This is a genomic window from uncultured Marixanthomonas sp., assembly GCF_963974425.1.
Classification (GTDB): Bacteria; Bacteroidota; Bacteroidia; order Flavobacteriales; family Flavobacteriaceae; genus Marixanthomonas.
In genome coordinates this window covers 1-53,195 of record NZ_CAXBCK010000023.1, presented here as the reverse complement: position 1 = coordinate 53,195, position 53,195 = coordinate 1, and the positions used below count along the sequence as shown (strand labels likewise).

Annotated in this window: 44 protein-coding genes, 2 tRNA genes and 1 pseudogene; 28 read left to right on the top strand and 19 right to left on the bottom strand. The window is 35.9% G+C overall.

Annotated features, from left to right (window positions below; genetic code table 11):
* Together AACZ92_RS08500 and AACZ92_RS08495 are read right to left on the bottom strand one after the other, a co-directional pair.
* Positions 1–1,269 (bottom strand): peptide MFS transporter (locus AACZ92_RS08500; protein WP_339699729.1); only part of this gene is annotated, 1,269 nt, incomplete at its 3' end.
* 30 nt (positions 1,270–1,299) lie between these two features.
* Entirely contained in the window at positions 1,300–3,471 is a 2,172-nt protein-coding gene (locus tag AACZ92_RS08495; protein ID WP_339699726.1) for a S9 family peptidase, read from the bottom strand.
* Positions 3,472–3,614: 143 nt separating this feature from the next.
* Here AACZ92_RS08495 and AACZ92_RS08490 point away from each other — a divergent pair, with 143 nt between their 5' ends.
* On the top strand, positions 3,615–4,928 hold the full coding sequence (locus AACZ92_RS08490; protein ID WP_339699723.1) for a hydroxymethylglutaryl-CoA reductase, degradative: 1,314 nt from the start codon (positions 3,615–3,617) through the stop codon (positions 4,926–4,928).
* Positions 4,929–4,930: 2 nt separating this feature from the next.
* Positions 4,931–5,836, top strand: coding sequence for a GYDIA family GHMP kinase (locus tag AACZ92_RS08485; RefSeq protein ID WP_339699720.1), 906 nt, complete (start codon positions 4,931–4,933; stop codon positions 5,834–5,836).
* Between the two features lie 53 nt (positions 5,837–5,889).
* Here the strand turns inward: AACZ92_RS08485 and AACZ92_RS08480 are convergent, their stop codons facing one another.
* The 7 genes from AACZ92_RS08480 to AACZ92_RS08450 form a co-directional block, all read right to left on the bottom strand.
* Positions 5,890–7,986, bottom strand: coding sequence for a peptidylprolyl isomerase (locus tag AACZ92_RS08480; protein WP_339699717.1), 2,097 nt, complete (start codon positions 7,984–7,986; stop codon positions 5,890–5,892).
* A gap of 206 nt (positions 7,987–8,192) precedes the next feature.
* A complete protein-coding gene (locus tag AACZ92_RS08475; protein WP_339699714.1) occupies positions 8,193–9,446 on the bottom strand; it encodes a hemolysin family protein in 1,254 nt (417 codons plus the stop codon).
* A complete protein-coding gene (locus AACZ92_RS08470) occupies positions 9,446–9,646 on the bottom strand; it encodes a hypothetical protein (protein WP_339699711.1) in 201 nt (66 codons plus the stop codon). Before AACZ92_RS08470 ends, AACZ92_RS08475 begins: the two co-directional genes overlap by 1 nt.
* The gene (gene lptC / locus AACZ92_RS08465; protein ID WP_339699708.1) at positions 9,627–10,214 is read right to left on the bottom strand and encodes an LPS export ABC transporter periplasmic protein LptC; all 588 of its coding nucleotides are present in this window, start codon (positions 10,212–10,214) and stop codon (positions 9,627–9,629) included. The genes AACZ92_RS08470 and lptC overlap by 20 nt, the downstream gene beginning before the upstream one ends.
* A 2-nt stretch (positions 10,215–10,216) precedes the next feature.
* Positions 10,217–11,575, bottom strand: coding sequence for a hypothetical protein (locus AACZ92_RS08460; RefSeq protein ID WP_339699706.1), 1,359 nt, complete (start codon positions 11,573–11,575; stop codon positions 10,217–10,219).
* Between the two features lie 23 nt (positions 11,576–11,598).
* Positions 11,599–12,855, bottom strand: a complete 1,257-nt coding sequence (locus AACZ92_RS08455) for a hypothetical protein (protein WP_339699703.1) — start codon at positions 12,853–12,855, stop codon at positions 11,599–11,601.
* The gene (locus AACZ92_RS08450; protein WP_339699700.1) at positions 12,855–13,583 is read right to left on the bottom strand and encodes a type III pantothenate kinase; all 729 of its coding nucleotides are present in this window, start codon (positions 13,581–13,583) and stop codon (positions 12,855–12,857) included. Before AACZ92_RS08450 ends, AACZ92_RS08455 begins: the two co-directional genes overlap by 1 nt.
* 361 nt (positions 13,584–13,944) lie before the next feature.
* Between AACZ92_RS08450 and AACZ92_RS08445 the strand changes: the two genes are divergently transcribed.
* The 3 genes from AACZ92_RS08445 (at position 13,945) to AACZ92_RS08435 (ending at position 15,404) form a co-directional block, all read left to right on the top strand.
* Positions 13,945–14,017: transfer RNA gene (locus AACZ92_RS08445), tRNA-Phe, on the top strand.
* Positions 14,018–14,166: 149 nt separating this feature from the next.
* A complete protein-coding gene (locus AACZ92_RS08440; RefSeq protein ID WP_339699698.1) occupies positions 14,167–15,054 on the top strand; it encodes a tryptophan 2,3-dioxygenase family protein in 888 nt (295 codons plus the stop codon).
* The gene (locus AACZ92_RS08435) at positions 15,054–15,404 is read left to right on the top strand and encodes a DUF488 family protein (RefSeq protein ID WP_339699695.1); all 351 of its coding nucleotides are present in this window, start codon (positions 15,054–15,056) and stop codon (positions 15,402–15,404) included. The genes AACZ92_RS08440 and AACZ92_RS08435 overlap by 1 nt, the downstream gene beginning before the upstream one ends.
* Here the strand turns inward: AACZ92_RS08435 and AACZ92_RS08430 are convergent.
* A complete protein-coding gene (locus AACZ92_RS08430; RefSeq protein WP_117157849.1) occupies positions 15,401–15,622 on the bottom strand; it encodes a hypothetical protein in 222 nt (73 codons plus the stop codon). The genes AACZ92_RS08435 and AACZ92_RS08430 overlap by 4 nt on opposite strands.
* Before the next feature lie 460 nt (positions 15,623–16,082).
* Between AACZ92_RS08430 and AACZ92_RS08425 the strand changes: the two genes are divergently transcribed.
* The 10 genes from AACZ92_RS08425 to AACZ92_RS08380 all read left to right on the top strand — a co-directional run bounded on the left by AACZ92_RS08425 (position 16,083) and on the right by AACZ92_RS08380 (position 27,340).
* Complete coding sequence (locus AACZ92_RS08425; protein ID WP_339699738.1) at positions 16,083–16,418, top strand: arsenosugar biosynthesis-associated peroxidase-like protein; 336 nt, start codon at positions 16,083–16,085, stop codon at positions 16,416–16,418.
* 3 nt (positions 16,419–16,421) lie between these two features.
* Positions 16,422–17,489, top strand: coding sequence for an arsenosugar biosynthesis radical SAM (seleno)protein ArsS (gene arsS / locus AACZ92_RS08420; protein ID WP_339699690.1), 1,068 nt, complete (start codon positions 16,422–16,424; stop codon positions 17,487–17,489).
* Positions 17,490–17,492: 3 nt separating this feature from the next.
* The gene (locus AACZ92_RS08415; RefSeq protein ID WP_339699687.1) at positions 17,493–18,188 is read left to right on the top strand and encodes a DUF2064 domain-containing protein; all 696 of its coding nucleotides are present in this window, start codon (positions 17,493–17,495) and stop codon (positions 18,186–18,188) included.
* 201 nt (positions 18,189–18,389) lie between these two features.
* Positions 18,390–21,602: a SusC/RagA family TonB-linked outer membrane protein gene (locus tag AACZ92_RS08410; RefSeq protein ID WP_339699685.1), complete on the top strand. Its 3,213-nt coding sequence runs from the start codon at positions 18,390–18,392 to the stop codon at positions 21,600–21,602.
* A gap of 10 nt (positions 21,603–21,612) precedes the next feature.
* Entirely contained in the window at positions 21,613–23,055 is a 1,443-nt protein-coding gene (locus AACZ92_RS08405; RefSeq protein ID WP_339699683.1) for a SusD/RagB family nutrient-binding outer membrane lipoprotein, read from the top strand.
* 27 nt (positions 23,056–23,082) lie between these two features.
* Complete coding sequence (locus AACZ92_RS08400; protein ID WP_339699681.1) at positions 23,083–24,417, top strand: sodium:solute symporter; 1,335 nt, start codon at positions 23,083–23,085, stop codon at positions 24,415–24,417.
* Positions 24,402–25,226: a metallophosphoesterase family protein gene (locus AACZ92_RS08395; RefSeq protein ID WP_339699679.1), complete on the top strand. Its 825-nt coding sequence runs from the start codon at positions 24,402–24,404 to the stop codon at positions 25,224–25,226. The genes AACZ92_RS08400 and AACZ92_RS08395 overlap by 16 nt, the downstream gene beginning before the upstream one ends.
* 72 nt (positions 25,227–25,298) lie before the next feature.
* Entirely contained in the window at positions 25,299–25,799 is a 501-nt protein-coding gene (locus AACZ92_RS08390; RefSeq protein WP_339699677.1) for a rhodanese-like domain-containing protein, read from the top strand.
* Between the two features lie 25 nt (positions 25,800–25,824).
* On the top strand, positions 25,825–26,514 hold the full coding sequence (locus AACZ92_RS08385; RefSeq protein ID WP_339699675.1) for a TIGR04282 family arsenosugar biosynthesis glycosyltransferase: 690 nt from the start codon (positions 25,825–25,827) through the stop codon (positions 26,512–26,514).
* 13 nt (positions 26,515–26,527) lie between these two features.
* On the top strand, positions 26,528–27,340 hold the full coding sequence (locus tag AACZ92_RS08380; protein ID WP_339699673.1) for a purine-nucleoside phosphorylase: 813 nt from the start codon (positions 26,528–26,530) through the stop codon (positions 27,338–27,340).
* Between the two features lie 4 nt (positions 27,341–27,344).
* On the opposite strand, the gene AACZ92_RS08375 is transcribed toward AACZ92_RS08380, so the two are convergent.
* Positions 27,345–30,347 carry an aminotransferase class III-fold pyridoxal phosphate-dependent enzyme gene (locus AACZ92_RS08375; RefSeq protein ID WP_339699671.1) on the bottom strand — a complete coding sequence of 1,001 codons (3,003 nt, stop codon included), beginning with the start codon at positions 30,345–30,347 and terminating at the stop codon, positions 27,345–27,347.
* Positions 30,348–30,780: 433 nt separating this feature from the next.
* On the opposite strand from AACZ92_RS08375, the gene AACZ92_RS08370 reads away from it, so the two are divergent.
* From AACZ92_RS08370 to AACZ92_RS08355, 4 genes are all read left to right on the top strand, one after another.
* Positions 30,781–31,104: an Hpt domain-containing protein gene (locus AACZ92_RS08370; RefSeq protein ID WP_339699669.1), complete on the top strand. Its 324-nt coding sequence runs from the start codon at positions 30,781–30,783 to the stop codon at positions 31,102–31,104.
* Between the two features lie 9 nt (positions 31,105–31,113).
* A complete protein-coding gene (locus AACZ92_RS08365) occupies positions 31,114–31,812 on the top strand; it encodes a LytTR family DNA-binding domain-containing protein (RefSeq protein ID WP_339699666.1) in 699 nt (232 codons plus the stop codon).
* A gap of 146 nt (positions 31,813–31,958) precedes the next feature.
* Positions 31,959–32,654: a hypothetical protein gene (locus AACZ92_RS08360; protein ID WP_339699663.1), complete on the top strand. Its 696-nt coding sequence runs from the start codon at positions 31,959–31,961 to the stop codon at positions 32,652–32,654.
* Positions 32,655–32,864: 210 nt separating this feature from the next.
* Entirely contained in the window at positions 32,865–33,620 is a 756-nt protein-coding gene (locus tag AACZ92_RS08355; protein WP_339699660.1) for a glycosyltransferase, read from the top strand.
* A gap of 10 nt (positions 33,621–33,630) precedes the next feature.
* Here AACZ92_RS08355 and AACZ92_RS08350 read toward each other — a convergent pair whose 3' ends face one another.
* The 3 genes from AACZ92_RS08350 to AACZ92_RS08340 form a co-directional block, all read right to left on the bottom strand.
* The gene (locus AACZ92_RS08350; protein WP_339699657.1) at positions 33,631–34,731 is read right to left on the bottom strand and encodes a DUF4407 domain-containing protein; all 1,101 of its coding nucleotides are present in this window, start codon (positions 34,729–34,731) and stop codon (positions 33,631–33,633) included.
* Positions 34,732–34,840: 109 nt separating this feature from the next.
* Entirely contained in the window at positions 34,841–36,571 is a 1,731-nt protein-coding gene (locus tag AACZ92_RS08345; protein ID WP_339699654.1) for a M56 family metallopeptidase, read from the bottom strand.
* 1 nt (position 36,572) lies between these two features.
* Positions 36,573–36,938, bottom strand: a complete 366-nt coding sequence (locus AACZ92_RS08340; RefSeq protein WP_339699651.1) for a BlaI/MecI/CopY family transcriptional regulator — start codon at positions 36,936–36,938, stop codon at positions 36,573–36,575.
* Between the two features lie 187 nt (positions 36,939–37,125).
* Between AACZ92_RS08340 and AACZ92_RS08335 the strand changes: the two genes are divergently transcribed.
* On the top strand, positions 37,126–37,704 hold the full coding sequence (locus AACZ92_RS08335; RefSeq protein WP_339699735.1) for a PhnA domain-containing protein: 579 nt from the start codon (positions 37,126–37,128) through the stop codon (positions 37,702–37,704).
* 91 nt (positions 37,705–37,795) lie between these two features.
* Positions 37,796–38,872, top strand: coding sequence for a DNA topoisomerase IB (locus AACZ92_RS08330; protein ID WP_339699648.1), 1,077 nt, complete (start codon positions 37,796–37,798; stop codon positions 38,870–38,872).
* A gap of 57 nt (positions 38,873–38,929) precedes the next feature.
* Here the strand turns inward: AACZ92_RS08330 and AACZ92_RS08325 are convergent, their stop codons facing one another.
* On the bottom strand, positions 38,930–40,318 hold the full coding sequence (locus AACZ92_RS08325; RefSeq protein ID WP_339699645.1) for a dipeptidase: 1,389 nt from the start codon (positions 40,316–40,318) through the stop codon (positions 38,930–38,932).
* 127 nt (positions 40,319–40,445) lie between these two features.
* Here AACZ92_RS08325 and AACZ92_RS08320 point away from each other — a divergent pair.
* A tRNA-Leu gene (locus AACZ92_RS08320) sits at positions 40,446–40,527 on the top strand.
* Between the two features lie 588 nt (positions 40,528–41,115).
* On the opposite strand, the gene AACZ92_RS08315 is transcribed toward AACZ92_RS08320, so the two are convergent.
* The gene (locus tag AACZ92_RS08315; protein WP_339699642.1) at positions 41,116–42,147 is read right to left on the bottom strand and encodes an endonuclease/exonuclease/phosphatase family protein; all 1,032 of its coding nucleotides are present in this window, start codon (positions 42,145–42,147) and stop codon (positions 41,116–41,118) included.
* Positions 42,148–42,280: 133 nt separating this feature from the next.
* Between AACZ92_RS08315 and AACZ92_RS08310 the strand changes: the two genes are divergently transcribed.
* From AACZ92_RS08310 to AACZ92_RS08285, 6 genes are all read left to right on the top strand, one after another.
* Entirely contained in the window at positions 42,281–43,762 is a 1,482-nt protein-coding gene (locus AACZ92_RS08310) for a T9SS type A sorting domain-containing protein (protein WP_339699639.1), read from the top strand.
* 158 nt (positions 43,763–43,920) lie between these two features.
* Positions 43,921–45,354 carry an aminotransferase class V-fold PLP-dependent enzyme gene (locus AACZ92_RS08305; protein WP_339699732.1) on the top strand — a complete coding sequence of 478 codons (1,434 nt, stop codon included), beginning with the start codon at positions 43,921–43,923 and terminating at the stop codon, positions 45,352–45,354.
* 264 nt (positions 45,355–45,618) lie between these two features.
* A complete protein-coding gene (locus AACZ92_RS08300) occupies positions 45,619–48,528 on the top strand; it encodes a S8 family serine peptidase (protein ID WP_339699636.1) in 2,910 nt (969 codons plus the stop codon).
* 13 nt (positions 48,529–48,541) lie between these two features.
* Positions 48,542–49,318 carry a T9SS type A sorting domain-containing protein gene (locus AACZ92_RS08295; protein WP_339699633.1) on the top strand — a complete coding sequence of 259 codons (777 nt, stop codon included), beginning with the start codon at positions 48,542–48,544 and terminating at the stop codon, positions 49,316–49,318.
* Between the two features lie 65 nt (positions 49,319–49,383).
* On the top strand, positions 49,384–50,610 hold the full coding sequence (locus AACZ92_RS08290) for an NAD(P)/FAD-dependent oxidoreductase (RefSeq protein WP_339699630.1): 1,227 nt from the start codon (positions 49,384–49,386) through the stop codon (positions 50,608–50,610).
* Position 50,611: 1 nt separating this feature from the next.
* On the top strand, positions 50,612–51,142 hold the full coding sequence (locus tag AACZ92_RS08285) for a DUF1697 domain-containing protein (protein WP_339699627.1): 531 nt from the start codon (positions 50,612–50,614) through the stop codon (positions 51,140–51,142).
* 5 nt (positions 51,143–51,147) lie between these two features.
* Here AACZ92_RS08285 and AACZ92_RS08280 read toward each other — a convergent pair whose 3' ends face one another.
* From AACZ92_RS08280 to AACZ92_RS08270, 3 genes and pseudogenes are all read right to left on the bottom strand, one after another.
* On the bottom strand, positions 51,148–51,927 hold the full coding sequence (locus AACZ92_RS08280; protein ID WP_339699624.1) for a heme ABC transporter ATP-binding protein: 780 nt from the start codon (positions 51,925–51,927) through the stop codon (positions 51,148–51,150).
* A gap of 3 nt (positions 51,928–51,930) precedes the next feature.
* Positions 51,931–52,965: an iron ABC transporter permease gene (locus tag AACZ92_RS08275; RefSeq protein WP_339699621.1), complete on the bottom strand. Its 1,035-nt coding sequence runs from the start codon at positions 52,963–52,965 to the stop codon at positions 51,931–51,933.
* A pseudogene (locus AACZ92_RS08270) lies at positions 52,946–53,195 on the bottom strand (ABC transporter substrate-binding protein); the annotation flags it as partial. The gene AACZ92_RS08275 and the pseudogene AACZ92_RS08270, both read right to left, overlap by 20 nt.

Here is a 53,195-nt window from a genome sequence, read left to right as displayed (position 1 = left end):
AACAATCATTTTACCTTCATAAGGCTCCAATTGAGCTGACTCGCCTATATTACCAGCTAATTTATTACCAAAACCTGTAGCCGCAAAATAAACCCCCATCATTATGGAAGCGTATTTTAAAGGTGCTAATTTTGTAATAAAAGACAATGCTACTGGTGAAGTACAAAGTTCACCAATAGTATGAAACAAATAGGCCAAGAAAATCCAAACCATAGCTGCCTTACCAAATACTTCAGCACTTGCTTCTTTTGATGCAAACATCATAAAAACATAACCTAGACCCATTATCATAGTTCCTATAGCCATCTTAAAAAGTGAGGAAGACTCTCGTCCTTTCTTTTTCCACCATATCCAAAAACCTCCTACAATTGTACCGAAAATGATTATATAACCTGCATTTAAGGATTGAAAAACAGCCGCCGGGATTTCTTCTAACCAGCTCAGACCAATATATCGATCTACTTTTGCATCTGTATAAAGGTTCATTAACCCTCCAGCTTGCTCAAAAGCACCCCAGAATACAACCACTATTAAAAAGGAAATAAGCAATACGACTACTCGATCTTTTTCAACTTTATTTAACGGTCGTTTCGCTGCTTTCTTTTCTTCTTCAGAAACTTGGTCACCGCCAGTAAACTCGCCAACACCTTTCAAAAATTTTTGCCCCCAAATAAAAACTATCTGCCCTAAAAGCATACCAATTCCAGCTAAACCAAAACCATAGTGCCATCCGTAATAATAAGCAACTAAACCAACTGTAATACTTGCTAAAAAAGCACCAATATTAATACCAATATAAAATATAGTAAATCCACTGTCTCTTCTAATGTCTCCCTCTTTATAAAGGCCACCAACCATAGTTGATATATTAGGTTTTAAGCCTCCTACTCCCAAAATAATGAGAATAAGACCTAAATAAAATGCCCAGTCTTGGGGAATTGCTAAAACGCCATGTCCGCAACAGAGCAATATACCACCTAACATGACGGTCTTTTTTTGTCCTAAAAATTTATCTGCAATCCAACCGCCTGGTATAGATGCTACATATACCAACATGGTATACCAGCCGTACAACCAAATTGCATCTTTATTGCTCCATCCTAAACCTGGATCAATAGCAGTAGCTGATGCTGCCATATATAGTACGAGAATCCCTCGCATTCCATAATATGAAAAACGCTCCCACATTTCGGTAAAAAATAAGATAAATAGGCCTACTGGATGCCCAAATAATTCTTTGCGGTTACTATATTGCATTGTATCTGCCATAATCTTAAAGGATTAGTTTAGTTATTCTTTTTATAAATTTTCTTTAATGAAATTGGTCATTTTAGTATATAAGTGTAAGCGCGTATTCCCGCCATAAATACCGTGGTTTTTATCGGGATAAATAGCCCAGTCAAACTGTTTGTTTGCTTGCACTAAGGCTTCTACTAAACGCATTGTATTTTGAACGTTTACATTATCATCGGCACTTCCATGTACTAATAAATAATCACCTTCTAATTTGTCTACGTGTGAGATAGGTGAATTCTCGTCATATCCAGATGCATTTTCCTGTGGAGTTGTCATGTATCGTTCGGTATAAATGGTATCATAAAAGCGCCAGCTAGTAACAGGTGCTACAGCGATGGCCATCTCAAACGTGTCGGGTGCTTGAAACAAACAGTTTGAGCTCATAAAGCCACCATAACTCCAGCCCCAAATACCGGTTCGGGAAGCATCAATGTACGGTAACTCACTTAATTTTTGTGCTGCTGCAGTTTGGTCTTCCACTTCATATTTACCTAATTCTTTTTGGGTCACTTTTTTAAAATCACGCCCCTTAAGTCCTGTACCACGACCATCTATGCACACAACCACATAGCCTTCTTGCGCTAACATTTGGTGCCAATAATCGTTTGAGCCGTTCCAAGAATTTGAAACATTTTGAGATCCCGGACCAGAGTACTGGTACATAAACATTGGATATTGTTTGTTTGGGTCAAAATCTTTTGGTTTAATGGTATACATATTTAAGTCGTTCCCATTTATTGAAATAGTAGAGAATTCCTTTTCAGAAAGAACATAACCATCCACCTTGTTTTTAAGTGCTTTGTTATCTTCAATCACACGTATTAGCCTACCGTTTTTGGCTCTATTTAATGTAAACAAGTAAGGCGTTTCAGTATCGTGAAATGTATTAATAAAATACGTGTAATCTGCACTGAAAGCAGCACTATTGGTTCCAGTTTTATCACTTAAACGCACTTTGTTTTCTCCTGAACGCAATATAGAATACACATCGCGGTTTATGCTTCCATTTTCGGTGCTTTGGTAATAGATTCGACCTGTATTTTGATCAAAACCATAGTAATTTGTTACTTCCCAATCACCGTCTGTAATTTGGTTAATTAATTTTCCTGTTTTATCATACTGATAGATGTGGTTCCATCCACTTTTTTCACTGGTCCAGATAAAACTGTTATCGTTTAAAAAAGTAAGGTTATCGTCAATGTCAACATACGCATCGTCTTTTTCTTGATGTATCAGTTTCGTACTGTTATCCATTGCATTAACAAAAATTAAATCAACCGTATTTTGATGGCGATTGGCTAATTGGGCACTAAGCACATTTTCTTCTTCGGTCCATTTAATGCGTGGTATGTAATAGCTGTTGTAGTTTTCTAGGTCAATTGTTTCGGTTGCACCTGTATTTAGATTATAAATATGCAATGAAACTTTTGAATTTGGCTCTCCTGCTTTTGGATATTTAAACATATCTTGTGTAGGATATAATTCTTGCCCATATATATCCATAGAAAAAGTAGGAATCTCAGTTTCGTCAAACTTTATGTAAGCTAATTTATTTCCGGTTTTGTTCCAATCAAAGGCACGAACAAAAGCAAATTCTTCTTCATACACCCAATCAGTAATTCCATTTATAATACTGTTCTTTTTTCCATCGGAAGTAACTTGAAGCGTCTCGCCACTTTTCAAGTTTTTAATAAACAAGTTATTGTCTTTTCCGTAAGCAATTTTACTGCCGTCTTTTGTAAAGTATGGTTCTTGAATTTGATCTTCTGAAACTAAATCCAATTTTTTAGAATCTAAATCATACACATAATACGTTCCTAATGAAGAACGTCTATAGATTTGCTTCAATTTTGTAGCTAATAATACTTTACCTTCATCGTCACTAAACTCATATGAAATAATTTGTTCTACTTCTGGTAAATTGCTTGAATTTAGTAAAGTTCGGACCTTTTTTCCACTTTTATAATCGTATACATCGATGGTTGAACCATTTTTGCTTCTATTTAAAACAGAGTATTCTTTCCCGTTATCTAAAGAACGTAAAACATCAAGGCGTTCGGCTCTAAATTCGCCGCCCCAAATATCTTCTAAAGTTATGTTATTTTGTTGTGCTGTTATTGTTGAAACTGCCGTAAGGAAAAGCAGTAATAATGAGGTGTAAGCTGTTTTTTTCAAACTGTTAAAATTTTATTACGCCAATGTTACTAAATTTTCGTGAAATTTAGGTGCTTTTTTGTGTTAAATACGGTCTATTGTTGGCAACTTTGCTCTTTTCAACAATGCTATAAATAGTATATTTGTAGCTCAATTTTACAAATATGGCGAAGCCCGTTACTGGATTTTCAAAAAAGACGAAAGCAGAAAAAATAGATTGGTTAACAAAAACCTATCTAAACAACAATTCTGAAGCATTGCAAACGCTTCAACAATACTGGAACGAAGATCAAAAACTTCAAAAGCTACACGATGATTTTATTGAAAATACGGTAACCAATTACTATTTGCCTTTTGGAGTTGCCCCTAACTTTTTAATTAACGGAAAACTCTTCACACTACCCATGGTCATTGAAGAAAGCTCTGTAGTGGCGGCTGCTAGCAATGCTGCAAAATTTTGGCTAGATCGTGGCGGGTTTAAGGCCCAAGTACTTTCTACACAGAAAAACGGACAAGTGCATTTAGATTACTTCGGAAAAGAACAAGATATCATTTCGTTTTTTGCTGAAGTAAAGCCCAAACTGATTGAAAGTGTTTCCACCATTCAGAAAAATATGAAAAAGCGTGGCGGTGGCTTGTTAGATATTGAACTTATTTCGAAAAATGAAACATTAAACGGCTATTTTCAATTACACTGCACCTTCGAAACATTGGATGCCATGGGCGCCAATTTTATTAATAGCTGTTTAGAGCAAGTTGCAAAAACATTTGAAGCTGAAGCAGATTCGTATAAACCATTTATAACCACTAACACTTTTCCTGAAGTTGTGATGAGCATTCTTTCTAATTATGTGCCAGAATGCTTGGTTAAAGCCGAAGTGAGCTGTAATACAACAGAATTAGCACAAAATGATATTAGTGGCGAAGACTTTGCAAACAAGTTTGTTCGCGCCATACACATTGCTCAAGCCGAACCCCGACGCGCTGTTACACACAACAAAGGAATTATGAATGGGATTGACGCTTTAATTTTAGCGACTGGTAACGACTTTAGAGCAGTTGAAGCAGGTGTTCACGCCTACGCATCAAAAGACGGTAAATACACAAGCTTAACAGATGCTAAAATTGAGGACGACGTCTTTACTTTTTCTATAAAAATACCTTTAGCGTTAGGCACCGTTGGCGGACTTACATCGTTACACCCTCTTACAAAATTTGCATTTGATTTATTACAAAAACCGAATGCTAAAGAGCTAATGGAATTGGTAGCAGTAGCTGGTCTGGCACAAAATTTTGCGCTTATTCGTTCGTTGGTCACTACGGGTATTCAAAAAGGGCATATGAAAATGCACTTGATGAATATTTTAAATCAAGTAGATGCTTCAGAAACAGAAAAAAAAATTGCTGTTGCTCATTTTAATGACAATACAGTTTCTCACAGTGCAGTAATAGCGTATGTAAAACAATTACGATCTTAATTTTGAACAACACTTTTTACAGTAACGGAAAATTATTACTCACCGGAGAATATGTCGTGCTAGATGGAGCGACTGCCCTAGCCATCCCAACAAAATATGGACAGAGACTAACAATAGAACCTACCACAAAAGGCGAATTGCTCTGGAACAGTTTTGACTTTAAAAACCAGTGTTGGTTCAGTGCGGCTTTCACTGGCGATACTTTTGAAGTGGAAGGAACCGACAAACCGGCAATAGCAAATACCCTTCAAAATATTTTAAGAGAAGCAAAACGCTTAAACCCTAACTTTTTAAATAACACCGAAGGAATACATGTTACTACCGAACTGGATTTCCCTCAAAATTGGGGCTTAGGCTCCTCTTCCACCCTAATTAACAATATTGCCCAATGGGCGCAAATAGATGCCTTCACACTACTGAAAAATAGTTTTGGAGGCAGTGGGTACGATATTGCAGCTGCACAACAAAAAACACCCTTTTTCTATCAATTATACGAAGGACAGCCTTCTATTAAAAAGGCACATTTACTTTGGGATTTTAAAGATCATTTGTTTTTTGTGCATCTCAATAAAAAACAGGATAGCAAGGAAGGAATCGCACACTATAGAAATGCGAAAGTTTCTAAAAATGACATTGAAAAAATTTCAGATCTTGGAAAAAAACTTCTGCTCTGCTATACGCTTCAGGATTTTAAAAATCTGATGCAAAGCCATGAAAAAACAATTTCTGAAATTATAAAAATCAAACCCATTCAAGAAAGGTTATTCCCAGACTTTAAAGGAACTGTAAAAAGCCTCGGTGCTTGGGGTGGTGATTTCGTGCTGGCAACGGGCGATGAAACAAATCAGGAATATTTCCGAAAAAAAGGCTACACTACTATTATCCCTTTTACTGATATGCTATTATAAAAAAACCTCCCCAAAAATGGGAAGGTTTTACTATTTTGAAGAGCTACTTTCGATTAATAAAAGTTAGCTCTATTGTCTTCGATATCTGCTTTTTTCTTCAGTGCTTGGTAAACTTGATTGCTAACAGCATTGTTACCTGCATTAAGTTGATTTACATAACTTGCATAGTTATCAAGATCTGGCGCTTTGTTAACAGCTAAAACAAGTACCATAAATACGCCAGACTTACCATCAATTAACTCGGTAGTCTCTCCAGCTTTTTCACCAAATGCTGCACCAACTACTTTAGGTTCGCTTCCTGCACCCGGAATTGTTGGGTTTGCCATTGTTACAGCTGTTGCCGTTTGTACTTGCACGCTTTGACTATTAGCTACGTCTTGAACTGTTGAACCAGAAATAGAAGCTCTAATTTTTTCAGCTTTCTTTTTATTTCTAATTATAGGGGTAACTTTTGTTGAAGCTTCTGATACGCTCATCACGCCTTTCGGGCTTTTTCTAGTAACCTGGGCAATTACATAACCGCCTGGAATGTTAAAACGTTTTACATCGCCAACTTCAGTTTCTTCTTCAAATCCCCAAGTAATAATGGTACGGTTATTACCAACTCCTGGAATATTAGCATCTAATTCACCAATTTTATTTACTGGACGTACAGTTAAATCTTGTTCTTTTGCAACCTCAGAAAAATCACCATCTTTTGCCGCTACTTCAAAGTTAGTGGCTTTAGAGAACGTATTATTAATAGTAGATTCTGAAGGCTCTATACTTTTTATTACCGTAGCAATTTTAACTGCACGCTGTTTATTTTTTTGTTCTTCTACTTGTGCAACGTGAAAACCGAAGTTGGTTTCAACAACACCTACCGTACCTTCATTATTATCAAAAATGAAATCGTTAAACGCAGGCACCATTCTACCAGGCCCTACATAACCTAAATCACCACCTTTATCTTTATTTGAATTGTCTTCAGAAAACTCTGCTGCCAACGCTTCAAATTTACTTTTATCTTTATTGATTACCGTTGAAAGACTATCTGCTAATTTTTTAGCTGCTTCTTTGGTTCGAGTTACATCTTGTGGAGCAGTTTGTAAACCAGTAAAACGAACTAAAATATGTTTAGATTTTACAGAGTCAGGCAATTGCTCAACGGCTATTACCTTACTTAGGTTTAATGTATTGCCTACTTTATATGGTCCGTAAATATCACCTGTATTCATTGAAGGGATCGTATCTACCAATGGTTCAGGCAAATCCTTTTTGAAATACCAACGGTCTGCATATTCTTGATCTGAATATTCATTTACAAATGCTTCATTATCATCTGTGTTTCTGAAACCAACAACCGTGTTTTCATACTCCTCACGATCATCCAATAAAGCCGCTACACTTGCATTGGCTTCTTCTATATCTTTATCTGAAGCAACTTCAGAAATAGATACATATTGAATATCTATTTGCTTATCTACTTCGTATTCACTTTTATGCTCATTGATGTATTGTTTAATTTCTTCATCAGAAACAGAAACATCTTCATCGGCAATTTTGGTATATGGAACCTGAACATACTGAAGGTTTATCTTATCATTTTCAAAATGATATTGTTGTTTTCCTTCAGCCAATGTAGAAGTTAAACCTCCTTTTACAAGATTTACATACATATTTTGAAGCGTAGCCTCCTTAATGTTTTCAGTGTAATCTTGCCACTGGCCGTACAATTGTGGGTTACCCTTAATACTTGCAACGTATTGCTGTACTAGACCTTCATCGTATTCACCTAATTCATTCTGAAATGTAGGATTATTAGCCAAAGAAGCACGCATCGCATTATTCAATTGTTCTTTCTCTACAACAAGACCTAACTCTTCATATTGCTCGGTAAGCAAGGTGTTTCGCAATTCACGCTCCCAAACCATATTCATTGCTTGTGCCGAAGTTGCATTTGGGCCTAAGTTACGCTGGGCAGTCTCTACTTGTTGCATAAAGTCTTGGCGAGAAATTTCTTTGCCATTAACAATTGCCACGGTATCTTGGTCTTTACCAATACCCGATCCCTTTGCAAGAACGTCACTCAAAATAAAGGCGAAAAGTGCCAATGCGATAATTAAAATAAGGAAGATTCCTCTTTTTCTAATACTGTTTAATATTGCCATCTGTTAATCAAGTTTATCTAACTTCTCATTCGTTTTAGCAAACGAGAAGGTTTTGGTGGTACATCCCTTTCTACCTTTTACTACTAGTCAAGGCTTTAAAGAGCTTGTTTTTAGTTTTGTTCAGTGGGCGAAAATACCATTTTCAACGCATTAATAAAAAACTTTGTTAAAAAAAATTGAATATGGCGTGTTAATGTTTTAAAAGACTAGCCTTCTTCTCTAATAAATAGCTCTACCATTTCAATTTTTGTGTTTGAAACTTCAAGAATTTTAAAAAGGAAACCTTCAATCTCGACAATTTCACCTTGATTGGGAATACCTTCGGTAAAATATACGATAAGACCTCCTAATGTTTCATAGTTTTCGTTTTCAGGGAGGTTGAATTTGTAAGATTCATTTAGGTAATCTACTTCGTGACGGGCGGAAAACCTATAATGATCATCTGCTCGAACTTCTTCAGTTAGTTCGGTACTATCATGTTCATCTTCAATTTCACCAAAAAGTTCTTCAATAATATCCTCAACCGTCATAATACCAGATGTACCACCATATTCGTCAATTACCACCGCAATACTTTTGCGTTTTCGTGCTAAAATATTCAACACGTCTTTTGCCAGCATGGTTTCGGGTACAAATACAACTGGTATCAAAACTTTTTTGACTGTTGCTGGTTTTTTAAACAGCTCGAAAGAATGTACATACCCAACAATATCATCTATATTTTCTTTATAAATCAATATTTTGGAGAGTCCTGTTTCAGTAAAAAGCTTACTTAATTCCTTTGGCGTCGTTTTAATATCGACTGCTACCACTTCGGTTCTAGGAATCATAACTTCTCGCGATTTTACTTCGGAAAAATCCAGAGCGTTCTGAAATATTTGTATCTCGCTGTCCATCTCATCGTCCGTTTCAGCGGTTTCCATTTGTTCGCTTATGTAATTCCCTAGTTCCATTTTACTGAACGTAAGCTGGATTGTATCGCCTTTAGTCTTGAAAAAGACTTTTAAAACCAAGTCTGAAATCCAAATTACAAATTCGGAAATTACAGAAAACAACATATAAAAGAAGTACGCTGGGATTGCAAACACCTTGATGAGTTTGTTTGCATAAATTTGAAAGAATACTTTGGGCAAAAATTCCGCGGTAAGTAAAATCACCAATGTAGAGATAATTGTTTGCACCAATAGACCAGACATCCCTTTAAGCGGGATGAACTCCATCAACAAATCGCCCATAAACAGACCATAAATAACCAGCGCTATATTATTACCAACCAACATAGTGGTAATAAATTTTGAGGGACGGCGGGTTATTTTCTTAAGTACTTTTGCTAATAAATCATTTTGTTTCTTTTCAATTTCAATATGTACTTTATTTGAAGAAACATAAGCAATTTCCATCCCGGAAAAAAAAGCCGAAAGGATAAGCATACTGAGAATAACAAGAATACTTACTTCCATTATTGGTTTTTGTTGCGTTCTTCTATTTTTTTACGAAAATTACGCTTAAAGAAGAACATAAAGATAGCAACTACAGCAAAAAAAGCAAATAAATAAGCGCGGGTACGGTTATCTGCCCAATTTTCCCACACCAAATAGAGTGAGAATACTGCCATTACTAAATAAACGTATTCAAAGAGTTTAAATATTTTCTTGTGCATCTTTTTCTTCTTTTTTTGTGTCTATTAACTGTACTCCTTCATTTTTTCTAGACAGAAAGGTTGTGAAATCTTGACTAGAATCGAACCAAGCTCCATCGTTGTACGAGCCATCTTTAAATTCAATTTGATAGGGCTGATTCGTAAAAACCCATTGATTTTTTTGATCCCAATACAATTGGTCTGCCCGCAACACTAAACTATCGTGGGTAACCAAAACGACACTATCCCTTAAATCTATAATCCCTGTTTCTTCATATTGTATGGCATACTTTGAGGTAACGGTACTTTTTTGATCTTTTTCATTCCAGAACCGTACTTCTACTCCTTCTGGAAATTCTTTATAAGGAAACTTTAAACTTGAAAAATCTAAAAACAATGGTGTAATTACATTGGCAATAACTTTACCAGAATCGGTGTATTTAAAGTTAACATCTTTTCCTATACCTAATGGTTCATTGTCCTTTAATGACAATTTTTTTACGTTTTTATAATTTCCTTCACATGAAAAAAACGTGATGGCAAATAAAATTGCCACCACGCTTTTAATACTATGATTGAAAGTGATCATCCTTATAAATTAGGTACCCTTACGCTACCGCCAACCCAACAGCTAAATGTAACTGTTTTTCCGGCCATACCTTGACTAAAGATATCATTTTTACTAGGCGCACGTTGTCTGTAACTACTAGCTGCTGCTCTTGCTGAAGAGGCAACTGCTGCATCTACGCGGGCTGCTTTATCTGCCATCTCTGCAGCTTTCCAGTTAATGGCTCTTTTTTCAAAGGGAGTAGTACCGCAGTTGTTTGCACTTTTAGCGTACATTGTAGCAATACGTAGGTATGAAGTACCATCAGAAGGTTTTATCTCCAATAATTTTCTGTAATACGTTCTTGCCTGACCATAGCTTCCTTTATTACGGAAGTTATCTGCAATTCTTCTATAGATTTTCACTTTTGCAGCAGGTTCTGTTTCAAGATCGGCCGCTTCGTTATAGTACTCCATAGCTTTGCTTGTATTCCCTTCTTGATCAGCAAGCTGACCTAAATAATATGCAGACTTTGCTGAAGGCTCTAAGTTGTGTAATTGTTGTACTAATTTAAAGAAAAGTGGCGTATCACATTCTTTAGCACTTAAACGACCTGCAGCTCTTTTTAACCAGTTTACATCGTCTTTCTTGTTCTCGAAATCTTTTTCATATAACGGAATCAAGTTATCACAGTCTGCAAGAATACCCAACTTACCGTTAACACTTCCTTTAACTTGGCCATAAGCTTTCAAGTTATTTTCATAAGCGCTCATATACTTTTTCTCTTTAGAAGACAAATCTGTACCAGCATCTTGCTTGTCCATATACTTAGTAAGCTTTTCGGCCAACGCATTTTCTTCTTTCTCTATTTTAGCCGTTACAGCATCATAAAGATCAAAAACTTCTTGAATGTCTTTCTTACCTTCATCATATAAGTCTACTGCTAACGAAAAGTAAGCATATAAAGCTTTCGGGCTTGTAAAGTCTTCCTCATACTTGGTAAAAGCTTCATTAAAAGCATCAAACTGCTCTTGCTTCGTACCAATTTCATTTTCATACTTAAGCTTAGCTATATCTGATAATACTTCCCCTTGTTTTGTTTTCTTAGGAAAATTCTCTAATCTAAGGTTGTATGATTCAATTAAATCTTGAATTTTTTCTTTATCACCGTTATCTATAAAATGCTTAAACATTTTTTCGGCATATTGATACGTTGCCAAATTATAATTTGGACAATCTTTTATAAGTTTTTCGTAATAAGGCAATGCAGCCTCATAATTTTTAGCTTTGGCCGGCTCAACAAATAAGGACAAGTTAAGTTGACAATCGTCCATTTGAGCGAAACTCTTACCACCAACCAATAAGGTTAAGGCCGTTAAAATTAAAATCGCTTTCGTTTTCATAGGTATAGTTTAGTGTTTAATAATTAATCTATCAATCTTTTTTGAAACCACCTGTCATTTAATGACAAGCTTATAAATGCGTTAAAGAAATTTTCTTGAATTAGACCAGCGTCATTAGTTCCACGCCTTCCTACCTCAAAACCGAGGTTGATATTAGAAAATGACTTACTTACTGGTAATCCTACTCCAAAAGATATGCCAAACTCATTAATATCTTCTCCATTTACGTTAATTCCCGTTCCCTCAAAACGCATTCCCGCTCTGTAAACAACACGTTTCCAGTAGCTGCCAAATCCATTATAATTAGGTATATAAAAACCACCTACTCTGTATTTCGACGCATCTTTAAACTCAACATTATCAAGTGAGAACGTACGGTTGGTAAAATTACTCGTTTTTTGGTTGGTATACTCAGCCCCTACATACCAATTTTTAGGCTTTCCAATCCCTGCCCCGATGGTAATTTGTGAAGGAAAAGAAAAGTCAGTGTCTTCAACCTCTACATCCCTAGCATCAACAATTGCTTCGGCACCTTCAGAATTGATAATAACCGACGCTATTTCTCGTGAGTTTTCTGATGTAAAATCGGTTTCAGGAGTGTACGTTAATGAGGTGGATAGTTCCAACTTCTCCGTTATCATAGTTTTATACGCTGCTCCAAAATTGAAACTAAATCCTAATAAATCAGATGTATTTGTCTCTCGGGAAGCAAATTCGATCCCTTCTTGAGCATTTAGGGCTTTGTTTTCAATGTTTCCGAAGTTATAATTTGCATCTACCCCAAAACTAAGCTTTGGCGTAATTTGGTATGCCAACGTTAAAAACGCTTTATTTATACCACCTGATCCTGTATATCTAGTAATAGATGTTCCTGTTTCTGTCTCCCTTTCGTTTTGTAATTGATACCCTACCGAAGTGTAAGGTATTAAACCAAAACTGGCTCCAAACTTACCCATTGGAATTCCCACTGCTAAATAATCTAAAGAAGTGGTCGACGCATTTTGAGAGTCGCCGTCGGTTTTCAATGTACTTTGTTTATGACTAGCTCCAACAGTAAAATTTACCAATTCAAGTCCTGCTACACTAGCTGGGTTTTGAAGATTAAGGTGAATACTATCTGAAAGAACGCCTAACCCTCCCATCATTCTATTTTCGGCAGTACCTTTAAACTTTAAAGTACCAATTCCGTAAAATGAATACGGGGACGTGGTTCCTTCCTGTGCCATAGCAGCACTTGCTATAAATAGTACTAAAACCGTTACTATAATTCGTTTTAACATCAATGTTTATTATGTTCTAAAATGTGGTTTAATCCCTGCAATAAAAAATTTGAGGTGGCAAAGATGTCATTTTTTAGGCGATCTCGCAAAAAATGAGCGTCCCCTCCTGTTAAAATAACTGTTAAATTCTTGAAATCGGTTGCATATGCCGCAATAAAACCATCAATTTCATAACAAATTCCGTTAACGGTACCGCTGTGCATAGACCCAATCGTAGAACTCCCAATATACTTGCCTATTTGCTCTGCTTCCAATAACGGAAGTTTTTCAGTAAACGTATGCATTGCTTTGTAGCGCATTTGCAAACCCGGTGAAATAGCACCTCCTTTATAATTGTTATCCTCAGAAAGAAAATCGTACGTTATGCAAGTTCCCGCATCGATTACCAGAACATTTTTTTTAGGGTATTCCACCGCTGCAGCACTTATTAATGCAATACGATCAACCCCCAATGTGGTAGGTGTTGCATATTCATTTTTAAAAGGGATGGCCACTGTATGGTCTAAAACTAATACTGAATAGCTATTTTTCAGCTTTGTAAAATGCGTTTCACTTATTTTACCCACACTTGAAATGATACATTTTTCAATTTGCGGGTATTTATTCTTTATTTCTGATAGGGCTTCCAAAAAATCACCTTTAATTGTCGTTTTTTTAATCTGAAGCTCTCCATTTTTAAAAATAGCGAGCTTGATTAAGGTGTTTCCTACATCAATTATTAAGTTCATTTTTTTAAGTAAGTGCGTAAAAATAAACAATGAAGGGACATAAGATTGTTAAGAGGATATTAAAGTGAGAAAATATTATTCGTGTCCGACTAAGATGTTAGAACGCTTCGTTTTTAGAAACAAGAATTGATTCGTATAATCTACAAGTCAATTTATATTCGTTCTGTAAAACCAAAACAAAACATACAAGTGATTAAGCTTACCTAACATTGTGTTACAGAAGACTCCTCTTTAAATCCAACAGCAAAACAAGAACTCAATTTTAATTTAACTAGACACGAATGAAAAAAAATTAGAATATTTTTTACCTTTATGTTTTGCAAAATATAAATAACGTTTATATTTGCACCCGCTTTAAGCAGGTACCTTAGCTCAGTTGGTAGAGCAACGGACTGAAAATCCGTGTGTCCCTGGTTCGATTCCTGGAGGTACCACATAAACCCGAAACGTTTGTTTCGGGTTTTTTGTTTTTTAAAACCGCTCTATTTACCAAGTCTATCCTATTGAAATTCCAAAAATCTAAATATCTTTATAGCTTAAGATAAAATAACAAAAAAAGACACCCTTTTTCCTGGGCATTCGTATGAAACAAGAAGACATTATAAAAGCAATCAACGAAAAATACACCGCCCTAGGTGAAAATCCAGACACCTACCTTAAGGGACTTTTACAAGCTAAACCCATTAATTATTGGGATTACATTGAGGTTGAAACCTTGCTTTCTCTTCAAAAACCACGTACCGATTTTAAAGATGAAAAAATCTTTATTATGTACCATCAGGTAATTGAATTACTTTTGAAAATGGTTCGTCACGAAATTATTCAGCTTTTTGAAATGGATGGTGTGGACGAAGAAATCTGGCTCGATAAATTTTCTCGCTTAAACCGTTATGTGAACATGCTCATTACTTCTTTCGATATTATGAAAGACGGAATGAGCTATGAAGATTACAATATTTTCCGTTCTACGTTAACCCCAGCTAGTGGATTTCAAAGTGCGCAATTTAGATATATTGAGATTTACTGCACTAAATTAGAAAACTTAGTAAACGAAGAAGGCAAAAAACGACTTCCTGAAAATCCTTCAACCAAAGATTATTTTGAACATATTTATTGGCGGGACGCTGGATATAACCATAAAACAGGTTCAAAAACATTAACAATGCGTCAGTTTGAAGAAAAATATTTAGATTCTTTTATTGACCTCGCCAATAAAGTGAAAGGAAACTCTTTGGAAGAAAAATTCCTGCAACTTGAAAACCCTTCTTCAGCACTTCAAAAAGTAATTTTAGAATTCGACAAGCTATATAATGTAGAATGGCCTTTAGTGCATTTAAACACTGCCAGACATTATTTAGACAAAAAGGGAGAGAATAAAACCGCTACTGGCGGATCTGAATGGAAAAAATACCTACATCCCAAATTTCAGCAACGCAAGTTCTTCCCTACGCTTTGGAAACAAGAGGAATAATGAAACTACATACCAAACGCATATACGAAGACGCTGCAAACCGAGACGGACATCGAGTATTGGTAGACAGGGTTTGGCCAAGAGGTGTTAGCAAAGAAGATGCGCGTTTGGATGACTGGAATAAAGACATAGCTCCCTCCACCGATTTGCGAAAATGGTTTGATCACAAAGATGAACGCTTCGCAGAGTTCAAGAATAGATACAAAAAGGAACTTTCAAAACATACTAATGACTTAAAAGAAATTGCATCTATTGCTAAAGAAAAACAGGTGACCCTGTTATTCGGCGCAAAAGATGAAAAATACAATCAAGCCGTTATCTTAAAAGAATACCTTGAAAGCAACTTTTAAACTACAATTTTTGCTTTGATTCTTTTCTCAGCTTTCTTTTTAATGGCCGTTAGGCGTTTCATAATATCCATTAATTTAGCATCTTTCGTCTTTTTATAACGTTCGTTTAATGCCAATATTAATTTCTTAGCTTTCTTTGAAGCTACTATTCGCTCATTTGTAGACTTAAAGCTTGTAGTTTCTTCTTCAAATTGTAGTGCTTCATTAACAACATCCATAGTAAATTCTTTATTTATTTGTCAGTTTTACTTTAAACACAAAGGGTAAAAAAATTTCTCTGTTCTCACTTTATGTTTCGAGCGGTTAAATGTAATGGCTTCTATTATCTTTAAATAATTTTAAACAATACTTTAACACTGTGTCTCAAAACCCTAATTACTGAAAAGATAATTTAATACCTAAACTTTTGCATTGATTGTCTTTATTACTAAAAGATAAAACTTATGAGGTTTATTCTATTGTCAACTTGTTATACGCTGAAAGAAGTCCTTATTATTAGCTTCTCATAACTTTAAATTGATATGAAATAACAAACATTTTACAAATGCAGTTGCATACACTTTTGACTGCAAATCTAAATCTTCCGTAAGCTTTTTGTATTTCAAAAGACTACTTTGTTATATTTACCGAAGTAAAACCAAAGAGGTTTAACTTTCGTAACTATAATAAATACTAGCAATCATGGCAGATTATTATGATCCAAAAGACCTTCGGAAATTTGGAAAAATCACTGAATGGAGTGAAGAATTAGGAGAAAAATTTTTTGATTACTACGGAAAAGTATTCGAAGAAGGCAAACTAACAGCCCGTGAAAAATCACTTATCGCATTAGCTGTTGCACACACCGAGCAATGCCCATATTGCATTGATGCCTACACAAAAGACGCGCTACAACGTGGTGTTACTAAAGAAGAAATGATGGAATCTATTCACGTTGGTGCTGCTATTAAAAGTGGCGCTACCTTAGTGCATGGCGTAATGATGATGAATAAAGTAAATAAACTTGATGGATAATTTATGACGAAGCTCAAAACACAATCCCTACATAAACGAAATAGCGAACTCGCACAATCTAATAAACAGCTTGAAATTCTTTCAAATGGAATTTTTGCTTCTGGTGAGTTACCCACCTTTGCAGAAAAAATTGAAGAAACTGGTCAATTTCCAATGAAACCAAAAAAGCTGGAAATTCTTCAGATAAATTTAGGCTATATGTGTAACCAAACCTGCGATCACTGTCACGTAGATGCTGGGCCAGATAGAAAGGAAATTATGACCGTCGAGACAATGAAACAGTGTTTAGAGGTTATAAAAAATACTGGAGCTCACACAGTAGATCTTACTGGCGGAGCCCCAGAGATGAATCCAAATTTTAGATGGTTTGTTGAAGAAGCTAGCAAAGCAGGGATTAAAGATTTTATTGTCCGTAGCAACTTGACGATTATTCGGGCCAATAAAAAGTATTACGATCTGCCGCAGTTTTTTAAAGAACACAACGTGCATGTGATAAGTTCAATGCCGCACTGGACGCGTGGAAAAACGGATAAACAACGTGGTGAAGGGGTTTTCGATATGTCTATAAAAGCATTACAGGAACTAAACGCAATCGGTTATGGAATGCCAGATAGCGACCTTCGATTAGATTTGGTGTACAACCCGAGTGGTGCTTTTTTACCTACCGATCAAGAGAATATGAAAAAAGACTTTAAAAAGGCATTATTAGAAGATTTCGGAATTCATTTCCACGACTTATTTGCCATTACCAATCTGCCAATTGCTCGTTTTCTAGACTTTTTAATCGCTTCGGAAAATTATGAGGAGTATATGTATCAATTAGTTGATGCCTATAATCCCGCTGCAGTAAAAAGCGTGATGTGCACCAACACTATTTCCATAAGTTGGGATGGTTGGTTGTACGATTGTGATTTTAACCAGATGCTCGAGTTAAAAGTTGATAGTAAAGTACAACACATTTCAGAATACAATGAAGATGTATTAAACGACCGAAATATTATCATATCACAACATTGCTACGGTTGTACCGCTGGTGCTGGAAGTAGCTGCCAAGGTTCTGTTGCCGAATAAAAAATGACTAACCAAAAGACCGCCATATTAATTTTTGCCAATTCGGCCCAACAAGAAAGGATTGTAAAACCCTTTCGGAAATCGGCGGATTTATTTGGCACTCTTAATAAACAGACTCTTACAAAGGTTAAAAAAACTGGTCTCCCTTATTTTCATTTTTCTGAAAAAGAACAAGTAGGAAATACCTTTGGCGAACGATACGTTCATGCCATTCAATCGGTTTACAACAAAGGTTTTGATACTATCATTACCCTCGGAAATGACACGCCGCATTTACAATCTCGGCATATTTTAGAAACCGCTAGAAAACTACAAAATAACCCTGTTGTTTTAGGACCCTCTAAAGATGGTGGTTATTACATGATGGGCTTGCGCAAATCACATTTTGACGCATCGCTATTTCTAAAACTTCCGTGGCAAACTTCTAATTTGAACAGAAGAATTTCACTGCTGTTTCGTTCTAAAAATATTCAAATAGAATGGTTGGAAATCCTCACGGATATTGATTCAATTTCTGACGTCAAAGTTCTTTTAAATAGCTTCAGAAAACTTTCCTGTCGATTAAAAAAAATACTTTGCAGCCTTCTTATTTCTGAAAAGATTTTATTCGAATTAGCACCTATTCATTTTCAGAAAACACTTCAAAAAACACCTTTTAATAAAGGTTCGCCCAGTATTGCTTCATATCAGAATATCTGAAAAGTAAAATTGTTTAACGTGTCTGGTTGAGCCCTCCGGTTTCACTCAGGATAAACTATAGTCGAAACCTCCAAGTTTATAAAAAATTTGTAGTTCTCAACTGGGTTTGAACAGACAGCAAACTACTTTTTTGACATTCTACTCTCGATTGCTGAAATTTCTCAGCAAAGCACGTTTTTACTTACCAATCAACACATTTTTATGAAGCAATTATACATGGGCTTATTGTTTATGATTACCGCAATAGGCTATTCTCAAAATACTGTTACCGGCACCGTAACAGATGCTGCAAATGGAATGACCATTCCGTTTGTAAATGTGCTTTCCAGTAATGGAGAAGCCACAACAACCGATAAAGATGGAAGTTTTACCATTGAAGTCTCTTCCACTAAAAATATCCTGACATTTTCTTCAATTGGATATATTACTCAAACGATTCCCGTTAGCAATAACACCGAGTTTTCAATTCAATTAGAAGAGTCTACCACTAGTTTAGACGAAGTAGTCGTCACCGCATTGGGGCTAAAACGGGAAACCAAAGAACTAGGCTATACCGTACAGACATTAGAATCTAAAGGTATAAACGATGTAAAAGCTGTCAACTTTCTAGACAATCTTTCCGGTAAACTAGCCGGAGTTACCGTTTCGCAAGGAGTAACCGGCGTGGGTTCATCTTCAAAAATCACTATTCGCGGGGAATCTTCTTTTTCAAATAACAACCCTTTATTTGTGGTTGATGGAACACCGATTAACAACGAAACGGTCTTTAATTTCACCAACGAAGCTGCGGCAGGATTTCAAGAAATTGATTTTGGTAACGGCGCTATGGAAGTAAATCCAGACGATATTGAATCGGTCACGGTATTAAAAGGACCTAGTGCAGCCGCTTTATACGGGACACGCGCCTCAAACGGAGTGATAGTTATTGAAACCAAGGACGGTAGCAAAGCAAAAGGATTAGGCATTAGTATTAACACCTCGCTTTTTGTTGAAACACCTTTTAAACTTCCTGAATTTCAAAATGAATATGGCCAAGGTAACGGTGGCGAGTTTGCCTACGTCGATGGACTAGGTGGTGGAACAAACGACCTTATTAGTTATTCTTGGGGTCCCCGATTGGATGCGGGTAATTTAATTCCGCAATACGATAGTCCAGTTACATTGCCAGACGGAACAGTAGTTCGCGGTGGAGACACCTCTCTTTACAATGGTTTACCCATAACGCCAACGGCTTTCGATTCGCACCCCGATAATTTGAAGAACTTTTACCGAACAGGTGTTACCACCATCAATAATGTTTCGGTTTCCAATAGTTTTTCAACAGGGAATTACCGTTTGTCCTTTACCGATCTTCGTAGCGATGGTATTATTCCCGGAGTAAATTTGGAACGCCAAACAGTGGCTACCAAACTTGCTTTCAAGCCTACCGATAAAACGAAATTTAATGCTTCTGTAAGTTATGTGAATTCTGGAAGTGATAACCGCCCTTCAAATGGCTACGGAAGTGAAAATGTAAACTACGCTTTGGTAGCTTGGGGACCACGCTCATTGAACATTCAAAATATGCGCGATTATTGGCAACCAGGTCTTGAAAACGTACAGCAATACTCCTTTAATTACACTTATTTTGATAATCCTTATTTCACGTTATTGGAAAACAGAAACTCGTTTGAACGAGATCGTGTCTTCGGAAATATTTCAGTAACACAAGATTTTACGGAGCATTTCAGTATTTCGCTTCGTTCAGGATTGGATTATTCTTCTGAAACGCGACAGTTTAGAAGAGCTTTCAGTAGCAACCGATTTCAAAATGGAGGCTATGCAGAGCACGACGTATTATTCAGGGAAGTAAACACAGACTTTTTGATTAACTATGATAATATATTCGGTAATATTTCAGTAGAGATTTCCGCAGGAGGAAATCGGTTGGATCAAACGGCTTCTACCAAACAATCACAAACGGTAAACTTGGCACAACCAGGTATTTTTAACCTGAACAATGCCGCCTCACCTATTGAAGTCTTTCAGTTTGAAAGTGAAAAACGTATTAATTCGTTCTACGGAATTGCAAAATTAGGTTATAAAAACTTTCTGTATTTAGATTTAACGGCTCGAAACGATTGGTCTAGCGCCTTGGCTACGCCTTTTTCTGTAGATGGAACTTCGTTCTTTTACCCATCAGCTTCAGCAAGTTTTATCCTTTCCAATGTGACTGATCTGCCTGATATATTTTCATTTGCAAAGCTGCGAGCCAGTGTTGCCCAAGTTGGTAACGATACGGCACCGTACCAAACTTCAGGAGCTTTTGTTTCGCAAACACCCTATTTAGGACAGCCAACCTTTAGCGATCAAGATTTTATTCCGAATTCAAATTTAAAACCCGAACAAACCACCTCATATGAATTTGGTGCTGACCTTCGGTTTTTCAAAGATCGTTTGAATTTTGATATCACCTATTATAACGCACTAACCGAAGACCAAATAATTTCGTTGCCCATTGGTATCTCTTCAGGGTATAACCAACAAGTTATAAATGGTGGAAAAGTACGAAACCAAGGACTCGAAATTATAACGGGAATAACGCCCATTAAAACTGCAGATTTTCGTTGGAACACCACCTTTAATTTTAGCACGAGCAAAGCAGTGGTAGAAGACCTACCGCAAAATGATGGTCGTTTAACTTTGGCTTACAACCGAATTTACGACAGTGCCAACCAAACGGTTTGGTTTCAAGTAGAAGAAGGTGGCGAAGTAGGTGACATCTACGGAACAGGCTACACAAAAAATGAAAACGGCGATTTTATTATCGATGAAAATGGAAACTATATTGCCGATAACAATCTTAAAAAAATAGGAAACTATACACCAGACTTCATGCTTGGCTGGAGCAATGATTTTCAGTACAAAAATTGGAACCTCAGTTTTTTGTTTGATTGGCGACAAGGTGGCGAATTGGTTTCTAGAACACGAGCCTTGGCAACCGTTGGCGGTCAATTAGCAGAAACAACCCCACGCCCAGAAGAAGGTGTTATAGCCGACGGTGTTGTAAATGTTGGGACCGAAGCTAGTCCTGAATACGTACCCAACACTACAGCTATTTCAGCAGAAAGTTATTACCGTCAATTTTACGACCGTAACCATGAAGAAAACAATGTGTATGATGCTTCCTATTTAAAACTTCGCCAGTTTTCGATTGGTTATAGTTTTGAACTGAGAAATGGATTTTTAGGTCTAGCTGAAGGAGGAAAAGTGAGTTTCAACATTATTGGAAGAAACATTTTTGCGGTTTCAGAAATTCCACATTTTGATCCCGAGCAACTTGCCGTTCAAGGAAACGGTTTTGTAAGCGGTGTTGAAGATATGAGCTACGCCACCACACGAAGTATCGGTTTTAAAGCCGGAATTAATTTTTAAGATGAAAACCATGAAAAACACATTCTACATATTCAGTTGCATCATCCTACTTGTTGCAAGTGGCTGCACCAAAGATTTTGAAGAAATCAATACCAACCCAAATGCGCCTAATTCAATACAACCTTCTTTATTACTTAGGCAGGTAATCTATGATTATGGTGAGCAAATGAGTTACGAAGGCTTTGTTGCTGGCGACTTGTTATCACAGCATCGCACAGCCTTAGATTTTAATTTATTTGATCGTCACGCACTAAAATCGCCGCAGTTAGGTGGAAATCCTTGGCCTATTTTTTACACCAACCTTCGGAATAATCAGATAATAATTCAACAATCTCAAACCACAGAAACCTTCGCTGTTTATGAAGGACCAGCTTTGATTTTAAAAGCGTATATGGCAGCAGGTCTGACCGATTTGTTTGGCGACGTTCCCTATTCTGAAGCTTTTAATGGCGCGGACGGCACGGTAACACCAAAATACGACAAACAAGAAGCTATTTATTTAGCTGAAGGTGGAATTATCGATAACATCGACAAAGGAATTGCAGCGATTGAAGCTTATGACGATGTCATTCCGTTGGAAGGTGATATTCTTTTTGATGGAAATTTAGACAGCTGGATTACGTTTGCCAATTCATTAAAAATAAAACAACTGCTACGTATTTCGGGAAAAGTGGATGTTTCTTCAGAATTACAAGCGATTTATAATGAAGGAAATTATTTAAAAACGAATGACCAAAACGCTATTTTCAACTATACGAATACCGATCCTAATAGTTTCCGCTTGGCGCAACTTCGGGTAGGCGATTTTAACAACTTTGTCCTTTCTGAAACGATGGAAGACATTTTAACCGAGTTAAACGATAATCGAATTGGCGAGTTTTTTCGTCCGTTTGAAAATTCAGAATCTGATGAATTTAATGGACTAATTAATGGAATCGATGCGTCAAGCACTTCTATCGAATTGGCTAATTTTTCCTTGGCTGGTAGAGCTTTCAGGGAAGATACCTCAACCTTAGATGCTAATTTTCTAACGGCTTGGGAAACCTATTTCAATTTAGCCGAAGCAGCAGAGCGCGGATTGATTTCCGCAGATGCACAACCATTATACGAAACAGGTGTTGCTCTAGCTTTTGAATATTGGCAAACCGACATGCCAACAGATTATTTAACAGGTTCGGCAGCATATAATGCCGCTGGGACCACGCCAATGCAACAAATTATCACCCAAAAATGGGTAGCAAATATCATTAACGGCTATGAAGGTTGGGTGGAATGGCGACGCACTGGTTTTCCAGAATTTAAACCAGTTGCCGCCAGTTTAAACAACGGGATTATCCCTATACGAATGCCCTATCCAGCCGAAGAAGAAGCTTTAAATGCCGAAAATTACCAAGAAGCAGCCAATGCAACCGATGGCAATAGTATTAATGCGCCGGTTTGGTGGGATGAATAAAAACCTTGAAGGTATAAAGGAACGAATATGGATGTAACAATCTGGCAATGGGGACTTATACTAGTATCAAGTTTGATACTATTTTTCCTATCCCCATTGGCAAAATCTACCGATCAGTTTTTTAAAGCGACCCATCGAAAAAAGGCGCCTTCTGCTTTATGGTTGACGGGAAGTTTGATTATCTCGTGGATTTTTGCCAAAAGCATCACCAATGCAGCAAATTTAGGATTAGACTTTGGTATTGTGGGTGGTGTAGCCTATGCAGGATATTATCTGTCCTTTGCAGTTGCTGGTATTATAATTTATCAATTACGGGTTAAAGGAGGCTTTAAAAGTATTCATGATTTTTTAACGAATCGTTTCGGAAAAGGAGCGATGGCACTCTTTTCCATTTTAATAGCGATACGCCTTTTTAATGAAGTGTGGAGTAATACCATTGTAATTGGAACCTATTTTGGCGACCAAGGAAGCACACCTTACTATTGGGCGATTTTAATTTTCACAGCCTTAACATTGGCCTATGCTATAAAAGGCGGATTGAGTAGTTCTATTTTTACCGATGTAATTCAAATGGGGCTTTTTGCCATTTTACTCGTTGTTATTTTAGGAGCGATTTTTTCTACCGAAGATTTTACAGTGAGTGAAGTGGCAACATCCGGCTCTTGGACGTTTGAATTAGGCTTGAATTTATTCTTTGCAGCCATTATACAATCGTTTAGTTATCCATTTCACGATCCAGTATTGACCGATCGGGCTTTTTTAAGTTCGCCAAAAGTGACCCGAAGAAGTTTCCTCTGGGCAAGTTTATTAGGAGCGATTTGTATTGTGCTATTCAGTATTATTGGGGTGTATGCACAATCGCAAGGAATGAAAGGACAAGCCGCCGTAGAGGTTGGAAAAGCCTTTGGCGTAGTCATTTTATTGGTCATTAATTTTATTATGATCACTTCTGCAGCATCCACATTGGATTCGACCTTTTCATCTTTTTCAAAATTATTGGCGGTCGATTTAAAAATGGGTGTAAATCTCAGCTTTGGAAGAGCTTCTATGGCGGCAATAGCCATTTTAGGAACTATCCCTGTTTTTTTAAATGCTGAAATATTATCGGCCACGACCATTTCAGGAACTATGGTCATTGGGCTTACACCCGTATTTTTATTTTGGAAACTTCCAGCACCTAAAATCAGTTTTTACCTTAGTGTAATTTGCGGCTTGGTTTTTGGTTTTTTATTGGTTTTCGGACTATTTCCGCGACAACTCATTTTTACCGAAGGAAAATATGCCGACTTACTTTGGGTGAATGTTTGGGGAATTTTAAGTTGTATAACTTTATATTTAACACCTACATGGATAAAAAAATAGAACATATAAATATACAAGGCAAAGTACTTCTGTTTGGCGGCGTGTATAGCAATTTGCAAGCACTCGAAAAACTAAAAAGCATTGCCGAAAAAAATAATATCCCGCCAGAAAACTGTATCTGCACCGGTGATATTGTGGGCTATTGCGCACAACCAGAAGAAACCGTTCAACTTTTTAAGTTATGGGGCGCCAAAAGTATTGCTGGGAATGTAGAGATACAATTGCGAGAAGGTGCTGAAGACTGCGGTTGTGATTTTAGAAAAGGGTCTCGTTGCGATGGGTTTTCACAGTTATGGTATCCCTATGCGCAAAGTAAACTTTCAAAAAGTTCTCTAGATTTCATTAAAGAAATACCCGATCATATTCAGTTTACGTATGCGGGAAAAAAAACAATTGTTGTTCATGGTTCGTGGACTAACGTTTCAGAATTTATATTTAAATCAACTCCTTGGGAAGTAAAGCAATCAACTTTTGAGGCTACAAAGAGTGATTTAATTATCGCAGGACATTGTGGATTGCCTTTTAAGCAAATAGAAAATGAAAAACTTTGGATAAATCCTGGGGTTATCGGCATGCCAGCCAATGATGGCAACCCAACAGTTTGGTATGCAGTTTTAAATGATGCTGAAAAAGAAGTTTCAATTACACATCACGCTATGAATTACAACCATAAATTAACCAGTAAATTAATGTACAATGGTCTATTGCCTGAAGCGTATGCCCGAACGATTATTACGGGAATTTGGGATAATACGGAAATTCTTCCGCCTGTAGAAAGTGGGTTGCAAGGATTTGGGATTCAGCCATAATTCACAGCAATTTAACACCTGATGGTATGTAAGTAAATTGATAATATGTAAGTTTAACACTCCAATAATACTATGAAGTATATTTTTTCTTTTCTCCTTTTGCTAATTTCAATAACTGGTTTTTCACAACAATCTTTAGGAGATCTTTTACAGCAATATAACACTAGAAGCATTCCGTATATTTCGGTGGAGGAACTGCGTATGCGACACATGAACGATAGCATTGTAATTGTTGACGCCAGAGAAAAAAAGGAATATAATGTAAGCCATATTGAATCAGCAACATTTGTAGGTTTTTCAAAATTTTCAATAGATTCTGTTGCTAAAAAGATTCCTAATAAAAATACCGCTATTGTAGTGTATTGTTCATTAGGAATTCGTTCCGAAGAGATTTCAGAAAAACTAAAAAAAGCGGGATATTACAATATTGAAAACTTGTATGGGGGAATTTTTGAATGGAAAAATAAATTGTATCCATTAGTGAACAATAAAGGAAAAGAAACAGACAGCATTCATGGTTTTTCGAAAAACTGGAGCAAATGGCTGGACAAAGGAACTGTAATTATTAAGTAATTTTAGAATCATTAAATAAAATCCTATGGGTTTATTATCAAAAAAAAATGTGGGTGGAGATGAAGATTTAGCTAAAGATTTTCACTTTCCAACTTCAAAAAAAGCATTATTAATCTTTACAAGAAACCCAGAATTGGGTAAAGTAAAAACACGTTTAGCAACAAGTGTGGGTGATGAATCTGCATTAAAAATTTATAAATTCCTACTAAGCCATACTGCCAAAATTACGGCTAATGTAGCGGCTGATAAGTTTGTGTATTATAGCGAAGGTATTCACAAAGAAGACAGTTGGGACAACAATACTTACAATAAGAAATTACAGCAAGGGGACGATTTGGGCATTCGTATGTATAATGCGTTTACTGAAGTATTCTCCCTTGGGTATGAAGAAGCAATCATTATTGGTAGTGATATGCACGATCTAGACACAACAGACCTTGACAATGCTTTCACGGCTTTAAAAGACCACGATTATGTAATAGGCCCTGCCGAAGATGGTGGTTATTATTTATTAGGAATGAAACAGGCCAACCAAGCTCTTTTTAGTAAAAAAGATTGGGGAAAAGATTCTGTGTTGCAGGCAACTTTAGAAGATTTAAAAGACGAAAAGTTGAAAACACTAGAAGAACGAAACGACGTTGATTACTATTCCGATATCAGGGATAATGAGGCTTTTCAAAAATTTTTACCCGATTATTTAGACACCGAATTTTAATTTAAAAAACACTATGTTACAAAACATACAAGAATCTGCAGCATTTTTAAAGAACCGAGGTTTTGACCAACCTGAAGTAGGGATTATTTTAGGTACTGGTCTAGGCAAATTGCTAGAAGATGTTGAAATACAAAGCGAAGTTAGTTACAACCACATCCCCAATTTTCCAACAGCTACGGTTGAGTTTCATAAAGGGAAACTCATTTTCGGAATGTTAGGCGGAAAAAAAGTAATGGTTATGCAAGGCCGTTTTCATATTTACGAAGGCTATTCGTTACAAGATGTAGGCTTTCCAGTACGGGTAATGCACGAATTGGGAATAAAAAAACTCTTAATTAGCAATGCTTCCGGAGCGGTAAACCTCAGCTTTAAAAAAGGAGAAATTATGTTGATTGATGATCACATAAATCTACAAGGAAGTTCGCCATTAGCCATTCGTGGTATTGAAAAAATGGGCGAACGCTTTGTCGACATGAGTGCTCCTTATAGTCCTGAAATGAACAGTAAAATTGAAAAAATCGCTTCAGAAAACAACATCAATTTACACAAAGGTGTGTATGCTAGTGTTGTAGGACCACAACTAGAAACTCGTGCCGAATACCGGTATTTAAAAATTATTGGCGCCGATGCTGTAGGGATGAGCACCGTCCCAGAAATTATAGTTGCAAATCACTTAGGTTTGCCAGTTTCAGCCGTTTCAGTATTGACAGATGAGTGTGACCCTGATAATTTAAAACCTGTAGACATTCCAGACATTTTAGCTATGGCAGCAAAAGCCGAACCCGATATGATTACATTATTTACTGAATTGATAAAGCAACTTTAAAAACTTAATACGCTTTCATAAAATCTTCCTCCAATACGATTTTTAATTTTGAAACAAGCTCTTTAGCGTGTTCTTTATTAAAAACCATTGGAGGTTTTATTTTTAACACGTTGTAGTCTGGACCGTCGGTACTCATTAAAATCCCTAGTGTTTTCAATCGGTCGGAAAGATAGGTTGCGTGCTCTGCTAATGGTTTTTTTGTTTGGTTGTTCAATTCGAACCCTAGAAACAGACCTTCTCCCCTTACATCGCCAATAATTGGAAACTCTTTTTGAAGCTGTAATAATTCAGACTTTAAAAAATCTCCAGTTTCCAAAGCATTTTGCTGTAAGCTTTCTTCTTCAATTGCTTCCAAAACGGTTCGGCCAATGGCGCAAGAAACGGGATTGCCTCCAAAGGTGTTGAAAAACTCCATTCCTGTGTGAAATTTTTCAGAAACCTCTTTTGTACACGCTACAATAGCTAATGGATGTCCGTTACCAGCTGGTTTCCCCATCGTTACAATATCGGGGACAACATCGAACAACTCAAAAGCCCAAAATGTTTTTCCCATTCTGCCAAAGCCAGTCTGCACCTCATCTGCTATACAAACACCTCCAGCTTTTCTTACTGCCTGATAGACTGTTTTAAAGTAATCTTTTGGCGGCACAATCTGCCCACCACAACTTATCATAGATTCACCTATAAACCCAGCAATTCCTTCATCGATTATTCCTAAATGGTAAATATGTTTTCTAGCATACCTCGCATACTCCGCCCCTGTATTTTTGCCTTGGTGCCTGCCGCGAAAGGAATCTGGCAAGGGCAGTATATGTGTGTTTGCAGGTTGTGGAAAACCGCCTTTTCCTTCAAATTTATAGGAGCTTACATCCATCGCAGAATTAGTATTGCCGTGGTATCCAACTTCAATGGCCAACATATTTTCTCTCCCCGTCACTGTTTTTGCCATTCTTAAGGCGAGTTCATTTGCCTCGCTCCCAGAATTGACAAAATGTAACACCGAGAGTTCCTTAGGTAGTTTTTTAAGCAAAGCTTCGGCATAATTCACTATTTCTTTGTGTAAATAGCGAGTATTGGTATTTAAAACTGCCATTTGTTGTTGTCCAGCCGCTACCACCTTGGGGTGTTGATGCCCCACATGATTGACGTTATTAGCGGTATCGATATATTTTTTCCCGTCGGAATCTATTAAATAAACCCCTTCTCCCCTAACTATGTTTAGAGGTTCAGAATAGGAAAGGCTCAAGCTTTTTCCTAAATGCTCTTTTCTGAAAGAAATTATTTCTTCGTTTGAATAGGTTTCAGGAGTATCGTGCGTTTCTTCAATAAACAACAGACCAGGATTTTGACAAATACTTTTCCAAACGTTTTTTTCAGAAGGAAAGGCTACACCAGGGTAGTTTTCGGTATTTCCCAATAAATCGAGCATCACTTGAAAGTGAAGGTGGGGTGTCCAAATTCCATTTTCAGAAGTATCTCCAATATACCCCACCAACTCTCCTTGTTTAACTTTTTGTCCAATCTTCGTCATCTCTAGCGAAGAAAGTGTTAAGTGACCATACAAGGTGTAAAATAGGCTTCCGTTAAACTCGTGTTCTAATACCATTAACGGCCCATAATCTTTTAAATAATCATTGTGGTGCAGAATAACCACTTTACCATCATAAGCCGCATGAAGCGGTGTTTTAGCATCTACCCAAAAGTCGGTGCCTAAATGTACGGTACGGTATTGCGGACCATTATTACCGTCCATTCTAAAGGCATTGGTTGTGTAAAAAGGACGCACCTCTAAATAACCATTGGCCAAAATGCTTTCAGGATTTTCCTTTTCTATTTGTTTCAGTTTATATTCGGTAATAACGGTATCGCTGTATTCTTCTTTATTCCCCAACCACGCACTGCCAATACTCATATCTACATGTGTAACACTCTTAATCTTCAAAGAAGGAAAAAGTGTGTTCAATGATATTTTGTTGTTCGCAGCCCAGTTTTTAAACTCGTGTTCTTTTGGGTGCGGCGTATACCCACAAGCATTCCTGAAATTATAAAGCACAAAACTCTCATAAGTACCATACCAATGTTTTAATAGTTGCCACGCATCGTGTTCGCTAATAAAATGATATACGTTTTTGGAAACATCTGCTCTTCGTAGGGCTGCTTTAGTAACCGTTATCACTAAACGCATGCCAACGAGTGTATAAAGGCATTCCAATTCTTTTTCGGAAAGTTTATATTTTGAATAATAGCCTTGAACAATTTCCACAGCTGCACCAAGTGGATCTGGCGTATTCATAATACCATATGCAATGGTGATAGCTAGATCGTTTACCGTTTGTGTATAAACGGCATCACCGAAATCGATAATGCCAGTAACTTCAGGGTTTTTTAAGTCTTCTGAAACAAGTATGTTATGGTCGTTCACATCATTATGGACCACACTTTTAGGAAGGGATTGATACACCGGCTGAATTTCCTGAAACCGCTTTTGAAAAAAGGAAACCATATCCTTTTCTATGTCTTTAAATAAGTCGGTGTATTTTTGGGTCCAGAGAGCGTCTTTTAAATTCCAGTCAAAAGTCCTATTTGCTTCTGTATGTTGAAAATCTTGTAAGGCCTTTGTGATTTCTCCTGCTTTCTCACCTAAACTATAACGTAGCTGCGATGTTTTTGGATTTATATTTGCCCAAAGCCTTCCCGGCACCCACGTTAGTAGTCGTGCTGTTCTTTTTTCATCTGAAATAGTAAATGGGGTTAATGACTTCCCTTCATTATTTAAGATTACTCCAGAGAAATTACAATCTGCTTTCTTCAAAGCTAAATGATTTAAAATCTCCGTTTGAAATTGTAAAAAAGATGCCGCTGTTTCCGAAGTGGAAACTTTTAAAAGGTAGGTGTTACCATTTTCAGAAACCAACTTAAAGTTCTCGTCTTCATCGCCATTGAGTTTAGTGGCTTTGGTTTTAATTGAGTACTCTTTTAGAATATTGTTTACTATTTCTGTATCCATTTTATAGTGCTTATTCAGTACGCTTCAAAAGTAAAAAAATTGTATTCTTAAATGTAACTTACAATCTTAAACCTAAAAAAATACTTCCTTATAACACTATAATTTTAATCAAAATTGATCGATGATGCGTAACTGCTCTCTTAAAAGAATTTTATAAAGTAAAGAGTTAGTTATTTAATCATTGTAAATTCATAATATATTTTTGATTTTATATTAAAAAAAATGTTTAAATTTATTGATATGTACAACATATAGCTTTTATACTCCCTTACAAATAAGCTTTGATATTATAGATTATTGCAAACCTTTTCCTTTTGAGCTTTTTTAAAAGAAAAAGGTTAATGTAATTTTTAATAAATTTATGTTTTAGATATGTTTGATCGAAGAAAATTTTACCTGTCAGCAATTGTATGTATCGCCAAATACTTTAAAATTGGAAAAACCAAATACAAGTTATATAGATCAACTTTCTGTTGATGATATTGCCTTTAAAAATAAGTTTATTAACCTCATAAAAAAGGAATTGACAGTAGAAATTGATAGTTATAAAAAAGCGATATCAAATAAAGAATACTTGAAAGCTTCCCAACTTGTACATAGACTAAAACATAAAGTTAGTATTTTGGGGCTAAAAAAGGGGTATAACTTAGCCTTGGATTTTGAAAATGAATTAAAAGAAAATACTAACTCTTTTGCGAGTAAAGAGAAATTTGATAAAATGCTTAACAAGATGGTCAAATTTCTTGAATGCTTATAAATATTTAATATGAAATGTATAATTATAGATGATGAAGCTACCGCTAGGAAGATTATCGTTCATTTATGCTCACATGTTAAATCGATAGAAATTATAAATGAATTTTCTAATGCTATTGAAGCAATTAAATTTTTAAACAAAAACGAAGTTGATCTTATTTTTCTAGATATACACATGCCTAACTTTACAGGTATTGATTTTATTGAAACGTTAAAAAAACCGCCAAAAATAATTATAACAACTTCCGATAAAAATTTTGCTTTTGAATCTTATGAATACGAAAGTGTATTAGATTACCTTTTAAAACCAATAACCCTACCACGATTTTTAAAGGCTATTACAAAAGTTGAAAATGCCCGAAGTCAGCAACGTAAAAAAGAAACTAAAGTTGACAGCCACGACCACTTATACGTCAATATAAATAGAAGACTGATAAAAATAGAATATAACAAAATATATCTTATTGAAGCAAAGGGTGATTATATTATAATTAAAACCGAGAAAGAAAATTATACGGTACACACTACACTAAAAAAGATTATAGAGAAATTACCAAGCTCTAACTTTTTAAAAATCCATAGATCGTTTATTATTAACTATAAGAAGATAGTTGATATAGAAGATAATAGTGTTTTGATTAATAAAGATGTAGTTCCTATTAGTAGATTAAATAAGCCAGAATTGATGAAAAAATTAAACTTACTGTAAGACAACTAATTATACAACGTGTCTTTCACCTTAAAAAATCGACCATTCACCTACATATTTCATATTTTTAACGAATTAAATCGTAATAAATTTGGGCAATATTGTAAATTTGATTAAAATATGTTTAATATTTTAACAATATTGTTATGAAAAATACTATTTTTATACTGCTTTTTACTTTTGCAATACAAGTATTTTACGCTCAAGTAGGCATAAATACGGTTTCTCCTATAGCCCAACTAGATATAAATGGGGATCTTAGAATAAGTACCGCCATACCTGAAATTGATGAATCTGTAGTTGAATCTTCCATATTGGTTTCTTCTACAAATGGTATAGTAAAAACTGCCACCAGTAAAATGGTTTTTGAAAGTAACAATAAAACTTTAGTAAAAGCAAACTTATCTAGCAGCTCTGTATTAGACATTGCATTAGCAAATGGTACTTCTCAAATTTTACAATACAACAATGAAGTTATTGATTTAAACGATGAGTTTGATGTAACCACGTTTGAATTCTCCCCAAAACAAACTGGTTTTTATGAGGTCTACGCAATGATAAACATGACTCCAGACCCTGTGGGAATCACCGCTTCAACAAATGTTGGATTGCAAATTAAAAATGGCGCCACAGTACTAGCAGAATCATCTGCAGCTTTGGTTGGCGCAACTGTTGGAATAGTTAACGTATATGTACAGCCTATTAGAGCTATCCATACCGTAATAGAATTAACCCCCTCTGATGTTATTACATTTCACATTAACAATGGTGGTTTAGTAAATATAGATGTCGACCTACTTAGTGAACAGAATGGCTATTTTTTTATACGCCAAGTAAGATAAATGTAATTCCCCCAATTATTTTTTCTTACTGAGTTTGGTTAATTTTTGGTTAAGGCATTTCAACTTAAATGAAATGCCTTTTTAAACACCAATTATTATATTATAGAGCTCCTAAAAGAGAGGTTTAAAGCAGCATAATTTATTCGCCGTTATTCAAGTCTTCAAAAAATATAAATAAGAGGGTTATACATTAATATCATTAATTAAAAAATGAAAACAGGCATTGTTTTTTCGTGTTATAATATTGAAAACAAATTGGACTCTTCAAAATTGATACAATTGTTATCTAATAGCGAACACTATCATTTTTGTTTTGTAAACGATTGTAGCAATGACAACACTAATAAAATATTGAATAGTATTATTCAAAAAGTTCCTCATAGAACATCTATTATTAATTTTGAGAAAAAATCTGGGAAATCTGAGTCATTAAGAGCCGGCATAAGCCATTTACAGAAGTTAAGTTTTATAAATTATATTGGTTTTTTTAATGATATCATTAATTACAATTTTGAAAGTATTGAAACTATGATTGAAATGCTTCATTCTAATGAAAATACTTCAATTGTTTTTGGTCTAGAGAAAAAACCTAATAGTTTTAATATAAAAGAAAAGCATGCTATTCTTAAGCTTATTTTAAAGAGATGTCCTTTTGGTAAAGAAATGGAAGGGTATTTAAAATTAAAAAACTCTACTATGGTTTTCTCAAAATCTATTGCCCCTATTCTTTTTGACAAAAAATTTTTAAGTAATCACTTCTTTTACTTAGAAATATTATTACGATTGAAATCTATATTCGGACAAAATAATTCTAAGAAGTTTATTCAAACTAAAGAACTAAAGCTAGTACAACCCCTTGTCAAACCTTATTCAGGTTTATATCAAAGTATTAATTACTCGTTTCTTTTAATCTTCTTCTGTATAAATTATAGGTTATTTAGAAACGGATACTTACTTGTTAGGTAGACCATTGTAATTACAAAACCCCCTTTTGCTTTTTATAGAAAGCATCAGCCTGCAGTTGCATCAACTCGCGGGCTTTTTTTCGTTTGTAATCGTACAATTCTTGTTCTTCAGCAATATCAGCATATACTCTATTATTTATATCACGGTCTGTAGTTAGCAATACTTCACGTTGCGCCTGTTGTTGAGACACCCAAGATTTTAAAGCACTTTCCTGCTCTTCCAACTTTAAATCATATGCTCCTTTGGGTGATAATAGTTTGGCTATAATCGGGGAGGTTTCAATAGCTAAGAATAAAAGAAATATAAAAAATGACGGCATCCAAGGTAATTTATCAAGGGCATTGACGCGCGCCATTAACCCATCAAAGCCATCAATAACGGGTTGCGTTTTGGCGACCTTGGTGTCATATTCGGTTGATACGGTTGCAATCTGGTTTTCAAGATTGGTTATCTTTTCAGCATTTTTAGTTCGTAATGATTGCAAAGAAGCTAATTCTGCATCGTGTTTATCACGCTTTTCTTTATAAACTGGGCCTTTGCCAATAAGTTCGGTTCCTTTTCTTCCTTCCGCTTCAGCAATGTAAGTTTCATATAAGGCGTTTACTTCGGCTTCTTTATCGGTCACTTCTTTTTTTAGCGCATCAATTTCAGTATTTAATGCTTCAACAGTAGGCGTGTATTGTAAGGCTAATTGATCTTTATTGGCGAGTGTCATATCATTTTTTTCTTCGAGCAGGACTTGATTGATTTCCTTTTCAAAAATTTTCATTTCCAAAGGTTTTGAAATGACAATCGCGATAATGACAGCTAAAAGAATTCGAGGAGAAGCCTGAATCAATTCATCAAAAAAGTTATTTCTCTTTTTAATGGTTGAAACAATAAACCGATCGAGGTTAAAGATGAGCAACCCCCAAATCATTCCGAAGAAAATAGCAGTAAATAGGTTATCAAAAACGGTGTATAAAGCATAAGATCCAGCAATAGCAGCCATAACAGCTGTAAAAAATACGGTGGCGCCAATACCAGCGTATTTGGTACGCTCACCGGGTGAACATTCTTCTAAAATTGCAGTGTCTGCACCCGAGCAGAAAATAAAAAAGCGCTGTAGCATAGTTAGATTGATTTTGATTGACAGACTATTAGAACGCCATTTTTGGATATTTGTTACAAAAAAGCCCCGATAATTCGAGGCTTTTATTTTTTTTGAATTAATATTAGTACTACTCAACCTTAATTCCCTTTTTTGAAATTTTTACAATCGGATTGCTTTTTTCAAAGTTGGTTGTTTGGATGTTTAATTTTTTATTCTTCTTCACTAAAGCGATGGCTTTTTCGGCTGTTATTCTTTTCTTTTCATAAAAAAAGGCAGCATTCCTTTTTGCCATCAATGTTATATGATCTAATGGGTTTAAAGATTCTGGTGGTAATGGTGGAGCCATTTCATCACCGTTAACTTTTGGTGCCGGTGGCGGGGGTGGAGGTGGTATATTTGCATCGCCATCATTGACTCCTTTAATTACTTTTTTGGGCGGTTTTGGTACTTTAGGCGCTGGTGGCGGTGGAGGTGGTATAATTAAAGTCGCCCCTTTTTTATGTTGTGCATAGTCTGTTTTCTGAAACTCAACTTCCAATTTTTTTAAGAAATTTTCACTGTTTTTGGAAATTAGTATAGAAGGGAGTGCTTTGTTAAAATCGCTCTCATTCCATCCTTTTGTTACTGCATTTAGATCATCTTTAAATGTTTTAATACCTGATGGCTTTCCATTAAGAGTAACATTATTTACGCTGATCATGATTACGAATGCATTTTTGCCATTTTTTTGAGCACCTTCCATAAAATCCTTTGCATACGTATCGTAACGACCTATTTTGTTTTCTAAATAACATTCTGGGAAAGGCTGTGCCCCTTCCTTTTGTTTGGTAGTCATTAACCTATAAATATCTTCTAATATTTCAAGATCGGTTATTGGAATTTTACGGTCTTCAATAGCTATAGCATTGTACTTTTTGGCTAATTTGTTAAACTGGGCAAGTTGCTCTTTAGAGGCTTTTTTAATATTTGCTTCTTTAGTTTCTATTTGTTCTATTTCCTTAACAACTGTTTGTTTATTACTGAAACCATATAGCATCAGTGCTACTAACGGAAGCAATAAAAGACTTCGAAGCCAAATTGCTTTTTTTGACGTGTGTGTTTTCATAACTGTAAATCGCTTTTTGAATGATGAATAATTGATTGAATGCGCCAATTGTGGCGTTACGGCATGTGATGAGTATGCCAATAATAATTTTTGATAAACAGATGTTTCTGCTCCCTGTTTTAAAACGGCGCGATCTGCTAAAAATTCGTGATTGAGTTTCATACTTCTTTTTAAGAATACAAATAGCGGATTAAACCAAAACAGTACGTGAAGCAGTTCTATAAAAAGAATATCTACACTGTGCATTTGTTTCGCATGGGCGTGTTCGTGCAATAAAACTTCTTCAGGAATTTCATTGGCTTTGTATTTTGTTTTATTCAGAAAAATAAAACTGAAAAAGGTATGCGGTGTAACTTTATTCCGAAGTAGGACATGGAAGAAATTATCTTGTATAAGAATTGGGTTTTGATGAACCTTCTTCCAGATATTGTATAGGTTTCGAATGAAACGGAATCCGAAAAATACAACGCCTAACCCGTAAATACCCCAAAGTACAAAGGGAAGGTGATTGATGTTTTCTTCAGCAGGAATTGCTTCAGCAACAGAAACAGTCGTAAAAGCTGCGTTATTAACTGTGTTTGCGACTTCTACATAACTCGTAAACGTTGCTAACGGAATTAAAAAAGAACCTATAATCCCCGCTAATAAATAAAACCGTTTAAAAGTGTGCGCGCTTATGTTTTCTAACAAAAACTTATAAAAAGCAAAGAAAATCAATAGACAAGCAGCCGATTTTAGTACGTACCATTCCATATTATTTTTCTTTAAGTTGTTCGTCAATCAGTTTCTTTAAATCTTCCAATTCTTCTTTACTCAAGTTAGTTTCTTGCGTAAAAAAGGAAGCAAATTGCGAGGCACTATCGTTAAAGAAGTCTTTAATCATGCCATTCATTTGCTTGGAGAAATAGTCTTTCTTTTTTACCAACGGAAAATACTCTCTAGAACGGCCTAATTGTTTGTAATCCACAAAGTTTTTATCCTGCATACGTTTTAAAAGTGTAGCCACCGTCGTTGGTGCCGGCTTAGGCTCTGGATAAGCTTCAATTAAATCTTTCATAAATGCTTTCTTCTGTTTCCAGAGGAGTTGCATCAATAATTCTTCGGAATTAGATAGTGACATATTTCTACAAAATTAGAATTAACTCTACAAATGTAGAATAATATTTTAATTCTACAAACATAGAACGTCATTTTTTCTGAAAAATTTAAATTTCAGTAGGGAAAGAATTGCGTTATCTTTGTCATCAAAGTAAATAATAACTCCTTAAAAGGAATAAATGAGACTCCCGTCTTCTCGGGAAATAGTTATGAGTTTGGAACGTGATTTAGAAAAAAGAGCCGAAAATAAATGTGAATTATGTACTTCTGAAGAAAACCTATCTATTTTTACGGTTCCTGATTCTCCAAAAGAAGGTTTGGAAGCCAGTATCCTTATTTGTGAAACTTGCAAAGAACAAATTGAAGATGAAACCAAACGCGATCCCAACCATTGGCGCTGTTTAAACGATAGCATGTGGAGCACTGTTCCTGTAGTTCAAGTAATGGCATGGCGAATGTTGCAACGATTGAAGAGTGAAGGTTGGCCACAAGATTTGCTGGATATGATGTATATGGAAGACGAAACCCGCGAATGGGCAAAGGCTTCTGGCGACGGTGTTGATAAAAGCAATGCTATTGTTCATCGAGATAGTAATGGTAATATTTTAGAAGCAGGTGATTCCGTAGTTTTAATTAAAGATCTAAAAGTAAAAGGTAGCAGTATGGTTGCCAAACAAGGTACTGCTGTTAGGCGAATTTCATTGGATCATGAAAATGAGAAGTATATTGAAGGGAAAGTAGACGGACAACAAATTGTAATTATTACTGATTTTGTAAAGAAAACATAAACCTCATTTAATCTTTTACACCTCAACAATTTATGAAGGGTTTGTACTTTCGTTATGATAATTTATAGAAATTTCCTGCTATTTTTATAGCATGGTAATAAAACAACCTGATGTAAAAAAAGTACTAGAAGATCCTACTCAAGCCGCAGAGTTGGCCAACCTAGTATATATTACCGAAAAAAAACTCACCATACAAAGACACCGCCACGGACGTGGTTTTTATTACACCGAAAACGGAAAAAAGATTAAAAGTAAGTCGGACATTAAACGATTTAAAAGTTTAGTAATTCCTCCTGCCTGGAATGAAGTTTATATAACCCCTCTTAAAAATGGCCACCTACAAGTGGTAGGTCGCGATGAAAAAAACCGTAAACAGTACCGGTATCATCCACATTGGTCACAAATTCGAAATAAAACAAAGTTTTTTAAAATGGCTGAGTTCGGAAAGACACTCCCGAAGATAAGGACGCAAATTGAAAAAGACTTAAAACGCCCTAAAATGGATAAACAGAAATGCCTAGCTGTAGTGCTTCACTTAATGGAAGAAACTCATATTAGAATAGGTAATTCTTACTATGCAAAAGAAAACAAATCGTACGGTCTCTCGACTATGCGAACGAAACATTTAGATGTTTTTGAAAACAAACTTCTTTTTGAATTTATAGGAAAAAAAGGAAAAGAACACCGTATTCCCATAAGAGATAAACGTATTCAAAAGCTGGTTTTGCAATGCGAAGAAATACCCGGTTGGGAATTATTTCAGTATTATGATGAAAACGGAGAGCATCATAGCATAGATAGCGGGATGGTTAATAACTATATACACGATATTACAGGAGATATTTTTTCAGCTAAAGATTTCAGGACATGGGCAGCCAGTAAAATAGCTTTTGAAACATTACACAATCTAGGAATTGAAGAAGAGGAAAAACAAAACAAAAAAAACATACTTACAGCCTTTGATGCGGCTGCAGAAGGATTAGGAAACACGCGAGCCGTTTGCAAACAATATTATGTTCACCCAATATTAATTGATAAATATGAAGACAGTTCTATCGCTTCATATTTTAAAAAGTTAGACTCCATTAAAAATACCCCTAAATTTCTCTCTACTACCGAAACAGTATTATTAGATTTATTAAATGAATATGAAGTGACTCTAAACTAAAAATTGCCTTCAAATAATATACTTGAAGGCAATTTTAGTGTTTATATAATTAATTTTTTATTTACTCATTTCAGTAAAATAACGATAAAACTGCGGAATCGTTTCAATTCCTTTTAGGTAATTCCATATCCCAAAATGCTCGTTAGGGGAATGAATAGCATCGGTGTCTAGACCAAAGCCCATTAAAATGGTTTTGCTTTGCAATTCCTTTTCAAACAACGCGACAATCGGGATACTTCCGCCACTTCGCTGTGGGATTGGTGTCTTGCCAAATGTTTCTTCATACGCTTTTGATGCCGCTTGATATCCAGTATTATCAATTGGTGTTACGTAAGCTTGTCCACCGTGATGTGGCTTCACCTCTACTGTCACGGCTTTTGGGGCAATACTTTCAAAATGATCTTTAAATAATTGACTTATTTTCTTCCAATCTTGATTAGGTACCAATCGCATACTAATTTTAGCGTACGCTTTACTTGCAATTACTGTTTTGGCACCTTCACCAGTGTACCCTCCCCAAATACCATTGACATCTAGAGTTGGCCGTATTGAATTTCGTTCGTTAGTTGTATATCCAGCTTCACCGTAAACATCACCAATACCAATAGCTTTTTTATACGCTTCTTTATTGAAAGGCGCTTCTCCCATTTTAGCGCGTTCTTCTGCTGAAAGATCTTCTACATCATCATAAAAACCAGGAATGGTGATATGGTTATTTTCATCTTGAAGCGAGGCAATCATTTTCGCTAAAATATTAATTGGGTTTGCTACCGCTCCACCGTACAACCCACTGTGTAAATCACGGTTAGGCCCTGTAACTTCAACCTCAACATAACTAAGACCTCGCAATCCTGTTGTAATTGATGGGGTATCGGGTGCTATCATTCCGGTGTCGCTAATTAAGATAACATCGTTCGCTAATTTTTCTCTATTTCGAGTAATAAACCACTCCAAGCTAGCACTACCAACTTCTTCTTCGCCTTCAATCATAAATTTTACATTGCATGGAAGTTGATTGGTTTCGGTCATATATTCCAACGCCTTCACGTGCATATACATTTGTCCTTTATCGTCACAAGCACCGCGAGCAAAGATAGCTCCGTCAGGATGAATGTCAGTTTTCTGAATTACAGGATCAAACGGCGGACTGTTCCATAAATCCATCGGGTCTGGTGGTTGCACGTCGTAATGACCGTATACTAAAACAGTAGGAAGTTTTTTATCAATTATTTTTTCACCAAAAACAATGGGATACCCTGGAGTTTCACAAATTTCAACGGTATCACACCCTGCTTTTTTAAGGCTGTCTTTTACTGCTTCTGCGGTATTGAACACATCGTCTTTATAAGCTGAATCTGCACTAATACTTGGTATTTTAAGCAGTTCGATTAATTCGTCTATAAAACGTTCTTTGTGTTCTTCAATATATGGTTTTGCACTTTTCATAGTAATTTTTTTAACTGAAAAGCTAAAGGTACCAAAAACAAAATTTTATCTGAAAAATTTGTTTGCCAATTATGAACTTTATGTATATTTGCACTCCTTTTGAAACAAAAAGGTGAAATATTGAAATGCGGGCGTGGTGGAATTGGTAGACACGCTAGACTTAGGATCTAGTGCCGCAAGGTGTGAGAGTTCGAGTCTCTCCGCCCGCACATTAAGGCAAGCTCAATGCAAGCCAACAAAAAAGCTAACTTTAACGAGTTAGCTTTTTTTTATTTACCCCATTTAGTTTCTTATTTTTTCTCGGTCACGCTATGTTTAAAAATCTATGGATAGCACTCACTGTTATTATAAAGTAACTTCACAATCTGAGAGCCCCACAGAAAATTACTTCAGAATACGGAAAACCCTTAAAAAAATGGAAACGCGATTACTTTTGGTTTTCACGTTAATAAAGGATTTAAACCTACTATTATAGTATATATATTTAAAAAAGCAGAAAACATTCCATATTGAGGAAACCCGTAAAATTTATCTAAAATTTCCCAGTACGTTTGAAAAATAAATGGTTTTCACCACTTTCCATAAAACTGGGGAGTTAAAAAAGTGGTTTTAAAAACCCTTATGGTTTTTCTATAAGGGTTTTAATTTTTTAAAGTTTAATGATCATTTTACAGTTTACCACACCCTAAAAAGTTTCCTAGAAATTATATGCTTATTGACGCTCCTAGCAAAGACCCCCATATAAGTTAAGAAATAGGTGAAGTTAGACTTATAATCTAATTCTTTTTGTAATTTGACTATTTACCCTCCTCAATTTTTTCTTCTACTTCTTTTTTTTCATCACCATTCAATTCACCTTTTGTTTCGGTTTTTCTTCTTTTTTTATGATGTATTTCATAATACATTGCAAAATGGTCGCTTCCGAAGTTCTTGGTTCGCACCATGGTTTTTACAAACAGATCTTTGGTATGAAACAAATGATCTAAGGGAAACCGCATAAGCCAGTAATCTGCATGATAAGTTGGAAAAAAACCTCGACCAATACGCGGATCAATCATTGCAGTCATTTTTTTAAACAACCGAGTAGTTCGGCTCCAAACTACATCGTTCATATCTCCACAAACTACGACTGGTTTATCCAGTTTACGCAGTTTTTTGCCTACAATCATCAACTCCGCATCCCGCTCTTTTGACGTTTCATTTTCAGTAGGGCTTGGTGGTGCTGGATGCAAACAAGCAAAGAAAATAGTTTGGTTTTCAGAAAGTGGATATTCAAAAAATATAGAGGGCACCCCTTCTTCCACATGATAATTTATTTCAACATTTATCAAATCAGTTTTGGAGTATAGATGCATTCCGTAATAATTGTCCAATGGTATTTTAACTGTATACGGATATACCTTTTCTATTTCAGAAAGACCTTCCTCCCACTTTATATCACTTTCCATAGTAAGCACCAAGTCGGGGTTGTACTGTTTTATTTCGGTTTTAAGTAAATCATATTGAGTATTATCTTGCAATACATTACCTGCAAGTATAGAAACACAGCCGTCACTAGCAAAATCAGGTTTATTTCTTGGGTATAAAGGGCTATATGGAAATACTTTCACTACTTGATAAATAATGGATCCAAGGAGTGCAGCAAGCAAAATCCAACTGAAAAGCGTAAAAGAATTTTCAAAAATTAAAAACAAAGCAAGAAGTACAACCTGTATTGTCAGGGATTGCAAACGAATAAAATCGGGAGTTCTAAAAAACCAATGTGGATTTTCAGTAGCTGGAAAAAAAGGACTTATAATAAAAATAATAATTACCACATATAGAATCATACTATAAAAGTAGCATTTTAAAAATCTGTTTCTCTAAAAAATTAGGTGAATTTATAGGGTTTGAGTACAAAGTAATTTTTTCATTGAACGCTTATATGTATTTTTGAGAAAAATAAATAACTCCTTAATTATTATGAAAAAAATTACAATTACAATTTTACTTACCCTTTTTACAGTTGGCTCAATTTTGGCGCAAGTTACTTATACAACGCCTAATGATGGGGGAACATACACATTGGATGATATTGCCACGCTAAGCCCCAGTACGGTTACCGTTTCTGGAACAGATTACACCCTTTTGGAAAATCTTGAAATCTCTGAAAATGATACTTTTTTAATTGACCAAGATTTAACACTTTCTATAGATATTGATTTATTAATCACTGTATTTGGTGCTTTCAATATTACAGCAGATGCAGCCACAATTACTGCAATTGATACTGCTAATCCATATGAAGGTTTCCGTTTTGAAGAATTCTCAAGTATTGACCTTCAAAATACAACTATCGAATATGGAGGTGGTCTTAGAGTATTGACTGAAGACTTCAGCATCGATAATTGTACCTTGACCAATAATGTAGAAGGTGGAGCAGCTAGCGGCGGTGTTATTTCGTTATTTAGAGGAACCCCGCAAATTACCAATAACACGATTACTTTCAATGCACTTCCAGCCGTAAGCTCTGGTGCAAATAGTGGTGTTTCACCAAATATTTCAAATAATTATTTAGAAGGCAACAACCAATCTAATTCTAACCGACCACAGATTAATTTAGGTATCACAAACTCTAGCGATACTTTGAGAATTATCCAAAATACAATAATTGGTGATAGAAGCCTCGACATGGTAGGTGGAATCGCCGTTGCCAATTTTTTTGGTGGAGCTGGAAACATCTTGGCACGTATTGATGACAACACTATTGTTGACAACCGCTACGGAATGAACATTGTCGGGACTAACTCCTTTGCTTACGTAACGAATAATATCATTGAAGACAATGACACTCAAGGTTTACCAAATTCTGGAGGTAGCGGAATTTCGTTAAACAGCTCATCTGCGGGAATGGAGGTTATCGCTTCTGGCAATGAATTTAGACGAAACCTTTGGGGCATAACCGTTATTGGAGAAGCTTCCATTAACTTAGGTGATGATGAAGATAACCCAGGTGAAAACGTTTTTTCCGAAAACGGAAATGGTGGCGAAATCTATGCTTTGTATAACAATACCGCTAACACATTACAAGCTAAGAATAACTGCTGGATTGAAGGACAAGAAAGTGACGAACAACAAGTAGAAGATGTGATTTTTCACGTTGTAGACGATTCTACTTTAGGTGAAGTGATTTTCAACCCGTTCTTGTGTGCAGTTTTAAGCATTGAAGATAACACAATCGAAAGCTTCAGTTTTTACCCAAACCCAACAAACAATCAAATTAATTTTAACAACCGTTTTTCTTTTACCGAATTAAATATATACAACGTAAACGGAAAATTGGTTTCTAAAAAATCGCTTATCGAAGGAGAAAACACTGTACAAACTAATTTGCCTTCAGGCGTATATTTTGCTCGTTTCAGCAATGAAAGCGCTTCAACCGTACAAAAATTAGTGATTAAATAGTAATTCACTTTATTATTTTGAAAAAACACGCTGATTGATTTTCAGCGTGTTTTTTTGTTTAAAGCTATCTTTCTATTGCTAAAACCTTAATTTTGCAGCTTCAAGTCCTTAAAAAGGGAAATTTTAAAAAAACTAGTAAAGAACAAACAAAAGTGAAACTGGATAAAAACGCAAAATTAGAGCTGAATAAAGCCGAAATGAAAAAATATGGCTACGAAGTAGTTGATGCCATAATCGATCATTTTGATACGCAAAATGACAAAGATCCAGTGGCTTTAGCTTCTCGAAAAGAGATGGACAGTCTATTTCTTGAAAAAGCTCCAGAAAACCCTGAAGATGCTCATAAAGTATTAGACTTTGTATTGGAAAATGTGATGACAAAAAGTAACATTGTTTCGCATCCAAAATCCTTTTCCTTCGTTCCGGGTCCTAGTAATTACATTAGTGCTATGGCTGACACCTTGGCCACTGGTTTCAATATATTTTCTGGCGGTTGGGCGGCTTCGCCAGCAGCAGCAGAACTTGAGATTGTAACCCTAAACTGGCTCTTGAAAATTTTCGGCTTCCCCGAAAAAAAAGGCGGTGGTATTTTTACCAGTGGTGGTTCTATGGCTAACTTAACGGCAATAGTCACCGCAAGACGAATTAAATGCGGAGATGATTTTTCTAGAGCTGTTATTTATTTGTCAGATCAAGCACATTCTTCTAACATTAAAGCCATTCGAATTTTAGGCTTTAAAAAAGAGCAAATACGCATTATCCCTACTGATATTGAGTTTAAATTATCATTAAACAAACTCCGTAATGCCATTGCAAAAGACCGCTTAGAAGGCTTGCAACCTTTTTGTATGGTCGCTACAGCTGGGACTACAAACACAGGAACCGTAGATCCACTTTCTGAACTTTCAAAAATCTGTAAAAAAGAAAAAATATGGTTTCATATTGATGGGGCTTACGGCGGAGCGGCCATTCTTGCTAAAAATGGCAAAAAACTACTTAAAGGCATTGAAAAAGCCGATTCTTTAACCGTAGACCCACATAAATGGTTTTTCCAACCCTATGAAATGGGTTGTCTATTGGTTAGAAACAGTAAATGGCTTAAAAATACCTTTACCGAAACACCAGAATACCTTCGGGATGTTGAAGGAAATGAAAGTGAGATCAATTTTTATGATCATGGGGTACAATTAACGCGTCGCTTTAGAGCACTGAAATTTTACATGTCTATTAAAACATTCGGTTTAAAAGCTTTTAGAGATGCCATTACTTATAATATTAAATTGGCCGAAAATGTAGAAGATTTACTTCGGAAAAGTTCAAATTGGGAAATTATTTCGCCTGCAACATTAGCGGTCATAAACTTTCGCTACAACCCGATTGGAAACAAACTTTCTGAAAAAGAACTTGATGAATTGAACCAATACATTTCAGAAAAAGTAGTGGGTTCCCGCGAAGCATTATTGGTCACCACCGTATTGAACGGTCAAACCGTTTTAAGAATGTGTCTTATTAATCCTCGAACCACGCTTGAAGATGTAAAAGAGACTATTTTGCTTTGTAATGAATTTGCTAAAGAAAAATATTCCAATTGATACATGCTGACAGTTTATTTATTGTTTTTAAGCTGAATAATTTCCTTTTTCAATGAAGCAATTAATTTAACTTATTCTTTTAGGCAGCAATTACAATTCTTACTTTATATTCAAAAAAATCATAATTTTAAGAAAAATACAGTAAATATTAATCTTTTTTTGTAAATTTACTTATAATATCGTAAATACTTTATTTTCTCCCCCCTCATAAAGCATTGAATTAATAATAACCAAACCATTATTAATTTCTAAACACCAACCATTATGAGAAAACTAGTTTTAAGTATTGTTTTATTGTTCCCGTTTGTGTACATTTTTTCACAAAGCCTTGATTATTATTATGTTGAATTTGAAGAAGGTGATGTGCCACAAAATGTCCAGACAACAGTAAATACTGATCAAACATTGACCTTTTCTATGCAAAATACTGCACTTGCTTCTGCTTTAAATGTAAAACCTATTTATAGTTTTGAAAAGGCTTTCCCAAAATCTTTAAACCCAAGACTTCTAAGAGTTTACCTTATTACAACACAAGATAACTTTTCTATATCTTCACTTGCAAATAGAGCAGAAATTGATCGTTTGGTTTTAATAGATGATTTTGAGGAGAATCTCTTAACTAATCAAAATAACAACTTTAGCATTTTACCAAATGACTATGATGATGTTATTACAGGAGGAAGAAATACTGCTTTAGATTTGATTAGAGCACCACTCGCATGGACTATAACAACAGGAGACCCTAATATAAACATAGGAGTAGTAGATGGAAAAGTAGATATGTCTCATGAGGACATACAGGGGTCAGTAGTGGAAAATATTACTTTAGGTAATCTCAATGGTCATCATGGAACAGGAATTGTTGGGTTAATCAATGCAAATACAGGTAATGGAAAAGGAATCTCCAGTATTGCTTCTGGAACTAAAGTTGTTTTTATTGGTACTAATGGAGGAAGCCACCAACTAATCAATGGACTTACAGAAATAATTGATTTAAAAAATTCTACTGACCCAAATTTGTCTTATCCAAACCTGAAAATTGTCAATTGCAGCTTTGCTTTATATGAAGGCCACTTTAATATACCTTATTTAGATGAAGTTATGTATGGTGATAATGGAATTGTTGACAATGACATTTTACTTATTGTGTCCGCTGGTAATCAATCAACTGATACTTACACATATCCAGCTGCATACGATGAAACAATTGGAGTTACTACCGTAGGAGAACGTGTAGCTCCTACCTATTATCATAACATTTTAGATCCGGATGGAAATCTATTCTGGGTAAGATCGTGGAAAGATGTACACGAGTTTCGTCCTGACACACAGAATACTTCAAGCCATGTGCATAATGACAAAATTAATGTAACTGCACCTGGACAACTTTTAGTAGGACCAACAAGTAATTATAGTGAATTTCCAACAGGATACAGTTTAAAAGTTGCAACTTCCCCTGCATCTCCATTTGTATCTGGTTTAGCTGGATTGATACTTTCTGATAATCCAAATTTAGCTGCATCAAAAGTTAAACAAATAATTGAAAACACCACAGACGACATCTATCAAATCCCTTATAACCAACCTTATATTGGGCAATTGGGCACTGGTAGAATAAACGCCTACCGTGCCGTATTGACTGCCAAATGTATGGCAGACCCCAATTATGAGCCCAATCTTGACCTAATGATACGCAACTCTAAGGTGGATTATGGTTATGAACCAGACAACAATACCCAACAAGTGTTTTGGAACAGTCAAGATATTTGGGTACGGCATAACTCTGGTGAAAGCTATATTGATGTGCACGAAAACCCCGAATATAGCCCGGTCATTCCCAATTATGTGAATGTAAGGGTCACCAACCGTAGTTGTATAACTTCTTCAGGCAATGAAGAATTAAAACTCTATTGGTCCAAAGCGAATACAGCTTTAAGCTGGCCAGATCCGTGGGACGGCTCCGAAACGGTTGGCAATAACATCCCTTTAGGTGGAGAAGTAGGCACTTTAAACATCCCTCCTCTTGAACCTGGGCAAGAAGCTGTTTTAGAGTTTGAATGGTTGATCCCCAACCCCCAAGATTATGTTAACTTGAACCCCAACCCTTGGCATTTTTGCCTCTTAGCACGCATTGATACACCAAACGACCCTATGACCGATGAAGATACAGGAGTGGTAGTTACACATAACGTGAAAAACAATAACAATATTGGTTGGAAAAACACCACAGTAGTTGATGTAATTCCCAATCCCAATGCATATAGTTGGGGAGGTGTCGTGGCTGTAAGCAATCCTTTTTCTCAATCAAAAAATTTCAGTTTAGAACTCGTGGCAGATAGCACTAATACTCCTAATGAATTTGGGGAAAGGCTCTTTGAAGAAGCCGAAATAGGCATTGAAATGGACAATGTACTTTTTGATGCTTGGGAACGAGGCAATAAAACTGGAACAAATTTTATAACCACATTTAACCCTAAAAAAGTAATTGCTACGGATACCGTAACACTTATTGACAATATTCAATTTTTGCCAAACGAGTTGGGGACTGTAAATATTACCTTTAATTTTTTGACCAAAAAACTTTCAAACAAAAGAAGTTACATGTATCACTTGATACAGAGAGATTTATCAAACGGTGAAATTATTGGTGGGGAAACCTATGAAATAAGAAAGAAACCTCGACCCGCCTTTTCTGCAGATGCAGGTAGTGATGAAGAAATAAATAGGAGTGAAAGTGTTACCCTACAGGCTCCAGAAATCAATGAAGACGCTGTCTATAACTGGTACGATGTAGAGGGTAACTTAATTCATACCGGAAATACCTTTATGGTCTCACCAGAGTTTACCCAACAATATAAGCTGGAAGTAATATCAAATCTCGATGGTTTAAAAGACTATGATGAACTGGAAGTAGTCGTTAATCCATATAGGATTGAAAGTTTAACGCCCAACCCTACTACTTCACAAGTTACGGTAAATTATATGGCGACCGATGCCAGCTCTGCTTATGTAATGGTGGTAAATCAAAACACCAGTGATACAAGCAATTATATTATAGACACAGAAGGTAATTCGCACACCATAAACCTCAATGGTTTTGCCGCTGGGTTGTATTCCATTATTTTGGTCTGTGACGGCGAAGTACAAGGTTCCAAAAACCTATTAAAACAATAAAAAACTTACTATTATGAAAACATTTGTAAACCTAAAATTGTTACTAGGCTTTGTATTTATTTTTAATCTACAGGCTATGGTCACAAATCCACAATCAAGCATGCTTTACGCTCAAGACCCCGACCTTTTTGAACATACTTGGTATCTAGAGAAAGTGAATGTGGGTGGTGAAGAATATTTGTTAGCAGACTATTACACGGCCGAAACACCAATTACAGAATTTAACAATCAAAACCCTTCAATGCATAGTTCCCTATGTGAGTTTATGTGTTTTTGGGCCACTTGTTCCTTTGACACAGAAGAAAACATCATGAACTTATCGGAATATGAGACCTGTGTACTTACCGGAGAGTGTACCGCAGAAAGCCCGGAACTTTACACCTATAGAGATCTATATTTTTCTATATTCTATACCCCTCAAACAAGTGTTATCAACAATCCCTTTACCTACACCATAGAACCTATTGACAACTATCAACAGCTTACCATAACAAATGGCGAAGGTGATTGGGCAGTATATAACAGTGTGTTTTTGTCCACCACAGATTTTAATGACACAAGTTTTAGTATCTACCCCAACCCCACAAAAGAAAACCTAAACATAAACAACCCCTTAAACCAAACAGCGACAGTAACCATCTATGATGTAAGTGGTAAAAAGCTACAAAGTCACATTCTTAAAAACAGCCTATCAACTATAAATACAAAAGCATTACGTGCAGGTCTATATTTTGTGATTTTTGAAAATGAAGCTGGAAAGCGGGTAAGTAAAAGGTTTATTAAAAAATAGGTTTTATAAAGCGGTATCCTTCCTATTTCTTACTTTTATGGGTTTGAACACCAAACCATCTTTGAATGCCTATTAATTGTGACATCCTAATCACCGGCGGCGGAGCTGCCGGCTTTTTTACTGCAATCAATGCTGCGGAAAACAATCCGAAGTTAAAAATAATCATCCTCGAACGCGGTAAGGAAGTATTGACCAAAGTAAAAGTTTCCGGCGGCGGGCGCTGTAATGTAACCCACGCCGAATTTTTACCTAAAGAACTTACCCAGAACTACCCAAGAGGTGAAAAAGAGCTGTTAGGTCCTTTTCATAGCTTTATGACAGGTGACACGATTGAGTGGTTTTCAAAACGCGGTATAGAGCTGAAAATTGAAGAAGACGGCCGGATGTTCCCAATAACGGATAGCTCACAAACCATTATAGATTGTTTTGTTTCTGAAACCGAACGGTTGGGGGTTGACGTTTTAAAAAGTCAGTCTGTAAAAACCATTAAAAAGGAAGATGAATTTTGGAAAATAAAAACCGCTTCTGAAGAATTTTCAGCAGAAAAACTGGTCATTGCAACTGGAAGTAACCCTAAAATTTGGAAGCTGTTAGAAGGGTTAGAGCATACTATAATCCCACCTGTTCCCTCTTTATTTACGTTTAACATTGATGATAAACGAATAAAAGATCTACCTGGTCTTAGCACCGAAGCTTCGGTAAAAGTTTTAAATGAAAACAGAAAAACAATACTTGAAAGCGAAGGTCCGCTACTCATTACCCATTGGGGCATGAGCGGTCCCGCTATTTTAAAATTATCAGCTTGGGGGGCTAGATTACTTGAACCTACCAAATATCATTTTAACATTCAGGTTAATTGGTTGTTAGACTTTTCTTCTTCTGAAATAATTGAACAATTAAAAAACCTTAAAATTGAGCTTGCAAAAAAGTTAGTTATAAAAAACGCTCAATTTGACCTTCCCAAGCGGTTATGGAGAAGTTTGGTTGAAGCTTCAAATATTTCTGAAACTACAACTTGGGCAGATATTTCAAAAGAACAAATAGTGGCTTTGGCATCTCAACTTACCGAAGGGATTTTTGATGTCCATGGAAAAAGCACCTTTAAAGAAGAGTTTGTCACTGCCGGAGGTGTTAAACTGAAAGAAGTAGATTTTAAAACCTTTGAAAGCAAAAAACATAAAACCCTCTATTTTGCAGGCGAAGTACTAAATATTGATGCCATTACTGGCGGCTTTAACTTTCAAAATGCTTGGACTGGAGGATATTTAGTAGCGCAATCTATCGCGAAATAATATGGAAAAACATATAGCTTTACTAAGAGGCATCAACGTCGGTGGGCATAAGAAATTTCCGAAAGTAGAACAGCTTGCCATATTAAATGAGTTAGGCCTTATAAACCCAAAAGTATACCTACACACGGGTAACTGGATTTTTGAAACTTCGGAAACAAAAGAAAATCTAACACTAAAAATTTCCAAAGCAATAACCGAAAAATACGGTTGGGAAGTTCCGGTGTTGGTTAAAACACCTTCAGAAATTGAAAGAATTTTACAAAACTGTCCTTTTTCTGAAAAAAAGAAAGCAAAAAGCTATTTTGTAATTCTTTCAGAAAAACCTAACTACAACTTACTTAAAGAAGTAAGCCCAATACAATATCCCAACGAAGAAATTATTATAATAGATAATTGTATCTACTTTTATGCTTCTAAGGGATACGGGCGCACCAAATTTAATATGAATACTTTTGAAAAGAAACTAAACGTAAAGGCTACCTCCCGAAATTATAACACAATTACAAAAATAATTGCATTGGCTTCCACGTAACTATTTTATTCAAAAAACAAATACATACTTTCCTTTTCGTTGTGAATTATCGGCTCTAAACGATACGCCGTTTTAATGTGCTGCTTCGTCAAAACCTCTGCTTTAGGACCTGCTGCCAATAACTTTCCGTGATCAAGCAAGACAATATGATCTGCAAATTTAGCGGCTAAATTAAGGTCGTGTACCACGCCTACTATCACAATATCTTTTTGTTTCAATAATTCAGTTAATTTGTGCATAAAATGAAATTGGTAATGCACATCCAGAAAGGTAAGCGGCTCGTCTAACACTAAATAACGTCCTGTATTATTTTCAGGCGGATACCATATTTGCGCCACAACACGAGCAAAATGGACGCGTTGTTTTTCACCACCACTCAACGTCATATAATCTCGGTTGGCCATATCCCAAACATCAAAAAATCGCATAGCTTCTTCACAAGCAGTTTCGTCTTTTTGAGTAGGTTTAACCGAAAAGTGCGGGTATCGCCCCATCATTACCACTTCAGAAACTTGCAATGGGAAGGCCAATTCAATATTCTGGGACAATACCGCACGCATTTTTGCTAATTGGGCTACGGTCATTTCGGTTAAATTTTTATTTCCATACTGCACCGATCCGTTTTTAGCTTTTATTTGATTACAAATTACTTTTACCAAAGTTGATTTTCCTGCTCCGTTTGGGCCAATGATCAAGTTTAGATTTCCAGGTTTAAAAGTGACCGAAATATCGTCAAGGATTACTTTATCCCCAATTTTGTATGTTATGTTTTGCGTTTGGATCATTTTTTAGAAGAAATAATTTTTCTTTTGCAACAGGATTATAAAAATGGGAACGCCTACTACGGAGGTTACAATCCCAATAGGAAGTTCGGCTGGACGTAATAGCATTCGGGACAATAAATCGGCCAGACATAATAATACACCTCCTAAGACTGCACTATTCAAAATAAGAAAGCGATTGTCCGAACCTTTTAATATCCGTAACAAATGCGGCACAATAAGTCCTACAAAACTGATTACGCCCACAAAAGCGGTTGCAACGGCTACCATAACCACGTTGATGAGTAATATTTTCCATTTTAGGCTATTAAGATTGACTCCTATAAACTGCGCTTCTTCTTCACCAATCATTAAAGCGTTTAGGTGCTTTGCGTACCGTAATGAAAATAACAGGCAGGTGATGGTAGAAATTCCCACGATGATAACCGATGGCCAATTGGCACCGGAAAGGGTTCCCAGGTTCCAGAAAATAATGGAGCGTGCTTGTGGATCACGAGCAATGTAGGATAAAAAACCAACGCCACTTAAAAATAAAGCGTTAATGGCAATCCCCACCAACAATAAGGTGACGACGGAGCTTTTACCCGTTTGTTTGGATTGCGACAGGAAAAACACCAAAGCTGTAGAACATATGGCTCCCAAACAAGCGGCCAATGGTAAGGTATATTCCCCAACACTAAAATCGAACGTGGCTCCCAAAGCAAAATACAATGCCGCTCCAAAAGCTGCGCCGCAAGACGTTCCAACCAATCCTGGCTCTACAATAGGGTTTCGAAACAGTGCCTGTAACAAAGCGCCTCCAACTGCAAGGCTTGCTCCCACAAAAATACAGAGGATGGCTCGTGGCAAGCGTATTTCCATAAAAATCCGTTCGGTAAGATTTAACCCTTCTTTTCCCGAAGTCATTTTTTGAAATGCCGATAACATATCGTCCAAAGTAATCGACACGGCTCCATACCGAATGGAAAATAGTACGATAACAAGTAGCACAATGCTCAGTAGTGGAAAAACACCTATATATCTACTGCTGGTTTTTTTCATCTTGGTGGATCAATCCTTGAAGTTTTAATACATTTTCACCGGTTCGTGGTCCTAGATACACCATATCATGTTCTTCCACTCGATAAATCTTTTTGTTTTTAAAAGCTCGTGTAGTAGAAACGCCAGGAAGATCTGCTATGCCATCCATAGAGCCTAATTTATCATAGCCATAATCGGTAAGAAGTATGACATCGGGATCTGATTTTGCGACTATTTCGGGAAAAGAAGGG

Bases quoted from the DNA above. Each gene is read 5' to 3' on its own strand.
- AACZ92_RS08490 (WP_339699723.1), top strand. From the start codon at position 3,615: ATGGCGAAGCCCGTTACTGGATTTTCAAAAAAGACGAAAGCAGAAAAA.
- AACZ92_RS08480 (WP_339699717.1), bottom strand. From the start codon at position 7,986: ATGGCAATATTAAACAGTATTAGAAAAAGAGGAATCTTCCTTATTTTA.
- AACZ92_RS08475 (WP_339699714.1), bottom strand. From the start codon at position 9,446: ATGGAAGTAAGTATTCTTGTTATTCTCAGTATGCTTATCCTTTCGGCT.
- AACZ92_RS08470 (WP_339699711.1), bottom strand. From the start codon at position 9,646: ATGCACAAGAAAATATTTAAACTCTTTGAATACGTTTATTTAGTAATG.
- lptC (WP_339699708.1), bottom strand. From the start codon at position 10,214: ATGATCACTTTCAATCATAGTATTAAAAGCGTGGTGGCAATTTTATTT.
- AACZ92_RS08460 (WP_339699706.1), bottom strand. From the start codon at position 11,575: ATGAAAACGAAAGCGATTTTAATTTTAACGGCCTTAACCTTATTGGTT.
- AACZ92_RS08455 (WP_339699703.1), bottom strand. From the start codon at position 12,855: ATGTTAAAACGAATTATAGTAACGGTTTTAGTACTATTTATAGCAAGT.
- AACZ92_RS08450 (WP_339699700.1), bottom strand. From the start codon at position 13,583: ATGAACTTAATAATTGATGTAGGAAACACCTTAATCAAGCTCGCTATT.
- AACZ92_RS08440 (WP_339699698.1), top strand. From the start codon at position 14,167: ATGAAACAAGAAGACATTATAAAAGCAATCAACGAAAAATACACCGCC.
- AACZ92_RS08435 (WP_339699695.1), top strand. From the start codon at position 15,054: ATGAAACTACATACCAAACGCATATACGAAGACGCTGCAAACCGAGAC.
- AACZ92_RS08430 (WP_117157849.1), bottom strand. From the start codon at position 15,622: ATGGATGTTGTTAATGAAGCACTACAATTTGAAGAAGAAACTACAAGC.
- arsS (WP_339699690.1), top strand. From the start codon at position 16,422: ATGACGAAGCTCAAAACACAATCCCTACATAAACGAAATAGCGAACTC.
- AACZ92_RS08415 (WP_339699687.1), top strand. From the start codon at position 17,493: ATGACTAACCAAAAGACCGCCATATTAATTTTTGCCAATTCGGCCCAA.
- AACZ92_RS08410 (WP_339699685.1), top strand. From the start codon at position 18,390: ATGAAGCAATTATACATGGGCTTATTGTTTATGATTACCGCAATAGGC.
- AACZ92_RS08405 (WP_339699683.1), top strand. From the start codon at position 21,613: ATGAAAAACACATTCTACATATTCAGTTGCATCATCCTACTTGTTGCA.
- AACZ92_RS08400 (WP_339699681.1), top strand. From the start codon at position 23,083: ATGGATGTAACAATCTGGCAATGGGGACTTATACTAGTATCAAGTTTG.
- AACZ92_RS08395 (WP_339699679.1), top strand. From the start codon at position 24,402: ATGGATAAAAAAATAGAACATATAAATATACAAGGCAAAGTACTTCTG.
- AACZ92_RS08390 (WP_339699677.1), top strand. From the start codon at position 25,299: ATGAAGTATATTTTTTCTTTTCTCCTTTTGCTAATTTCAATAACTGGT.
- AACZ92_RS08385 (WP_339699675.1), top strand. From the start codon at position 25,825: ATGGGTTTATTATCAAAAAAAAATGTGGGTGGAGATGAAGATTTAGCT.
- AACZ92_RS08380 (WP_339699673.1), top strand. From the start codon at position 26,528: ATGTTACAAAACATACAAGAATCTGCAGCATTTTTAAAGAACCGAGGT.
- AACZ92_RS08375 (WP_339699671.1), bottom strand. From the start codon at position 30,347: ATGGATACAGAAATAGTAAACAATATTCTAAAAGAGTACTCAATTAAA.
- AACZ92_RS08365 (WP_339699666.1), top strand. From the start codon at position 31,114: ATGAAATGTATAATTATAGATGATGAAGCTACCGCTAGGAAGATTATC.
- AACZ92_RS08360 (WP_339699663.1), top strand. From the start codon at position 31,959: ATGAAAAATACTATTTTTATACTGCTTTTTACTTTTGCAATACAAGTA.
- AACZ92_RS08355 (WP_339699660.1), top strand. From the start codon at position 32,865: ATGAAAACAGGCATTGTTTTTTCGTGTTATAATATTGAAAACAAATTG.
- AACZ92_RS08350 (WP_339699657.1), bottom strand. From the start codon at position 34,731: ATGCTACAGCGCTTTTTTATTTTCTGCTCGGGTGCAGACACTGCAATT.
- AACZ92_RS08345 (WP_339699654.1), bottom strand. From the start codon at position 36,571: ATGGAATGGTACGTACTAAAATCGGCTGCTTGTCTATTGATTTTCTTT.
- AACZ92_RS08340 (WP_339699651.1), bottom strand. From the start codon at position 36,938: ATGTCACTATCTAATTCCGAAGAATTATTGATGCAACTCCTCTGGAAA.
- AACZ92_RS08335 (WP_339699735.1), top strand. From the start codon at position 37,126: ATGAGTTTGGAACGTGATTTAGAAAAAAGAGCCGAAAATAAATGTGAA.
- AACZ92_RS08330 (WP_339699648.1), top strand. From the start codon at position 37,796: ATGGTAATAAAACAACCTGATGTAAAAAAAGTACTAGAAGATCCTACT.
- AACZ92_RS08325 (WP_339699645.1), bottom strand. From the start codon at position 40,318: ATGAAAAGTGCAAAACCATATATTGAAGAACACAAAGAACGTTTTATA.
- AACZ92_RS08315 (WP_339699642.1), bottom strand. From the start codon at position 42,147: ATGATTCTATATGTGGTAATTATTATTTTTATTATAAGTCCTTTTTTT.
- AACZ92_RS08310 (WP_339699639.1), top strand. From the start codon at position 42,281: ATGAAAAAAATTACAATTACAATTTTACTTACCCTTTTTACAGTTGGC.
- AACZ92_RS08300 (WP_339699636.1), top strand. From the start codon at position 45,619: ATGAGAAAACTAGTTTTAAGTATTGTTTTATTGTTCCCGTTTGTGTAC.
- AACZ92_RS08295 (WP_339699633.1), top strand. From the start codon at position 48,542: ATGAAAACATTTGTAAACCTAAAATTGTTACTAGGCTTTGTATTTATT.
- AACZ92_RS08290 (WP_339699630.1), top strand. From the start codon at position 49,384: ATGCCTATTAATTGTGACATCCTAATCACCGGCGGCGGAGCTGCCGGC.
- AACZ92_RS08285 (WP_339699627.1), top strand. From the start codon at position 50,612: ATGGAAAAACATATAGCTTTACTAAGAGGCATCAACGTCGGTGGGCAT.
- AACZ92_RS08280 (WP_339699624.1), bottom strand. From the start codon at position 51,927: ATGATCCAAACGCAAAACATAACATACAAAATTGGGGATAAAGTAATC.
- AACZ92_RS08275 (WP_339699621.1), bottom strand. From the start codon at position 52,965: ATGAAAAAAACCAGCAGTAGATATATAGGTGTTTTTCCACTACTGAGC.